This window comes from Streptomyces sp. NPDC004609 (assembly GCF_042873655.1).
GTDB lineage: Bacteria > Actinomycetota > Actinomycetes > Streptomycetales > Streptomycetaceae > Streptomyces.
Genome location: NZ_JBIALS010000003.1, coordinates 233153 through 290823, shown reverse-complemented (window position 1 = coordinate 290823; position 57671 = coordinate 233153). Strand labels below are relative to the sequence as shown.

38 protein-coding genes and 1 pseudogene (2 of these 39 running past the window's edge) are annotated in these 57671 nt (G+C 74.0%); 29 read left to right on the top strand and 10 right to left on the bottom strand.

Annotated features, from left to right (window positions below; all coding sequences use genetic code 11):
* The 16 genes from ACFYT4_RS04530 to ACFYT4_RS04455 all read left to right on the top strand — a co-directional run.
* On the top strand, positions 1-464 hold the final stretch of the coding sequence (locus tag ACFYT4_RS04530; protein WP_389265179.1) for an AMP-binding protein. It extends 3238 nt beyond the left edge of the window; only the last 464 of its 3702 coding nucleotides appear in the window; its start codon lies off the left edge, out of view; the stop codon is at positions 462-464.
* Positions 461-2350 carry an acyl-CoA dehydrogenase gene (locus tag ACFYT4_RS04525; protein WP_389265177.1) on the top strand — a complete coding sequence of 630 codons (1890 nt, stop codon included), beginning with the start codon at positions 461-463 and terminating at the stop codon, positions 2348-2350. The genes ACFYT4_RS04530 and ACFYT4_RS04525 overlap by 4 nt, the downstream gene beginning before the upstream one ends.
* Positions 2347-2718: an acyl carrier protein gene (locus tag ACFYT4_RS04520; RefSeq protein ID WP_389265175.1), complete on the top strand. Its 372-nt coding sequence runs from the start codon at positions 2347-2349 to the stop codon at positions 2716-2718. Before ACFYT4_RS04525 ends, ACFYT4_RS04520 begins: the two co-directional genes overlap by 4 nt.
* Positions 2718-3722, top strand: a complete 1005-nt coding sequence (gene sbnA, locus ACFYT4_RS04515; protein ID WP_389265173.1) for a 2,3-diaminopropionate biosynthesis protein SbnA — start codon at positions 2718-2720, stop codon at positions 3720-3722. The genes ACFYT4_RS04520 and sbnA overlap by 1 nt, the downstream gene beginning before the upstream one ends.
* 7 nt (positions 3723-3729) lie before the next feature.
* The gene (locus tag ACFYT4_RS04510; protein ID WP_389265171.1) at positions 3730-5067 is read left to right on the top strand and encodes a condensation domain-containing protein; all 1338 of its coding nucleotides are present in this window, start codon (positions 3730-3732) and stop codon (positions 5065-5067) included.
* Entirely contained in the window at positions 5064-5858 is a 795-nt protein-coding gene (locus tag ACFYT4_RS04505; protein WP_389265169.1) for an FkbM family methyltransferase, read from the top strand. Before ACFYT4_RS04510 ends, ACFYT4_RS04505 begins: the two co-directional genes overlap by 4 nt.
* A gap of 144 nt (positions 5859-6002) precedes the next feature.
* Complete coding sequence (gene sbnB / locus ACFYT4_RS04500; protein ID WP_389265166.1) at positions 6003-7001, top strand: 2,3-diaminopropionate biosynthesis protein SbnB; 999 nt, start codon at positions 6003-6005, stop codon at positions 6999-7001.
* Between the two features lie 104 nt (positions 7002-7105).
* Complete coding sequence (locus tag ACFYT4_RS04495) at positions 7106-7333, top strand: MbtH family protein (protein WP_389265164.1); 228 nt, start codon at positions 7106-7108, stop codon at positions 7331-7333.
* A gap of 39 nt (positions 7334-7372) precedes the next feature.
* Entirely contained in the window at positions 7373-12595 is a 5223-nt protein-coding gene (locus tag ACFYT4_RS04490) for an amino acid adenylation domain-containing protein (protein ID WP_389265162.1), read from the top strand.
* Entirely contained in the window at positions 12592-23850 is an 11259-nt protein-coding gene (locus ACFYT4_RS04485) for an amino acid adenylation domain-containing protein (RefSeq protein WP_389265159.1), read from the top strand. Before ACFYT4_RS04490 ends, ACFYT4_RS04485 begins: the two co-directional genes overlap by 4 nt.
* On the top strand, positions 23847-24830 hold the full coding sequence (locus tag ACFYT4_RS04480; protein WP_389265157.1) for an ornithine carbamoyltransferase: 984 nt from the start codon (positions 23847-23849) through the stop codon (positions 24828-24830). The genes ACFYT4_RS04485 and ACFYT4_RS04480 overlap by 4 nt, the downstream gene beginning before the upstream one ends.
* Positions 24827-26122, top strand: a complete 1296-nt coding sequence (locus ACFYT4_RS04475; RefSeq protein WP_389265155.1) for an MFS transporter — start codon at positions 24827-24829, stop codon at positions 26120-26122. The genes ACFYT4_RS04480 and ACFYT4_RS04475 overlap by 4 nt, the downstream gene beginning before the upstream one ends.
* Positions 26107-26901: a thioesterase II family protein gene (locus tag ACFYT4_RS04470; RefSeq protein ID WP_389265153.1), complete on the top strand. Its 795-nt coding sequence runs from the start codon at positions 26107-26109 to the stop codon at positions 26899-26901. The genes ACFYT4_RS04475 and ACFYT4_RS04470 overlap by 16 nt, the downstream gene beginning before the upstream one ends.
* A gap of 39 nt (positions 26902-26940) precedes the next feature.
* The gene (locus ACFYT4_RS04465; RefSeq protein WP_389265151.1) at positions 26941-27879 is read left to right on the top strand and encodes a TauD/TfdA family dioxygenase; all 939 of its coding nucleotides are present in this window, start codon (positions 26941-26943) and stop codon (positions 27877-27879) included.
* 40 nt (positions 27880-27919) lie between these two features.
* Positions 27920-28864 (top strand): 4'-phosphopantetheinyl transferase family protein, encoded by a 945-nt coding sequence (locus ACFYT4_RS04460; protein ID WP_389265149.1) that lies wholly within the window; start codon positions 27920-27922, stop codon positions 28862-28864.
* Positions 28861-29811 carry a TauD/TfdA family dioxygenase gene (locus tag ACFYT4_RS04455; RefSeq protein ID WP_389265148.1) on the top strand — a complete coding sequence of 317 codons (951 nt, stop codon included), beginning with the start codon at positions 28861-28863 and terminating at the stop codon, positions 29809-29811. Before ACFYT4_RS04460 ends, ACFYT4_RS04455 begins: the two co-directional genes overlap by 4 nt.
* 80 nt (positions 29812-29891) lie before the next feature.
* On the opposite strand, the gene ACFYT4_RS04450 is transcribed toward ACFYT4_RS04455, so the two are convergent.
* The 4 genes from ACFYT4_RS04450 to ACFYT4_RS04435 all read right to left on the bottom strand — a co-directional run bounded on the left by ACFYT4_RS04450 (position 29892) and on the right by ACFYT4_RS04435 (position 35798).
* A complete protein-coding gene (locus tag ACFYT4_RS04450; RefSeq protein ID WP_389265146.1) occupies positions 29892-32339 on the bottom strand; it encodes an FtsX-like permease family protein in 2448 nt (815 codons plus the stop codon).
* A complete protein-coding gene (locus tag ACFYT4_RS04445; protein ID WP_389265144.1) occupies positions 32333-33070 on the bottom strand; it encodes an ABC transporter ATP-binding protein in 738 nt (245 codons plus the stop codon). Before ACFYT4_RS04445 ends, ACFYT4_RS04450 begins: the two co-directional genes overlap by 7 nt.
* A gap of 117 nt (positions 33071-33187) precedes the next feature.
* Positions 33188-35023, bottom strand: a complete 1836-nt coding sequence (locus ACFYT4_RS04440; RefSeq protein WP_389265142.1) for a BTAD domain-containing putative transcriptional regulator — start codon at positions 35021-35023, stop codon at positions 33188-33190.
* Between the two features lie 250 nt (positions 35024-35273).
* A complete protein-coding gene (locus ACFYT4_RS04435; RefSeq protein ID WP_389265140.1) occupies positions 35274-35798 on the bottom strand; it encodes a DedA family protein in 525 nt (174 codons plus the stop codon).
* Between the two features lie 177 nt (positions 35799-35975).
* Between ACFYT4_RS04435 and ACFYT4_RS04430 the strand changes: the two genes are divergently transcribed.
* From ACFYT4_RS04430 to ACFYT4_RS04420, 3 genes are all read left to right on the top strand, one after another.
* Positions 35976-37292 (top strand): sensor histidine kinase, encoded by a 1317-nt coding sequence (locus tag ACFYT4_RS04430; RefSeq protein ID WP_389265138.1) that lies wholly within the window; start codon positions 35976-35978, stop codon positions 37290-37292.
* Positions 37292-37924, top strand: coding sequence for a response regulator (locus ACFYT4_RS04425; protein WP_389265296.1), 633 nt, complete (start codon positions 37292-37294; stop codon positions 37922-37924). The genes ACFYT4_RS04430 and ACFYT4_RS04425 overlap by 1 nt, the downstream gene beginning before the upstream one ends.
* Before the next feature lie 197 nt (positions 37925-38121).
* A complete protein-coding gene (locus ACFYT4_RS04420; protein ID WP_389265137.1) occupies positions 38122-38574 on the top strand; it encodes a phospholipase in 453 nt (150 codons plus the stop codon).
* A gap of 675 nt (positions 38575-39249) precedes the next feature.
* On the opposite strand, the gene ACFYT4_RS04415 is transcribed toward ACFYT4_RS04420, so the two are convergent.
* Together ACFYT4_RS04415 and ACFYT4_RS04410 are read right to left on the bottom strand one after the other, a co-directional pair.
* Complete coding sequence (locus tag ACFYT4_RS04415; RefSeq protein WP_389265135.1) at positions 39250-40110, bottom strand: alpha/beta fold hydrolase; 861 nt, start codon at positions 40108-40110, stop codon at positions 39250-39252.
* Between the two features lie 114 nt (positions 40111-40224).
* The gene (locus tag ACFYT4_RS04410) at positions 40225-40725 is read right to left on the bottom strand and encodes a GNAT family N-acetyltransferase (protein ID WP_389265133.1); all 501 of its coding nucleotides are present in this window, start codon (positions 40723-40725) and stop codon (positions 40225-40227) included.
* Between the two features lie 62 nt (positions 40726-40787).
* Here ACFYT4_RS04410 and ACFYT4_RS04405 point away from each other — a divergent pair, with 62 nt between their 5' ends.
* On the top strand, positions 40788-41657 hold the full coding sequence (locus ACFYT4_RS04405) for an exodeoxyribonuclease III (protein ID WP_389265131.1): 870 nt from the start codon (positions 40788-40790) through the stop codon (positions 41655-41657).
* Between the two features lie 24 nt (positions 41658-41681).
* Here ACFYT4_RS04405 and ACFYT4_RS04400 read toward each other — a convergent pair whose 3' ends face one another.
* Positions 41682-42029: a DUF2255 family protein gene (locus ACFYT4_RS04400; protein WP_389265129.1), complete on the bottom strand. Its 348-nt coding sequence runs from the start codon at positions 42027-42029 to the stop codon at positions 41682-41684.
* A gap of 447 nt (positions 42030-42476) precedes the next feature.
* Between ACFYT4_RS04400 and ACFYT4_RS04395 the strand changes: the two genes are divergently transcribed.
* The 4 genes and pseudogenes from ACFYT4_RS04395 to ACFYT4_RS04380 form a co-directional block, all read left to right on the top strand.
* A complete protein-coding gene (locus ACFYT4_RS04395; protein ID WP_389265127.1) occupies positions 42477-45278 on the top strand; it encodes an ATP-binding protein in 2802 nt (933 codons plus the stop codon).
* A 424-nt stretch (positions 45279-45702) separates the two neighbouring features.
* A complete protein-coding gene (locus ACFYT4_RS04390) occupies positions 45703-48438 on the top strand; it encodes an AAA family ATPase (RefSeq protein WP_389265125.1) in 2736 nt (911 codons plus the stop codon).
* 203 nt (positions 48439-48641) lie between these two features.
* The gene (locus ACFYT4_RS04385) at positions 48642-49106 is read left to right on the top strand and encodes a MarR family winged helix-turn-helix transcriptional regulator (protein ID WP_389265123.1); all 465 of its coding nucleotides are present in this window, start codon (positions 48642-48644) and stop codon (positions 49104-49106) included.
* Positions 49107-49279: 173 nt separating this feature from the next.
* Positions 49280-49396, top strand: a pseudogene (locus ACFYT4_RS04380) (helix-turn-helix domain-containing protein); the annotation flags it as partial.
* A 222-nt stretch (positions 49397-49618) separates the two neighbouring features.
* On the opposite strand, the gene ACFYT4_RS04375 reads toward ACFYT4_RS04380, so the two are convergent.
* Positions 49619-50167: a dinucleotide-binding protein gene (locus ACFYT4_RS04375; protein ID WP_389265122.1), complete on the bottom strand. Its 549-nt coding sequence runs from the start codon at positions 50165-50167 to the stop codon at positions 49619-49621.
* A gap of 238 nt (positions 50168-50405) precedes the next feature.
* A complete protein-coding gene (locus ACFYT4_RS04370; protein WP_389265120.1) occupies positions 50406-51059 on the bottom strand; it encodes a hydrolase in 654 nt (217 codons plus the stop codon).
* Positions 51060-51258: 199 nt separating this feature from the next.
* On the opposite strand from ACFYT4_RS04370, the gene ACFYT4_RS04365 reads away from it, so the two are divergent.
* Complete coding sequence (locus tag ACFYT4_RS04365; protein ID WP_389265118.1) at positions 51259-52791, top strand: hypothetical protein; 1533 nt, start codon at positions 51259-51261, stop codon at positions 52789-52791.
* A gap of 33 nt (positions 52792-52824) precedes the next feature.
* On the top strand, positions 52825-53493 hold the full coding sequence (locus ACFYT4_RS04360; protein WP_389265117.1) for an NUDIX hydrolase: 669 nt from the start codon (positions 52825-52827) through the stop codon (positions 53491-53493).
* Here ACFYT4_RS04360 and ACFYT4_RS04355 read toward each other — a convergent pair.
* Positions 53490-54185, bottom strand: coding sequence for a MerR family transcriptional regulator (locus tag ACFYT4_RS04355; RefSeq protein ID WP_389265294.1), 696 nt, complete (start codon positions 54183-54185; stop codon positions 53490-53492). The genes ACFYT4_RS04360 and ACFYT4_RS04355 overlap by 4 nt on opposite strands.
* Positions 54186-54352: 167 nt before the next feature.
* Between ACFYT4_RS04355 and ACFYT4_RS04350 the strand changes: the two genes are divergently transcribed.
* The 3 genes in view from ACFYT4_RS04350 to ACFYT4_RS04340 are tightly spaced (at most 19 nt apart) and all read left to right on the top strand, a layout consistent with a single transcriptional unit that may run on beyond the window.
* Complete coding sequence (locus ACFYT4_RS04350; RefSeq protein WP_389265115.1) at positions 54353-56071, top strand: flavin-containing monooxygenase; 1719 nt, start codon at positions 54353-54355, stop codon at positions 56069-56071.
* Positions 56068-56967 carry an alpha/beta fold hydrolase gene (locus ACFYT4_RS04345; protein ID WP_389265113.1) on the top strand — a complete coding sequence of 300 codons (900 nt, stop codon included), beginning with the start codon at positions 56068-56070 and terminating at the stop codon, positions 56965-56967. The genes ACFYT4_RS04350 and ACFYT4_RS04345 overlap by 4 nt, the downstream gene beginning before the upstream one ends.
* A 19-nt stretch (positions 56968-56986) precedes the next feature.
* On the top strand, positions 56987-57671 hold the 5' portion of the coding sequence (locus ACFYT4_RS04340) for an SDR family oxidoreductase (RefSeq protein WP_389265112.1). It continues 212 nt past the right edge of the window; the window shows 685 of its 897 coding nt (coding positions 1-685); the start codon lies at positions 56987-56989; the stop codon falls past the right edge of the window.

Here is a 57671-nt window from a genome sequence, read left to right as displayed (position 1 = left end):
TGCGCGCCGCCGGTGTCCCGGCCGCGACAGCCGCCCGCGCCGGGCACCTCGCCGCCCTCGCGGACGTACTCCACGAGGAGATGGCCGCCCACCGGCACACCGCCCGTGAGGTCCCGGAGTCCGCCTTCGCGCTCGCCCGCCGCTACGCGCTGGTGTACGCGGGGGCCGCGAGCCTCCATCTGTGGCTGGAGAACCGGGGGACGGCCGTGGCCGGGGGGCCGCCGTGGTCCGGCACGGTCTGGCTGGACGCCGTACTGGTCCGGCTCATCGGCCGGCTGACCGGTGAACCGGACCTGGACGACACCGAGGGTCCGGCGCTCGACGCCCTGCTGCACGCCCTGCACACCCAGCACGGCAGCGGACTGCTGTTCTCGCTGCTGCACAGCCCGCTGGCCGAGGGCCCGGTCCCGGCGGCGGGGCCGGCCGGGAGCGCGGCCGGGGCGGATACGGAGGAAGCGGCATGACGCACGCCCCGACGACCCCCGACGCCGTCAAGGCTCCCGCCGGGCCCTCCGAGTCCTTCGCCTCCCGGGCCGAGCGCCTCGAAGCGCTGCTCGGCGATCCCCTGGACCCGGCCAATCCGCTCGGCCGGCGGGCCGTGCTCGCCGCCGACGAACGCGGTGAACTGCTGCCCGAGGGCGAGCGGGCGCTGCGCGCGTACGGCCTCGGGGCCGAGTTCGTGCCGACCGCGCTCGGGGGCCGGTTCGACCGTGCCGACGAGCTGGCGCGGCTGATGCGGTCCGTCTTCCGGCGCGACTGCGCCCTCGGCGTCGGACACGGCATCACCAGCTTCATCGCGGCCCTGCCCGTCTGGGCCGACGGCACCGGCGAGCAGCGGAGGCGGGCCGCCGATGTGCTGCTCTCGGGCGGCCGGATCGCCGCCGCGTACACCGAACTCGACCACGGCAGCGACTTCGCGAGGATCTCGCTCACCGCCCGGCCGGACTCCGGCGGATATGTGCTCCACGGCGGCAAGCAGCTCGTCAACAACATCGGGCGCGCCGAGGCGGCGGTGTTCTTCGTCCGCACCGACGACCGGCCCGGCAGCCGGGGCCACTCCCATCTGCTGGTCGGCCTCGGCGATCTGCCGCCGGGCGGCGCGGACCGCTCCGCCCGGTACCCGACCTCCGGAGTGCGCGGCTGCCTCCTCGGCGGTATCGAGTTCGACGGCTGCCGGGTGCCGGGGGACACCCTGCTCGGCGCGGAGGGCGGGGCCATGGAGACCGTGCTGAAGGTCTTCCAGGTCACCCGGAGCGTGCTGCCCGGCATGGTCGTCGGGGTCGGCGACACCCAGTTGCGCACGGTGCTGTCGTTCGCGCGGGAACGGATGCTGTACGGGCGTCCGGTGGCCGCCCTGCCGCACGCGCGCGGGATCCTGACCGGGGCCTTCCTCGACCTGCTGGTCTGCGACGCGCTCGCCACGGTCGGGGCGCGGTCGCTGCATCTGCTGCCCGGGGAGGCGAGCGTACGGTCGGCGGCCGTGAAGTACCTGGTGCCCAAGCTGCTCCAGGACAACTCCTACCGGCTCTCCGTCCTGCTGGGCGCACGCGGCTATCTGCGGGAGGGGCCGCACGCGGTCTTCCAGAAGGCGGCCCGGGATCTGCCGGTCGTGGCGCTCGCCCACGCCGGCGGCGCGGTCTGCCGCGCGAACATCGTCCCCCAGCTCCCCCGGCTCGCCGACCACGCCTGGCTCCCGGCCCTGGCCGCCGCGGGATTCCCGTCCGGCGCCGGGCCGGGGGCCGCCGCGCCCGCCCCCGGCTTCGCCGGTCCGGCGGAGCCGCACCGGACCGCGCCCTGTGGCACGGAGCCCGCCCGGTCCCTGTTCCGGCTCGACGACCCGCTGCCGCCGCTGGACCTCGGACGGCTCTCGCTCACCAGCCGGGGCGACACCCTCGCCGGGACGCTTCCGGTGATCGCCCGTGAGCTCGGCGCCCGGGACGACCTGCCCCGGCTCGCCGCACTCGCCCGGCTCTTCGCCGACCAGCTCGCCGATCTCGCCCACCGTTCGGCCGCGCTGCCGCCGCGCGACCGGACGCCGGTCGCCGGGCGCCGCGGGTTCCTGCTGGCCGACCGCTACGCCCATCTGCTGGCCGCCGCCTCCTGCCTCGGCGTCTGGTACGAGGCCGACGCGGCCGCCTCGGCGGGCTTCGCCGCGGACCCGCTGTGGGTGACGGGCGCGCTCACCCGCATCGCCGAGCGCCTCGGCCTCGGCCCGCCCCCGCTCCGCGACGACGACGTACGGCGGCTCGGCGAGGAGCTGACCGCACGCCACGACAGCGCCCGCACCTTCGACCTCTTCCACGGACGGCTCGCCCAGCGGCCCGTCCCCGCTCAGGGAGCCGCATCATGACGACCGATGGCACCGCCTCCGCCTCCTCCACCGCCTACGCTTCCTCCACCGCTTCCGCCTCCGCCTCCGCTTCCGCCTCCGCCTCCGCTTCCGCCTCCGCCTCCGCTTCCGCCTCCGCTTCCGCTTCCGCCGGCGACATCCGCGCCTGGCTGCTCGACCGGATCGCCTACTACCTGGAGCGCTCCCCGGACGGCATCGACCCCGCCGCCGACCTCGCCGGCCTCGGCCTCGACTCCGTATACGCCCTGACGCTCTGCGGGGACGTCGAGGACCGTTTCGGCCTCGCCGTCGAACCGACCCTCGCCTGGGACCATCCGACCGTCGACGCGATCACCGCCCACCTCACGCAGGAGCTGGCGGCGCGGTGATGGGCCGGGAAGGGGCAGCCGTCCCCGCGCGACCGTTCCCCGGGATTCTGGCGACCGTGGGCAATACGCCCCTGGTCGAATTCGACCGGCTGCTGCCGGAGTCCGGATTCCGGGTCTTCGGGAAGATCGAGCGGTTCAACCCCGGCGGCAGCATCAAGGACCGTTCCGCGCTCGGCATGCTGCTGCACGCGATCCGCGGCGGCGAGGTGGAGCCCGGCCGCTCCGTCATCGTCGAGTCCAGCTCCGGCAACCTCGCCGTCGGACTCGCCCAGATCTGCCGCTACTTCGGGCTCCGGTTCGTCTGCGTCGTCGACGAGAAGACCACCGAGCAGAACCTCGCCGTGCTGCGCGCCTTCCGCGCCGAGGTGGAGGTCGTCAAAGAACGCGACCCGGCCACCGGGGAGTTCCTGCCGGTCCGGCTCCGCCGCGTACGCGAACTGGTGGCCGACATCCCGCACGCGTACTGGCCCAACCAGTACGCCAGCCTCCTCAACCCCAAGGCCCACGAGACGACCATGCGCGAGATCGAGGAGGCTCTCGACGGCAAGGTCGACTACCTCTTCTGCTCGATCAGCACCTTCGGCACCCTGCGCGGCTGCGCCGACCACATCAGGGCGCGCGGACTGGACACCACGATCGTCGCCGTGGACGCGCGCGGCAGCGCGATCTTCGGCCAGGAGCCCGCCCAGCGCCTCATCCCGGGACACGGCGCCTCCGTCGTACCGCCGCTGATGGACCCCCTCGCCGCCGACGACGTCGTCCACATCTCCGACCTGGAGTGCGTCGTCGCCTGCCGGCGGCTCATCGACCGCGAGGCGGTGCTCGCGGGCGGCTCGTCCGGCGCGACCGTCGCCGCGCTGTGGAAGTACCGGGGCCGGGTCCCCGAGGGCTCGAACTGCGTCCTGGTCTTCCCCGACGGCGGCGACCGCTACCTCGACACGATCTACTCCGACACCTGGGTGAGCCGGCACTTCGGCGAGGTCACCCATCTGTGGAAGGACTGAACCGCCGATGCCCCTGTCGATCAGCCAGGAAGGGCTGTGGCTGGCGCACCAACTGGACCCCGCGAGCCCCGCGTACAACGTGGTGCTCGCCGTCCGGATCCGGGACCGGATCCGCACCGGGGCGCTCCAGGAGGCGCTGACCGCGGTCACGGACCGCCATGAACTGCTGCGCTCCCGCTTCGTCGCGGGCGCCGACGGCCCCGAGAGAGTGAGGGGCCCGGCCGGCTCCGTACGCCTCGACGTACGGGAGGTGCCGTCGGCCGGTGACGAGGAACTGTTCCGGCTCGCCCGGCGGGCCGCGGGGGAGCCCTTCGACCTCGCGGGCGACGGCGCGTTCCGGGCCGTGCTGCTGCGGCGGGCGCCCGACGACTCCGTGCTCGTCACCGCCACCCACCACCTCGTCAGCGACGCCACCTCGCAGTGGCTGATCGTCCGCGACCTGCTCACCGCGTACGGGCAGCTGGCCCGCGGGCGCCGGCCCGATCTCGGCCCGCCCCCCGCGCCCTGGGACGACCGGGTCTCGGCCGAGCAGCGCCTGCTGGCCTCGCCCCGCGGCGAACGCGCCCGCGCCCACTGGCAGTCGGTCGTCGACGGCGTACCGGCGGCGGAACTGTCCACCGACCGGCCGCGGCCCGCCCGGCGCACCCTGAACGGCGCGACCCATGAACTCGTCCTGCCGCCGGAGACCGGCCGGGCCCTGATCGCCGCGGCGGCGGCCTCCGCCACCACCCCCTTCGCCTGGCTCCTCGCCACCTTCCAGGCCGCCCTGCACCGCTCCGGCTGCGGACTGCGGTTCCTCATCGGCTGCCCGGTCAGCACCCGGCTGTCCCCCGGCACCCGGCAGGCCGTCGGCTACTACGTCAACGCCCTGCCCATCACCGCGTCCTTCACCCCCACCACCACGCTGGCCGACCTGGTCGCATCGGCGAAACGGCAGCTCACGCAGGGCCTGGCACACGCCGGACACCCCACCGAACTGCTCGGGCGCAAACAGCTCTTCCACATCTCGATGACCCTGGTCGCCGCCGACCGGCTGCCCGCCGGGGAACTGTTCGACGGGCCCGCCACCGTCGGCGGGGTGCGCGTCGAACTCTGCGACGTACCGCAGCAGGAGGGACAGCAGGACCTCACCGTCGAAGTCCTCCAGGGAGCCGCCGGGTTCCGGTCCCTGATGCGGTTCAACACCGACCTGTACGAGCGGGACAGCATCGAGCGTCTCGCGGACATCCACCTGCGGATGATCGGGGCCGCGCTCACCGACCCCCGCACACCTGTCGGCCGGGTCCCGCTCGTCGACGAGGACGACCTGGCCTCCCTGCTCGCCCTCGGGAGCGGTACTCCATGACCGCGGGCCCCGGCACCGCCGGATCCCCCCACCGGGTCAGCCTGCCGGGCGGCCCCGAGGTGTGGTGCACCCATGTGCCCGCCGCCGTCGTCATGTGGCGGGAGATGCTCCCGCCCGGCGCGTACCACCGTGCCGCGGCCGGGCTCCGCGACGGCGGCACCCTGCTCGACATCGGCGCCAACATCGGTCTGATGTCGCTCTACTGCGCACGACTGCGCCCCGGTATCCGTGTCATCGCCGTCGAACCCGCCCCCGAGCTGCACGCCTGCCTCGAACGCAACCTCGCCCGCCACACCACCGGCGCCGTCGCCGAATGCCTCGCCGTCACCGACCGCCCCGGTCTGGTGCGCTTCACCTACTACCCCGGCGCCCCCGGCAACTCCGGCATCCGCGCGGACCGCGAGGCCGACGACGAGATCACCCGGGTCTTCCTGCGGAACACGGGTGTCGGCCCCGAGGACGCCGAGGAACTCCTCGAAGGGCTCCACGACGGCATCGAGCTGACCGTGCCCGCCGTCACCGTCTCCGATCTGGTCCGGCGGTACGGGCTGACCCGGGTCGACCTCCTCAAGGTCGACGTCGAACGCGCGGAACTCGACGTCCTGCGCGGCGTCGAACCCGGCCACTGGCCCCTGATCCGCTCGGTGGTCGCCGAGGCCCACGACGAGAACGGCCGGCTCGCCGAGCTGGCCGGGCTGCTGCTCGCCCAGGGCTTCGAGGTCTCCGTCCACCAGGACCCGCTCCTGAGCGGCACCGGTCTGTACGACGTCGAGGCGCGCCGTCCCGGCTGAGCGCGCACCCGCGCACCCGCGCGTGCGAGCGGCCCGTCCGCCGGACCGCGGGCGGGGGCACGAGCGCGATCCGCCGTATAGGGCGGCTATAGCGGCCCCGGCCAGCATCACCACCACACGCAGCGGACCACAGGAAGGCACCCCATGCTGATCCTCCGGCGCAGCGACGTCACGGATGTGCTGTCCGGCCGCGAGGCCGAGACCATCGACCTGGTCGCCGACGCCTACCGCCTCCACGACGAGGGACTGACCTCCCTCCCGCACTCCACGTTCCTCCGCTTCCCGGAGGAACGGCACGGCCGGGACCGGATCATCGGGCTGCCGGCGTACCGGGGCGGCGAGCGGCCCGTCGCCGGGATGAAGTGGATCGCCTCCTTCCCCGGCAATGTGGCCTCCGGCAGGGAACGGGCCAGCGCGTCGATCGTGCTCAACTCGCTCGACGACGGGCATCCGGTGGCGCTGGTCGAGGGCGCGGTGATCTCCGCCCGGCGGACCGCCGCGAGCGCGGCCCTGGCCGCCCGGGAACTCACCGCCGGGAACGCGCCCGACACCGTGCTGCTCATCGGCTGCGGGGTCATCAACCTGGAGATCCTGCGCTTTCTCACCGCCGCCCTCCCCGGGCTGCGCCAGGCCGCGCTGTACGACACCGAACCGGAGCGCGCGGCCCGGTTCGCCGAGCGGTGCGCGCGGGAGGTGCCCGGGGTGAAGGCGTACCCGGTACGGAACGCGGCCGAGGCACTCGGCGAGCACCGGCTGGTGTCGCTGGCCACGACCGCCGCCGTCCCGCACATGGACCTGTCGGCCTGCGGGCCCGACACGACCGTGCTGCACATCTCGCTGCGCGACCTGACCGCCGACGCGATCCTGCGCGCGCTCAACGTCGTCGACGACGCCGACCACGTCTGCCGGGAGCGGACCTCACTGGACCTCGCCCAGCGGCGCACGGGCGACCGGAGCTTCGTGGCCGCGTCGATCGGCGCGCTGCTGCGGGGCACCGCCGCGATCGATCGCGAGCCGCGACGGCCCGTCGTGTTCTCCCCGTTCGGGCTCGGTGTGCTCGACATCGCGCTCGCCGAGTACGTACGGACCGAGGCCGCCCGCCGGGGCCTCGGCGTCCGGGTCGAGGGCTTTCTGCCCGCGTGAGGCCCGCCGCGACGGCCGGGTGACGCCCGCGGGCGTTCGCGGTCGCCCCCGTCCCGCCTCTCCATCCCCTCCACCAGCACCCGCCGAAGAAACAGGAGTTCAGCATGACCACCGCCGAGCACACCGACGACGACCGCATCTACCGCGTCGTGCTCAACGACGAGGAGCAGTACTCGATCTGGGCCGCCGGCCGCGAGATTCCCGCCGGCTGGCACGCCGAGGGCACCGAGGGCACGCGTGAGCAGTGCCTCGCCCGGATCTCCGAGGTGTGGACCGACATGCGCCCGCTGAGTCTGCGGACGCGCATGGACGCGTCCGCCGCCTCGGCCTGACCCCCCGCCCGTCACCAGGTCTTCGACAGGAGCACTCACGTGAACGCCGAACTGCTGCCGGAACGCTTCGCCGAGCAGGCGTTCCGTACCCCGGACGCGGTCGCCGTCATCGACGCCGACCGGGCGCTGACCTATCGCGAGCTGGACGGCGCGGCTTCCCGCGCGGCCCGCCGGCTGCGGGCCCTGGGCGCCGGGCCCGGCACGCTCGTCGGGGTGGCCCTGCCCCGGAGCGCGGACCTGGTCGTGGCCCTGCTCGCCGTCTGGCGGGCCGGAGCGGGCTATGTCCCCCTGGACCCGGCCCAGCCGCGAGCCCGGCTCACGGCCCTGGTGCGGGACGCGGGCACCGGCCTGGTGCTGGCAAAGGCCGGCCTGGAAGGGGCGGTACGGGACGCGGGCACGCGCCGGGTCGACCCGGCGGACCTGCGGACCGGGGCGCTCCCGGGCGGCGGCGAGGGGGCGGAGGACGCGCCCGGGGCGGGTGACGCACCGGGGACGGGCGACGCACCGGTGGCGGAGGGCGGCACCGACCCCGACTCCGTCGCGTACGCCGTGTTCACCTCCGGCTCCACCGGCACCCCCAAGGCCGTCGAGATCACCCATGCCGGGATCGCCAACCGGGTCGGCTGGACGGTGGAGCGGCACCGGCTCGGGCCGGCGGACCGGGTGCTCCAGAAGACCACCATCGGGTTCGACGCGGCCGGGTGGGAGATCTTCGCCCCGCTCGTGTCCGGCGGCACCGTCGTCCTCGCCCCGGCCGGGGCCGAGCGCGACCCGGCCGCGCTGCTGAAGGCCGTCGCCGGCTTCGGGGTGACCGTCCTCCAGGTCGTGCCGTCGGTCCTGAGCCCGCTCGTGGAGGAGGACGGCGACTGGGGCGGCTCGCTGAGGCTGCTGTTCTCGGCCGGGGAGCCGCTCCACGCCGAACTCGTGGCCCGGCTGCGCGAACGCGTCGGACGGCCCGTCGAGGTCTGGAACACCTACGGCCCCACCGAGTGCTCCATCGACGTCACCGCCCACCTCGTCGACCCCGCTCTCGGCACGGGGCCGGTGCCGATCGGCCGCCCGCTGCCCGGCACCCGCGTCCTGGTCCTGGACCCGGGCGGGGTTCCCGTGCCGGTCGGGGTGCCCGGCGAGCTGTACGCGGGCGGAGTCGGCGTCGCCCGCGGTTACGCAGGGCGCCCCGGGCTGACCGCCGAGCGCTTCGTGCCCGACCCGTACGGCCCGCCCGGCGCGCGGCTCTACCGCACCGGGGACCAGGTGCGCTGGCGCCCCGACCGGACCCTGGAGTACCTGGGCCGCCAGGACCACCAGGTCAAGGTCAACGGCGTGCGGATCGAGCCCGGCGAGATCGAGGCCGTGCTCACCGCGCACCCGGACGTCACCGGCGCCGTGGTCGTCCCGTACACCGCGGAGGACGGCGGGAGGCGCCTGGCCGCCCATCTGACCGTGCGCGAGCGGACCTCCGCACGGGCGGGAGGGCCGGGCGACGGGCCCGCGCACGCCCCCGCCGCCGGACCGGGGAGCCGGCCGAGGGGTCCTGGTGGTGCGCCCGCCGGTCCGGGCCACGGGCCCGCCGGTCCGGGTGACCGGGCCGCCGCTCTGCGCGCCTTCGCCGCCGAGCGGCTGCCCGAGAGCCATGTGCCGGCCTTCTTCCACGTCCTGGACGCCTTTCCGCTGGGCGCGAGCGGCAAGACGGACCGGGCGAAGCTGCCGACGCCCGCGGAGATCACCGCCGCCGCGCGGTCCACGGCCACCGCGCCGCGCGATCCGGCCGAGGCACTCGTCGCGGCCGTCTGGTCCGAACTGCTCGGCGCGGACCGCGTCGGCGTCCATGACGACTTCTTCGCCCTCGGCGGGACCTCCCTGCAGCTCACCCGGCTCGCGGCCCGGCTGCGTGCCGCCTCCGGAGAGAAGGTCTCCCTGCGGGGCCTCTTCGCCGCCACCACCGTGGAGGCGCAGGCCCGGCTGATCGGCGCACCCGCCGCCGGTGAGGAGACGGCCGTTCGTCCCGTGCCCCGGGACGGCGAACTCCCGCTCTCCTCCGGGCAGCGGCGCCTGTGGTTCCTGGACCGGATGCACCCCGGCAGCCCCGAGTGGGTCGCCCCCCTCTTCCTGCGGCTGCCCGCCGGGCCGGGCGCCGCCACCGTGCACCGGGCCCTGGACGCGCTCGCGGCCCGCCATGAACCCCTGCGCACCCGCTACCCGGACATCGGCGGCGAACCGCGCCAGATCATCGACCCGCCCACCGCGAACCGGGTGGAGCTGCGCACCGAGGACACCGCGCCCGACGGCGTACCCGCCCTCTTCGGCGAGCAGTTCGCGCGCGGCTTCGACCTCGCGGCCGGGCCGCTGTGGCGCGCGCTGCTCGCCCGGGTGCCCGGCGAGGACCACCTCCTGCTGCTGACGATGCATCACATCGCCTGTGACGGCTGGTCCACGGTCGTCCTGGAGCGCGAACTGCGGGAGCTGTGCGAGGCGTACGACACCGGGCGCGAGCCCGTCCTGCCGACACTCACCGTCCAGTACGCGGACTACGCAGCCTGGCAGCACGCCCGCCTCACCCGGGAGGCCGTCGAGCGTGAACTCGGCCACTGGACCGCCGAACTGGCCGGTGTCGAGCAGCTCGACCTGCCCACCGACCGGCCCCGCCCCCCGCTCCGGGACCCGCGCGGAGCCGTCGTCCCGTTCCGGGTGGCCCCCTCGGTCGCCGCCGCGCTCACCGGACTGGGCCGGGCCCGGGGCGCGACCCCGTTCATGACCCTCCTCACCGCGTACGCGGCACTCGTGGCCCGCTACAGCGGCCAGTGGGACGTCCCCGTCGGCACACCCGTCGCGGGCCGCACCCGCCCCGAGACCGAGGGCATGGTCGGCTTCTTCCTCAACTCGCTCGTCGTCCGCTGCGGGCTGACGCCCCATATGGACTTCACCGAGGCGCTGGACCGGGTCGCGGCGGCGGCGCGGGCCGCCTTCGCGCACCAGGAACTGCCCTTCGAACTGCTGGTGGACCGGCTCCAGCCGGAGCGCGATCTGTCGCGCACCCCGCTCTACCAGGTCGCCTTCGACCTCCACAGCGAGGGCGTGACCAGCGTCGTCACGAGGGACGAGGACCTGGCCGCCTTCGCGTCGGCCTGGCAGGTCGCCAAGACCGATCTGTCGCTGTTCATGCGGCAGACCCCGGACGGCGCGCTGGACGGCGTACTGGAGTACGCCACCGCCCTCTTCGACCGGTCCACCGCCGAGCGGATGACCCGCCACTTCCTGACCCTGCTCGAAGGGATCGCGGCCCGCCCCGACACCCCGCTGGGCGCGGTCGGCCTGCTCTCCGGCGAGGAGCGCCGGCTCCTGCTGACCGGCTGGAACGACACGGCCGATGACACCAGGGACCGTACGGACACGGTCCCCGCCCTCGTCGAGGCGCGGGCCGCCGCAGCACCCGCGGCGACCGCGCTGACCTGTGGCACGGACACCGTGTCGTACGGGGAGTTGGACGGGTGGGCGAATGGGTTGGCGTTGCGGTTGCGGGGTGTGGGTGTGGGTGGGGAGTCGCGGGTGGCGGTGTTGCTGGACCGGGGTCCGGGTCTGGTGGCGGCGCTGTTGGCGGTGTGGAAGGCGGGGGGTGCGTATGTGCCGGTGGATCCGTCGTATCCGGTGGATCGGGTGGGGGTGATGTGTGAGTCGGCGGGGGTCGAGGTGGTGGTGACGTCGGCCGGGTACGCCTCGCGGTTCGGGGGGCTGGAGGTGGTTGTCGTGGACTCGGAGGTTCCGGGGGAGGTGGTGTCGGAGGCTCCTGTGCGGGTGGATGATCCTGACGGGTTGGCGTATGTGGTGTTCACGTCGGGGTCGACCGGGCGGCCGAAGGGTGTGGAGGTCACACACCGCGGGCTGGCCAACCACGTCCACTGGGCGGCGCGCGAACTCGCCGGAGACGACTACGGCGGCGGCGCGCTGTTCTCGTCGGTCGCGTTCGACCTCGTCGTGCCCAACCTGTGGGCCCCGCTCGTCACCGGACAGCGCCTCTTCCTCCTGCCCCAGGACATGGACATGTCCGAGCTGGGCAAACACCTCGCGGACGCCGAACCGTTCAGCTTTCTCAAGATGACCCCCGGCCATCTCGACATCCTGTCCCTCCAGCTCACCCCCGCCCAGGCGGGCGCGCTCGCCCCCGTGCTGGTGGTTGCGGGGGAGCCGTTCACGCGGGGGTCGCTGGAGCGGTGGCGTGTTCTGGCGCCGGAGACGCGGATTCTGAATGAGTACGGTCCGACGGAGGCGTCGGTGGGGACGTCGGTGTATCCGGTTCCGCAGGATGTGGTGGCGGAGGTGCTGCCGATCGGGCGTCCGTTGCCGAACATGGCGATGTATGTGCTGGATCCGGCGATGGAGCCGGTGCCGGTGGGGGTGGCGGGTGAGCTGTATGTGGGTGGTACGGGGGTGGCGCGTGGTTACGCGGGGCGTCCCGATCTGACCGCTGGGCGTTTCCTTCCCGATCCGTATGGTCCCGCGGGCGGGCGTCTGTACCGTACGGGGGATCTGGTGCGCCGACTCGACGGCGGTGATGTGGAGTTCCTGGGCCGGATCGACGACCAGGTGAAGATCCGGGGCTTCCGGATCGAGCCGGGTGAGGTCCAGGCGGTACTGACCGCCCACCCCGCCGTCCACGACGCCGTCGTCACCGTCCGCACCACCCCCGCCGGGGAGAAGCGGCTCGCGGCCCATCTCGTACCCGTACCGGGCACGGACGCGCCCACCGGGGCGGAGCTCACCGAGCACTGCGCCCGGCAGCTGCCCGCGTACATGGTCCCGGCGACCTTCACCCCGATCGACGCGATCCCCGTCAACGCCAACGGCAAGGTCGACCGGCGGGCCCTGCCCGAGCCGGGACCGCGCGCGCCGGAGGGGCACATCGCGCCCAGCGGTCCCGCCGAGGAGCGGATCGCCGGGATCTGGACCGAACTGCTGGGCGTCCGGGCCGGGGCCCATGACAACTTCTTCCACACCGGCGGCAATTCGATCCTCGCGATCCGCCTCATCTCGCGCATCCAGCAGGAGTTCGGGATCGACTTCGCCGTCCGCACGGTCTTCGAGGGCCCGACGATCGCCCGGCTCGCCACCGCCGTCGAGGAGCGCATCACTGCCCAGATCGCCGCGCTCTCCGACGCCGAACTCGCCCACGACGCCGAACTCGCCCACGACACGGAGCCCCCGCCCGACGCCGCGTCCGCCGACGGCCCGCGGCCGGCGCAGACCACCAAGGAGCACCAGGCATGAGCACCGGTGAGATGAAGACCGCGGGCCCGGCGGCCGACGCCGACGCGCTGCGCGCCGAGCTGCTGCGCCGCCGCCTCGCGGGACGGCGCGGCGGCCCCCGCCGTACGGAGATCGCCCGTGCCGACCGGGAGGGCCCGCTCCCCCTGTCGTACGGACAGCAGCAGATGTGGTTCCTCAGCAGGCTGGAGCCCGACAGCGCCGAATACCTCGTCCCGCTCGTCCTGCGGCTGCGCGGCCGTCTCGACGCCGCCGCGCTCGGCCGCGCCTGGCAGGGCCTGGTGGACCGGCACGAGATCCTGCGCACGCGGTACGCCATGGAGGACGGCGAACCGGTCCAGCTGATCGACGAGCCGGGCCCGGTCGCCCTGGAGCGGACGGCGGCGTCCGGTGAGGCGGAGGCCCGCGCGCTCGTCGAGGCCGACCTCTCCCGCCCGTTCGACCTCGGCGGCGAGCCCCCGGTCCGCGCCCGGCTGATCCGGCTCGCGGACGACGAGCACCTCCTCGCCCTCGTCCTCCACCACATCGCCTGCGACGCCTGGTCCACCGGGATCATCGGCCAGGAGCTGAGCGAACTGTACGCGGGAACCACCCCCGTACCCCTGGCCGTGCAGTACGCCGACTTCGCGGTCTGGCAGCGCACCGAGCTGACCGGTGAGGTCATCGCCCGCCACCTCGGCTACTGGAAGGAGCGGCTGGCGGACCTCGCTCCGCTGGAGCTGCCCACCGACCGGCCGCGCCCCGCGGTGCGCGACGGGGCGGGCGACGCCGTCGCGTTCACCGTCCCGCCCGCACTGGCCGAACGGCTGCGCGCCCTCGCGCACAGCCGGGACGTCACCCTCTTCATGCTGTTCCTCGCCGCCTACCAGAGCCTCCTGGCCCGCTACACGGGCCGCCACGACATCGCGGTCGGCACGGTCGTCTCCGGCCGGGGCCGTCCCGAGCTCCAGCAGCTCATCGGCTACGGCATCAACAGCCTGGTGATGCGCGGCGACACCTCGGGCGACCCCGCGTTCACGGAACTCCTCGCCCGCACCCGCGCGAGTGTTCTCGACGCCTACGACCACCAGGACGTCTCCTTCGCCCAGGTCGTCGACGCGCTCCAGCCCGAACGCGATCTGTCGCGCACCCCGCTGTTCCAGGCCGCGTTCACCATGCACGGCGAGCGCGGCTCGGCGTTCGCGTTCCCGGGCGTGGAGGTCTCCCCGTACGAAGGCAGCGGCAAGGCCGCCAAGTTCGATCTGGACCTCCAGATCCGGGAGGGCGCCGACGGCACCCTCGGCGGTCATCTGGAGTACGCCACCGCCCTCTTCGACCGGACCACGGTCGAGCGGATGTCCGGCCATCTGCTGCGGCTGCTCGCGGCCGTCGCCGACGACCCCGGCGCCCGGCTGTCGTCGTACGGCATCGTCGGAGAGCGGGAGCGGGCCGTCCTGCTGCCCCCGCCGGCCGCCACCGAACCCGTCACGCGCCGTGTGCACGAGGTCTTCGAGGAGCGGGCGAACCGGACCCCCGAGGCCGTCGCGGTCACCCACGACGGTACGGAACTGTCGTACGCGCAGGTCAACGCCCGCGCCAACCGCATCGCACGGGTGCTGCGCGCCAGGGGAGCCGGGCCGGAGACCCTGGTCGGGCTCTGCCTGGAGCGGGGCACCGAGCTGATCCCCGCGCTGCTGGGCATCCTCAAGGCGGGCGCCGCCTACCTCCCGCTGGACCCGGCGAACCCGGCGGACCGGCTGGCGTACATCGCCCGGGACGCCCGCGCGCCCCTGGTGATCACCACGTCCGGCCTCGTGGACCGCCTCGGCGGCGGCGAGGACGGCCCCGAGCCGGTCCTGCTGGACTCGGGCCCGGACGCGGCGCTGATCGCCGCCCAGCCCGGCCACGACCTGGACCTTCCCGGCAGCCCCGACCAGCTGGCCTACACGATCTACACCTCCGGTTCCACCGGACGCCCCAAGGGCAGCGCGCTGACCCACGCGAACGTCCTGCGACTGATCGACCGGGGCCAGGAGCACTTCGCCTTCACCGGGGACGACGTCTGGCCCCTGTTCCACAGCTACGCGTTCGACTTCTCGGTGTGGGAGATCTGGGGCGCGCTCCTCAACGGCGGCCGACTCGTCGTCGTCCCCCACGACATCACCCGCTCACCGGCCGAGTTCCTCGCCCTCCTCGTACGGGAAGGGGTGACGGTCCTCAACCAGACCCCGTCCGCGTTCCGTACCCTCGTCCCGCTCGCCCGCCCGGACAGCGGGCTCGCCCTGCGGGCCGTCGTCTTCGGCGGCGAGAAGCTGGAGATGGCCGAACTCAGGCCCTGGACCGACCGGTTCGGCCTCGACGACATCGCGCTCGTCAACATGTACGGGATCACCGAGACCACCGTGCACACGACCTACCACAGGATCACCGCGGCCGATCTCGCCCCGGGCGCGGGCAACCCCATCGGCCACCCCCTGGCCGATCTGCGGGTGCACGTGCTGGACGCCGACGGGCGGCCCTCGCCGATCGGCGTCCCGGGGGAGATGCACGTCGGCGGCCCCGGCGTCGCCCGCTGCTACCTCGGGCGGCCCGGGCTGACCGCCGAGCGCTTCGTCCCCGACCCCTACGGCCCGCCCGGCGCCCGGCTCTACCGCAGCGGCGACCTGGCCCGCAGACTGCCGGACGGCAGCCTGGAGTTCCTGGGCCGCATCGACGACCAGGTGAAGATCCGCGGCTACCGGATCGAACCGGGCGAGATCGAGACCGCGCTCACCGGGCACCCGCACATCCGGGACGCCGTCGTCCTCGTCCGCGAGGACTCACCCGGCGACCGCCGGCTCGTCGCCTATGTCACCCCCGAGGCCCCCGGCACCACCGCCACGCCCGCCGAACTGCGCGGACACCTCGCCACGAGCCTCCCCGACTACATGGTCCCGTCCGCGTTCGTCACCCTCGACGCCCTGCCGCTGACCACCAACGGCAAGCTCGACAAGCGTGCTCTGCCCGCTCCCGGACACGACGCGACCGGCGCGGCCGGGCACATCGCCCCCCGCACGGTCACCGAGGAGCGCATCGCGGAGATCTGGGCCGATGTGCTCGGCCTGGAGCGCGTCGGCGTGGAGGACGGATTCTTCGAACTCGGCGGCCACTCCATCAGGGCCGTGAACCTCGTCGGACGGCTGCGCGCGGCGGGATACGACCTCGCGGTCCGCGACGTCTTCGAGTACCGCACGGTCGCCCGGATCGCCGAACTCGTCACCGGCCGGCCCGCCCCCGCGGACGCCGACCGCACCGCCGCGCCCTTCTCGCTGCTCTCCGACGAGGACCGGGCGCGTCTTCCCGAGGGCCTCGACGACGCCTATCCGCTGTCCCAGGTCCAGCTCGGCATGGTCGTCGAGATGCTGTCGGACGACGGCCGCCACCCGTACCACAACGCCACGTCCTTCCGGATCCGCGACGAGCGGCCGTTCTCGCTCGACGCCCTGCGGGAGGCGGTGGCCGCCGTCGTCGCCCGGCACGACGTCCTGCGCACCTCCGTGAGCCTGTCCGGCTACTCCGTTCCGATGCAGCTCGTGCACCGGAACGCCGAGATGCCGGTCGGCGCGCGCGATCTGTCGCATCTCGGGGAGGACGAACTCCGCCGCGCCCTGGAGGAGTTCAACGCCGCGGAACGCGCCCGGCTGTTCGACCTGGCCGAGCCGCCGCTGCTGCGGCTGTACGCCCATGTCGCCGGGGACGGCAGCTGGTGGATCACCAACACCGAGTTCCACGCCATCCTCGACGGCTGGAGCCACCACTCCCTGCTGATGGAGATCCTGGAGGAGTACGGGCGCGTCCGCGACGGCCGGACCGCGGGCGGCGGGCAGCCGCCCGCGACCCGGTTCGCCGACTTCATCGCCGAGGAGCTCGGCGCCCTCGCCTCGGAGGAGTCCCGCGCCTACTGGCAGTCCGTCGTCGACGACCACGCCCGCCTCACCGTCCCCGCGCCCTGGCGCGGCGACCCGGACGACGACGGCCCGTCGTATCGCGTTCCGGTGCCGTTCCACGATCTGGAGGACCGGCTGCGGAAGCTGGCCGCACGCGCCGGGGCGTCCCTGAAGAGCGTGCTGCTGACCGCCCACCTCAAGACGCTGAGCCTGCTCACCGCGGAGCCGCGCTTCTTCGCCGGCCTGGTGTGCAACGCCCGGCCCGAGGTCCTCGGCGCCGACCGGGTGTACGGCATGCACCTCAACACCCTGCCGTTCCCGTACGACCGCACGGCCGGCACCTGGCGGGAGCTGGTGGCGCGGGTCTTCGCCCGCGAGATCGAACTGTGGCCGCACCGCGCCTTCCCGATGCCGGTGATCCAGCGCGAACTCGCCGACGGCGAGCGGCTGATCGAGATGCGGTTCAGCTACCACGACTTCGACCAGGTCGACCACGACCGGGTCGACTATCTCGCCAGCATCGACGACAGCCCCACCGAGTTCCCGCTCGGGGTCTCCGCCCGCGTGGGCCATCTCGTCCTCACGGCGAGCCCCCGCGCACTCTCCCGCGGCGGCACGGACCGGCTCGCGGCCATGCTGCGCCGGGTCCTGGAGGCGATGGCCGCCGACCCCGAGGGCGACGCACAGGCGTCGTTCCTGCCCGAGGACGAGCGGGAGCGCGAGCTGACCGGCTGGAACCGCACGGAGCACCCCTTCGGTACCGGCTCCGTGCTGGAGCGCTTCGAGGCCCAGGCGCTCCGGACCCCACGGGCCGCCGCCGTCCTGCACCCGTCCGGCACCGTGTCGTACGGGGAGTTGGACGGGTGGGCGAATGGGTTGGCGTTGCGGTTGCGGGGTGTGGGTGTGGGTGGGGAGTCGCGGGTGGCGGTGTTGCTGGACCGGGGTCCGGGTCTGGTGGCGGCGTTGCTCGGGGTGTGGAAGGCGGGGGGTGCGTATGTGCCGGTGGATCCGTCGTATCCGGTGGATCGGGTGGGGGTGATGTGTGAGTCGGCGGGGGTCGAGGTGGTGGTGACGTCGGCCGGGTACGCCTCGCGGTTCGGGGGGCTGGAGGTGGTTGTCGTGGACTCGGGGGTTGTGGGGGAGGTGGTGTCGGAGGCTCCTGTGCGGGTGGATGATCCTGACGGGTTGGCGTATGTGGTGTTCACGTCGGGGTCGACCGGGCGGCCGAAGGGTGTGGAGGTCACGCACCGGGGGCTGGCCAACCACGTCCACTGGGCGGCGGAGGAGCTGGCGGGCCACGGCTCGGGCGGAGCACCCCTGTTCTCGTCGGTCGCGTTCGATCTCGTCGTGCCCAACCTGTGGGCCCCGCTCGTCACCGGCCAGTCCGTGCACACCGTCGGCCAGGACGTGGACATGGCCGACCTCGGCGAACACCTCGTCGCCTCCGGCCCGTACAGCTTCGTCAAGCTCACCCCGGGCCATCTGGACGTACTCGCCGGACAGCTCACCGCCCAGAGCGCGACGGATCTGACTCCCGTGCTGGTGGTTGCGGGGGAGCCGTTCACGCGGGGGTCGCTGGAGCGGTGGCGTGTTCTGGCGCCGGAGACGCGGATTCTGAATGAGTACGGTCCGACGGAGGCGTCGGTGGGGACGTCGGTGTATCCGGTTCCGCAGGATGTGGTGGCGGAGGTGCTGCCGATCGGGCGTCCGCTGCCGAACATGGCGATGTATGTGCTGGATCCGGCGCTGGAGCCGGTGCCGGTGGGGGTGACGGGTGAGCTGTATGTGGGTGGTACGGGGGTGGCGCGCGGTTACGCGGGGCGTCCGGATCTGACCGCTGGGCGTTTCCTTCCCGATCCGTACGGTCCCGCGGGCGGGCGTCTGTACCGCACGGGCGACCTCGTGCGCCGACTCGACGGCGGTGATGTGGCGTTCCTGGGCCGGATCGACGACCAGGTGAAGATCCGCGGCTACCGGATCGAGCCGGGTGAGGTCCAGGCGGTGCTGACCGCCCACCCCGCCGTCCACGACGCCGTCGTGACCACGGCGGACGGCGAACTCGCCGCGTACTGGACCCCGGCAGCCGTCACCGCCGAGTCCGTCCGGGACCATCTCGCGTCCCGGCTGCCGGAGTACATGATCCCGGCCGGACTCACCGCGCTCGACGCGCTCCCGCTCAACGCCAACGGCAAGGTCGACCGCAAGGCCCTGCCCGCCCCCGGCGGACAGCGCGCCGACGGCCGCCGCCATGTGGCGCCCCGCACGGTCACGGAGGAACGCATCGCGGCCGTCTGGGCGGACGTCCTCGGCCTGGAACGGGTCGGGGTCGAGGACGGCTTCTTCGACATCGGCGGCCACTCCATCCGCGCCGTCGCCCTGGTCGGCGCCCTGCGCGCGGCCGGATTCGACGTCGGCGTACGCGAGGTGTTCGAGCACCGGACCGTCGCCGAACTCGCCCGCTACCTCACCGGACGGCCCGCCGTCACCGAAGTGGTCACCCCGGTCGAGCCGTTCGCCCTCATCGACGCCGCCGACCGGGACGGCCTGCCCGCCGACGCCGTGGACGCCTACCCGCTCACCGAGGTCCAGCTCGGCATGGTCCTGGAGATGCTCGCCGACCGGGAGACACGCGCGTACCACAACGTCTCCTCCTTCCGGATCACCGAGGACGCCCCCTTCGACGAGGACGCGCTGCGCGGGGCCGTCGCCACCGTCACCGCACGGCACGAGATGCTGCGCACCTCCTTCCATCTCGACACCTGGTCGGTGCCGCTCCAGGTGGTGCGCGACAGCGCCCGTATCCCCGTCTCCGTACGGGATCTCAGCGGCCTGGACGAGGCGGAGACACGCTCCGAACTCTCCCGCTTCATGGCCGCCGAACGGGCCGACCTCTTCGACCTCGAAGCCGCCCCGCTCCTGCGGATGACCGTCCACGTCGAGGGCGGGTGCGCCTGGCGGCTCGGGCTCACGGTCTGCCACGCCATCACCGAGGGCTGGTCCCACCGGGCGCTGCTGATGGAACTGCTCGACGAGTACCGGCGGCTCCGGGACGGCGGGGACGCCGTCGTACGGCCCGCCCCCGCCCTCCGGTACGCGGACTTCGTCGCCGCCGAGCTGGCCTCGCTCGCCTCGCCGGACGACCGCGCCCACTGGCAGGACGTCATCGCCCGCAACGCCCGCTTCTCCCTCCCGCCCGCCTGGGCGGGCGACACCGCGGCGCCCCGCGAGAAGTTCCGGGTCGCCGTCCCGCTGAAGGGCCTGGAGCCCGGGCTGCGGGCCCTGGCGACCCGCGCCCGGGCCTCCGTCAAGAGCGTGCTCCTCGCCGCGCATCTGAAGGTGATGAGCGCCCTGACCGATCAGGACCGGTTCTTCACCGGACTGGTCTTCAGCGCCCGCCCGGAGGCGCCGGGAGCCGACCGGGTGTACGGCATGTATCTCAACACCCTGCCGTTCGCCTTCGACCGCTGTGCCGCGGCCACCTGGACCGAGCTCGTCGGCCGGGTCTTCCTGCACGAGGCCGGCATCTGGGAGCACCGCCGCTACCCGATGCCCGCGATCCAGCGGGCGGCGGGCGCGGACCGGCTGCTCGACGTCCGGTTCAGCTACCAGGACTTCGACCATCTCGACGAGGAGCGCGTCGACGTCGGCGACAGCGCGGGGGAGGGCGCGACCGAGTTCGGCCTCGCCGTGTCCGCCGTCTCCGGCCATCTGGTGATGACCACGCACACCCACGCGCTGTCCCGCGCGTCCGCCGACCGGCTCACCGCCATGTACACGGCCGTGCTGGAGGCGATGGCGGCCGATCCGGACGGTGACGCGCGGGCCGCCCAGCTCCCTCCGGGCGAGCGGGAGCGGCAGCTCACCGAGTGGAACCGCACGGAAGACGTCCCTGGGACCGGCTCCGTGCCGGACCTGTTCGAGGCACAGGCGCTGCGGACCCCGGAAGCCGTCGCCGTCCGTGCCGCCGAGCCGGTCACGTACGCGGAACTGGACGCCCGCGCGAACCGGCTGGCCCATCGGCTGCGCGCCCTCGGCGTCGGTGCGGAATCCCGGGTGGCGGTGCTGCTCGACCGGGGGCCCGACCTGATCGCCGCGCTGCTCGCGGTGTGGAAGGCGGGCGGCGCCTATGTGCCCGTCGACCCCTCCTACCCGGCCGGGCGGATCGCGGCGATGCGCGAGACGGCGGGGGCGCGGGCCGTGGTGACCTCGCGGGCGTACCGGTCGCGCTTCGACCCGGCCGGCACGGACCTGGTGCTGGTCGACGGGGCCGGCGGTGACACGGAACCGGCCGCGCGTCCCGCCGGGAAGCCCGAACGGGACCACGACCCGGACCGGCTGGCGTATGTGATCTTCACATCCGGTTCGACGGGCCGCCCCAAGGGCGTGGAGATCACCCACCGCGGGCTGGCCAACCATGTGGCCTGGGCGGCACACGAGCTGGCGTCCCGCGGGGAGGGCGGCGCGCCGCTGTTCTCGTCGGTCGCGTTCGACCTCGTCGTCCCCAACCTGTGGGCCCCGCTGGTCACCGGCCAGACCGTCCACACCGTTCCCCAGGACACCGATCCGTCCGCCCTGGGGCGTGCGCTCCTCGCCGGCGCCCCCTACAGCTTCGTCAAACTGACCCCCGGCCATCTGGAACTCCTCAGCGGCCAGCTCACCACCGAGCAGGCGGAGGAACTGGCGTCCGTCCTGGTCGTCGCGGGTGAGGCCCTGCCCGGCGCGGTCGCCGACCGCTCGCTCGACATCCTGGGGCCCGGCCGTCTCATCAACGAGTACGGGCCGACCGAGGCGTCCGTCGGGACGTGTGTGTTCCCCGTCGTCGAGCCGTCCGGCCGCGATGTCGTACCGATCGGGCGTCCGCTGCCGAACATGGCGATGTATGTGCTGGATCCGGCGATGGAGCCGGTGCCGGTGGGGGTGACGGGTGAGCTGTACGTGGGTGGTACGGGGGTGGCGCGCGGTTACGCGGGGCGTCCCGATCTGACCGCCGGGCGTTTCCTTCCCGACCCGTACGGTCCCGCGGGCGGGCGTCTGTACCGCACGGGGGATCTGGTCCGCCGTCTGCCGGACGGTGATGTGGAGTTCATCGGCCGGATCGACGACCAGGTGAAGATCCGCGGCTACCGTGTCGAACTCGGCGAGATCCAGGCCGTCCTGGTCGAACATCCGGGCGTCCGGGAGGCCGTGACGGGTGTGTACGAGCCGACACCCGGCGACCGGAGGCTGGTCGCCCACTGGGTGGCGGCGCCCGGCCACGCGCCGGATGCCGCCGACGTGCCCGACGCGGACGGCCTCGCCGAGTACTGCGGGGTCCGCCTGCCGGAGTACATGGTCCCCTCGGCCTTCGTCCGTCTCGACGCGCTCCCGCTCAACGCCAACGGCAAGGTCGACCGCAAGGCCCTGCCCGCCCCCGGCCGTGCCGCCCTGCGCTCCGGGGCGCCCCATGTCCCTCCGCGTACGCCCACCGAGAGGACACTGGCCGCGATCTGGTCCGACGTCCTGGACGTCCCCGACATCGGGCTCCACGACCGCTTCTTCGACCTCGGCGGCCACTCCCTGCTGATGATCAAGGTCCTTGCCGCCGCCCGCAAGGCGGGCCTCGCCGTCTCCGTCTGGCGCATGTACCAGCACGAGACCCTGCTCGGCCTCGCGACCGCGGTCGACGAGGACGCGGGGCGGGCGGCGGTCGCGGACCCCGCGCCGGACTCCACGTCCGCGCCGGACTCCACGTCCGCGCCGGACTCCACGTCCGCGCCGGACTCCACGTCCGCGCCGGACTCCACGTCCGCGCCGGACTCCGGGTCCGGGCGCGGCTCCGAGCCCCGGTCCGAGCGCGAGTCCGGGTCCGGGTCCGGGGCGGTGCGTGAGCCCCGGTCCGAGAGCGAGTCCGGGTCCGCACCGGCCCCGGACCGGGCCGCCGGGCACACTCCCGGCGCACGGCAGGACACCGAAGCCGCGCCCGACGCGGGGAGCGCGTCCGCCCCCACCGTGCAGGTGCCCGCGGAGCTGCTGGCCGCGCTGCTCGACCAGGTCCGGGGGCAGTCGCCGACGGCGCAGGCGCGCGGTGTGCTCGCCGAGGGCGCCACCCTCCTCGCGGGCGCCGGACAGCCGGAGCAGGACCCCGCGGGGCGGGAACCGGCGGAGCAGGATGCCGTAAGCCAGAGCCGCCCGCGGCAGGAAACCGTGCGGCGGGGACGGCCGCGGCAGGGGCGGCCCGAGGAGGACCGCATGGCCGGGCTCGCGGAGGTCATGGCGCGCCACCATGTGCCCGGGGCCGCCGTCGCCCTGATCCGGGACGGCCGGGTCGCCGGGGTCCACGGGTACGGAGTACTCGCGGCGGGCGGGACCGAGCCCGTCACGGCGCGGACGCTCTTCCAGGTCGGTTCGCTCAGCAAGCATGTGACCGCGCTCGCCGTGCTGCGCCTGGTCGCGGACGGGCGGCTCGGGCTCGACGACGGCATCGAGGCGCATCTGACGAGCTGGCGGCTGGAGGACGACCCGGCCGCGCCCGGGACCGTCACCGTACGGCAGCTGCTCGGGCACCGCGCCGGACTGGCCCGTCACCGGAGCGTGGGATTCAGGCCCGGCGAGGAGGTGCCCGCGCTGCTCGACCTGCTGGAGGGCAGGCCGCCCGTACGCACCCCCAGGGTCCGCAGGGAGCTGCCGCCCGGAGCGGTGTTCCGCAAGAGCAGCACCCACTACTGGGTCCTCCAGCAGATGCTGGAGGATCTGACGGGCGAGCCGTTCGACACGCTGGCGCGGCGGCTCGTACTGGAGCCGCTCGGGCTGCGGGACACCGGCTTCGACCAGGAGTTCGCCCCGGCGTCGGGGCTCCCGGTCGCGCTGGGGCACCACCGGGACGGCACGCCCCTCAAGGGCGGCTGGCGCCGGCGCGCCCACCTCGCGGCGGCCGGACTGTGGACCACCGCGGCCGACCTGGCCGCGCTCACGGTCGCCGTGCGCGACGCGCTCCTCGGCACCGGCGGCGGCCTGCTGCCGCAGGCGGTCGCCAGGGAACTCCTCGCGGGCGAGACCGGCAGCTTCTACGGGCTCGGCACGATCGTCGACGACACCGGCGGCGATCTGGAGTTCGGCCACGGCGGCGAGCCCGCCGGGTACTGGAACATGGCGATCAGCCGGCTCCACGGCGGCACCGGCTTCGTCGCCCTGACCAACGCCGACTCCGGCAAGGCCGTCGTCCGGCACCTCACCGCCGAACTCGGCCGCCGGGACACCGCGTTCGGCACCGGCTCCCTCGCCGCCGAGTGGGCCGCCACCGCCGCCGACGGCCCCGCGACCGGGCTGCCGGACGTTCTCGCACCCGTCGTCACGGACGAGGAGAAGACGTCATGACATCCACGGAGGTCCGTAGGGCCGACCGGCCGGCGATCCGGCATCTGATCTCGATCGACGACCTGCGCGACGACGAGCTCACCGCGCTCGTCACCCGGGGCGCGGCCTTCTCCTCCGGCGCGGCCGGCCGGCCGCGCCCCCTCGAAGGGGCCGTCGCGGGGATCTACTTCAGCAGGACCTCCACCCGCACCCGCACCGCGTTCTCCAGCGGCGCGCTGCGTCTCGGCGCGCAGATCGTCGCGTACGGGCCCGGCGACCTCCAGCTCAACACGGGGGAGACCAGCGAGGACACCGGCCGGGTCATGTCCCGGATGCTCGACGTCCTCGTGGCCCGTACCGCCGGGGACCCGGCCGAGATGCGGGCCTGGGCCGCCCAGAGCCGGATGTCCGTCGTCAACGCGATGAGCGCCGACGAGCACCCCACCCAGGCGCTGACCGATCTCACCACCCTGTACGGCCGCTTCGGCCGGATCGAGGGACTGCGCGTCCTGTACGCGGGGGAGGGCAACAACACCGCCGCCGCCCTCGCGCTCGCGCTGACCCGCTTCCCGGGCGTCGAGTTCGAGCTGCGGACACCACCGGGATACGGCCTCACCGCGTCCGTACGCCGCCGGGCCGAGGCCCACGCGGCCCGGCACGGAGCCGTCCTGCGCGAGCGGCACGACATGGCGGACCTCCCGGCGGGACTGGACGCCGTGTACACCACACGCTGGCAGACCACCGGCACCAGCAAACCGGACCCGCACTGGCGGACGGTGTTCGCGCCGTTCCGGGTGACGGCCGCGCTGTGGGCGGGGTCCCCGAAGGCGGTCTTCCTCCACGACCTGCCCGCGCACCGGGGTGAGGAGGTGACGGCCGAGGTCCTCGACGGGCCCGCGAGCATCGCGTTCGACCAGGCGGAGAACAAGCTGCACAGCGCGATGGCGGTCCTGGAGTGGTGCCGTGGCCAAGGGCCCGCCCCCGCGGAGCCCCACCCGTGACCGTCCTCGACACGACACCGGCCCCGGAGCCGGCGCCCCTGCGCCGGAACCGGGACTTCCGGCTGCTGTGGACGGGCGCGGCCGTGTCCTTCCTCAGCAGCCGGGTCACGGCCGTCGCCTATCCGCTGCTGGTGCTCTGGCACACGGACTCACCGCTGGCGGCCTCCGTGGTGTCGTTCGCCGCGCTGCTGCCGCTGCTGCTCGTCCAGCTGCCGGCGGGCGCGCTGGTGGACCGCTGGGACCGGCGGCGGCTGATGATCTGCTGCGAGGCCGGCCGCTTCCTGGCCCTGGCGACCGTCGCGGCGGCCCTCGTGGCCGGCACGGTCTCGGTGCCGCATCTGGCGGCGGTCGCGTTCACGGAGGCGACCCTCACCGTCTTCTACCGGCTCGCGGAGCGCGGGGCGGTACGCAATGTGGTGGAGCCCGGGCACCTGCCCGCCGCGCTCGCCGCGAACGAGGCCCGCAGCCGGGCCGCCGGACTCGTCGGACAGCCGGGCGGCACGCTGCTGCACTCGCTGACCCGCTCGGCGCCGTTCCTGTTCGCCGCCGCGGGCTCGCTCGTCTCCCTCGGCACCCTGCTGCTGATCCGGCGGCCGTTCCAGAGCGAGCGATCCACCGCGCCGGGGCGGCTGGGCGCCGACGTGGCCGACGGGATCCGCTGGCTGTGGCGGCAGCGCTTCCTGCGGGCCGCGCTCGGGATCGTCGCGGGCAGCAATGTGCTCTTCCAGGTCATCGGGCTCGCGCTGATCCTGATGTTCAAGGAGGAGGGCCGGTCGCCCGCGACCCTCTCCGTCGTCTTCGCCCTCGGCGGCGTCGGCGGCCTGTGCGGCTCGCTCTGGGGCGGCCGGCTGTCGCGCCGGCTGCGCCAGCGGACCGTGCTCGTGGCGGGCACGACGGCCTGGGCCGCGCTGATGGCGGGCATGGCGCTGGTACGGGACCCCTTCGCGCTGGGCGCCCTGTTCGCGGGAACGGGCTTCGTCGGGGCGGCCTTCAATGTGACGGCCGGGGTGTACCAGGTGCGTACGACCCCCGACGAGATGCAGGGCCGGGTCGGCAGCACCGCCAACCTCATCGGCTCCGGCACCAACGCGCTGGGCGCGCTCGGCGGCGGACTCCTCCTCACCGTGTGGGGCACCACCCGCTCGGTGCTCCTCGCCGCCGGGCTGATGGCCGTACTCGCGGCGCTCGCCGCCGTCAGCCCGGCTCTGCGCACCGAGGAGCGCCTCATCGCCGCCCGCGCACCCGCGGGCCCCGACTCCACGCCCGAGGAGACCCGTTGTCCGGATCCGTGATCCCGTCCACCGAAGCGGGCCCCTGGTTTCGCCGCTACCCCGGCAGGACCGGGCGTCGCCCCAGACTGCGCCTGGTGTGCTTCCCGCACGCGGGCGGCACCGCGCAACTCTTCCACGGCTGGACCGCCCGTCTTCCCGACGACGTCGAACTGCTCGCCGTCCGCTACCCCGGCCGGCACGACCGGCTGGCCGAGCCGTGTGCCGAGACGATGGACGAACTCGCCGGCCCGGTCACCGAGGCACTCGTTCCCCGTCTCGACGTGCCGCTCGTGCTCTTCGGGCACAGCATGGGGTCGTCGGTGGCGTACGAGGTGGCCCTGCGGCTGGAGAAGCGGCACCGGGTCAGCCCCGCGCGGCTCCTGGTGTCGGGGCGCGCGGCCCCGCACCGCGCCAGGCGGACCGGACTGCACGAGAGGGACGACGACACGCTCGTCTCCGGGATCCGCCGGCTGGGGGACCTGGGGTCGGAGGCGTTCGACATCCCCGAGCTGAGGGAACTGCTGCTGCCGCCGCTGCGGGCCGACTACCGGCTCGTCGAGTCCTACCGCCCGGCCGCCCCCGCGCCCGTGCGCTCGCCGATCACCGCGTACATCGGGACCGAGGACACCGGCTGTGTCCGTGAGCACGTCATGGCCTGGGGTGAGCTGACCGCGTCGGGGGACTTCTCCCTGCGCGCCTTCCCCGGGGACCACTTCTATCTCGTGCCCCACGAAGCCGGGCTGCTCGCCGATGTGACCCGGCGCATCGCCGCCGTAGGGGGGCGTGACCCCTCGTCGTGACCCCCCGCACCGACCGTTCACGAGAGAAATGGACAAGCGATGACGGACATCAGGACCTGGGCACCACTGGAGATCGAGGCGGAGGGTGTCGGCGGCTGCGAGGAGCTGACCACCCGGCTCGGCGAGCTGGGCGCCGGCGGACTCGCGGATCTGCTGGTGCAGGAGAAGGGGCTGGTCTTCCGGGGGTTCGACGTCTCCCGGGAGGAACTCGATCCCGTACTCGACCTGCTGCTGCCCAACCGGCTCGCCTATGTGCACGGCAACTCGCCGCGCACCAAGGTCGGCAGCAATGTCTACACCTCGACCGAGTACCCGCAGGAATTCACCATCTCCATGCACAACGAGATGAGTTACGCGCACGCCTGGCCCGCCCGCCTCGCGTTCTACTGCGAGATCCGGCCCGGCGGCCAGGGCGCGACGCCCGTCACCGACGCGGCCCTCTGGCTGGAGTCCCTGGACCCCGAGGTCCGTACGGCCTTCGCCGGCGGCGTCCGCTACCTGCAGAACCTGCACGACGGCTACGGCCTCGGCAAGAGCTGGCAGGACACCTTCGAGACGGCCGACCGCGGGGAGGTGGAGGTGTTCCTCGCCGGGACGGGCGCCACCTGGGAGTGGAAGCCCGACGGCGGCCTGCGGGTGGCCTCCCTGCGCCCGTCGACGACCCGCCATCCGGTCACCGGCACCGAGGTCTGGTTCAACCAGGCGGACCAGTGGCACCCGGCCGGGCTCGGCGACGACACCGCGGCGGCGCTCGCCGGGATCCTCCCGGCGGACGAACTGCCGCAGACCGTCACCTTCGCCGACGGCACGCCGATCCCGCAGGAGTACGTCCTGCAGATCCGCGACCGCGGCCTGGAGTCCGCCGTGGACGTCGACTGGCGGCGCGGCGATCTGCTGCTCATCGACAACGTGCTGCTGGCCCACGGCCGCCGGCCCTTCACCGGCGACCGCCGTGTGCTCGTCGCCATGTCCGACTGACCGGGGGCGACGGACCGTGAACCCGAAAGGAGGCCGGCCCGTGGAAGGCACCCGGCGCAGCCGCCCCGGCCCGGGCGGCTCCGTCCCCGCGGTCCCCGGCGGCCGCCGGAGCAGCGGGGAGGGCCACGCGGGCGGCCCGGGCGACGCCGACGCGATCCCTGCCGGTGGCCCGAGCCGCGCCGACCGGTACCGCACCGGCCGCACCGCCACCGCCGAGTACCGCGACCTCGCCGGGAGCGGCGCCGTCCACGTCTGGCGGGGCCGGGCCCCGGACCAGCCGGACGCGGCGGACACCGCGCTGCTCTCGGCGGACGAACTCCTCGTCGTACGGCGCCGGTCCGGTGGCCAGGGCGCCGGATACGCGGGCGCCCACGCCGCCCTGCGCCGCATCCTCGCCCGCTATCTCGGCACCCCGCCGCGGGACATCGCCTTCGGCCGCCGGCGCTGCCCGCGCTGCGCGGACCCCCGGCACGGCCGCCCGTCCGTCGGCTCACCGGCCACCGGCCTGGACTTCAACCTCTCGCGGTCGGGGCCGCACTGGATGGTCGCCGTGACCGCCGGACGGCCGGTCGGCGTCGATCTGGAGGCCGCCAGAACCCTGGACTTCGACGGCTCGGCCGCGCTGGTGATGTCCCCGCCGGAACGCGCCCGTCTGCGCTCGCGGACCACCGGATCCGACCGGATCGACACCTTCTTCCGCGCCTGGACCAGGAAGGAGGCGGTCGTCAAGGCGAGCGGCGTCGGTGTCGTCGCGGACCTGCGCACCGTCGACGTACGGCCGGATCTGGCCGGGCCCGTGTCCGTGCGCCACCAGGAGCCCGGCGGGACGGGCCGCTGGCTCGTCCAGGACCTGCCCGCGGGCCCGGGTCTGTACGCGGCGCTCGCCCGTGAGGGCGACAGCACCGGGCCCGTGATCCTGCGCGGCCGCGAAGACGCCCCAGCCTCGGCACCACCTCCGCTCAGGGAAGGAGCAGTCACCCCATGATCCCCACCGAGACCGCCCAGGACACGGGGTCGATCGCCGTACGCGTCACCGGCGACGGCGGCCCGGTCCAGGACTACGTCACCCGTCACCGCGCCGGACTGCGCACGCTGCTGACGGAGCACGGAGCCGTACTGCTGCGCGGCTTCGGCGTCCCGGGCGCGGAAGGACTGGACCGTACCGTACGGGCCTTCTCCGGCACCCCGCCCCTGGCGTACGCGGAACGCTCCTCACCGCGGTCCACCATCAAGGGCCAGGTCTACACCTCGACCGACTATCCGGCCGGCGAGGAGATCTTCCTCCACAACGAGAACTCCTACCAGGCCGTCTGGCCGCTGAAGCTGTTCTTCTCCTGCATCGAGCCGCCCCACACCCGCGGCGCGACCCCGCTCGCGGACATCCGGCGCGTCTACCGCGAGCTGGACCCCTCCGTGCGCGAGGAGTTCGAGCGGCGGGGCTGGCGCGTGGTCCGCAACTTCCACGCCGACTTCGGGGTGCCCTGGCAGGAGACGTTCGGCACCGGCGACCGCGACCGGGTCGCCGCCTACTGCGCGGACAAGGGCCTCACCGTCCACTGGCGTCCGGACGGCGGACTGCGCACCACCGCCGTCCGCGAGGCCGTGCACCGGCACCCGGAGACCGGGGAGCGGGTGTGGTTCAACCACGCCACGTTCTTCCACGTCACCTCGCTGGCGCCCGAGGTCCGGGAGGGGCTCCGGGAGATCTTCCCCGACGAGGACCTGCCGACGAACACGTACTACGGCGACGGCGGCAGCGTCCCCGACGCCGTCATGGACCATCTGCGCGCCGCCTACCGGGCGGCCTCCACCCGCTTCGACTGGCAGCGCGGCGACGTCCTGATCGTCGACAACATGCGGGCGGCGCACGCCAGGGAGCCGTTCACCGGCCCCCGGAGGATCGCGGTGGCGATGTCCGAGCCGTCCGCCTAGTGCGGGCCGGCCGTGGCACCGAGCACGGACAGGAGGGGCCGGCGCGAACGCGCCGGCCCCTCCCTCTCATCCGCGGGCCGTCACTCCCGCACCCCCGCCAGCTCCACCGGCCGGACCCGGAGGGACAGCCCCGCCGGGATCACCGCGCACACCACCGCGATCAGTCCACAGGCGCCGACCGCCGCGCCCAGCGTCGTCCACGGCACCACGACGGGCGACCACACGTCCAGGACGCCCAGTGCCGCCCACAGGCCCGCCAGGTTCAGCCCGGCGACCAGGACCCCCAGCACCCCTCCGACGATGACCACCATCGCCGCCTCCGCCGCGACCAGCCGCAGTACCTGGGCGCCCGTGGCACCCGCGAGCCGCAGCACCGCCAGATCGCGGACCCGGTCCGAGGTCGCCATCACCAGCGTGTTCGCGAGCGCGATACCGGTGTAGAGCAGGGCGATCCCGAGGACCACCAGATATCCGACGCGGGTCTGCCGGCTGGTCTCCGGATAGGCCGCCGCGATCCACGCCTCCCGGGACTGCACCGACGCCCCCAGCGGGCCCGCCGCCCGCCGCAGCCCCTCGGCCACGGCCGCCCGGTCCGCGCCCGCCGCCAGCGTCACGTCCACCCGGTCGACCGGGGAGCCCGCCGCGTTGCGCTGCGACACGTACACGCCGTTGTTGCCCGTGCCCGCGCGCATCACCGCCGCGATCGTCAGCGACGCCCTGGTGCCGTCGCCCAGCCACACGTCCACCGTGTCGCCGACCGTACGGCGCTCCCACTCGTCGTTGACGATGATGGACCGGTCGTCGAGATCGGCGACCCTCCCCGCCACCAGCGGGAGATCGAAGGCGGCGTCGAGGCCCGCCGGATCCACGGCGCGCGCGTCGGAACGGATCAGCGCGACCCCCTCCTCCAGGACGAACACCGCGGACTCGGCCGACGGCGACACCCGTGCGCCCGGGACCTGCCGCATCCGCTCCACGGCGGCGCGGTCGAAGCCGCCGGGACCCGCGCCGGTGACCACGAAGTCGGCCGCCGTCTGCTCGCGCACCTCGGTCGCCTTCGCCTCGTTCAGCGTCGCCGTCGCCCCGAGCAGCGAGCCCGCGAGCGCCACGGTGACGAGCACCGGCGCGGCGATGGCCGCGGTGCGCCGGACACCCGCGGCGGCGTTCTCCCGCACCAGCATGCCGCCCGCGCCGGGCAGTTGGGCGGGCAGCCAGGCCAGCAGCCGCGTCAGCGGCCGCACCAGCACCGGGGCGAGCAGCGCGACCGCCGTGATCAGCAGCATCGGCCGGCTGGTGTACGTCTTGCGGTGCAGCAGGTCGCCCGGCTGTGACATCAGCGCGAACACCAGCGTCACGATCCCGGCGAGCAGCAGCCCGCCGCCGAACAGCCAGCGGCCCCACGTCATCGTCTTCGTGTCGACCGACGCGTCCCGCAGCGCCTCCGTCGGACCGACCCGGCCCGCGCGCCAGGACGCGGCGACGACACCCGCGAGCGCCACCAGCAGCCCGGTCCAGAAGGCCAGATGGTACGGCCAGGAGTAGTCGCCGATCGTGAACCAGGACGGCGCGACCTCGTTGTCCACCATGAACCGGGCGAGCCGTGGCGCACCCCACGCGCCCAGCGCGCAGCCCGCCGCCGACGCCAGCACGCCGATCAGCAGCGCCTCCGCGACCACCATGCGGCGGACCTGCCCCGGGGTGGCTCCCGCCGTGCGCAGCAGCCCGAACTCGCGGCGGCGCTGCGCCACCGCGAACGCGAACGTCGACGCGACCACGAACACCGACACGAAGCCGGTCATCCCGGCCGCCGTGCCCAGCATCGCGTTCACGGCGACGAGCGCCTGGCTGTCCCGGTCGGGGTCGGCGTCCGCGAATCGCCGGTCGTTCCCCGTCAGCACCCGGAGCCCGCCGGCCGCCGCCCGTACCTTCCCGGGCGGGCCGTCGACCACCAGCTGGTCGATCCGCGGCGAGATCGAGGCGGCCCGCCGGTCCGTGTAGAACACCGCGTCCTCGAAGCCGAGATCGCGCACGGTGCCGACGACGGTGACCTTCCCGCGTGCCGTACGGACCGACTGGCCGGGCTCCGCCCAGTCACCGGTCACCACGACCTCGCCCGGAGCCTTCGGGGCGCGCCCCGCGGAGAGTTCGTACGGGGCGAACGCGGCCGTCGACCACGGGTGTCCGACGAGGTCGCGGGGCCCGCCCTCGGCGCGTACGGGGAAGGAGCGGTCCTCGACCGTACGCCCGGCGGCGGCGGCCTTCGCGGCCTGCCCGGGGGTGACCGCCTTCGGGGCCGCCAGCGGCTTCACCCGGTCGCCGATCGGTGACGGCACCCGCAGGGTGTCCGCCGGCCGCAGCACCGCCGAGGCCCGGGCGAACCGCTCCGGCCCGCGCTCGGGGGCATCGAGGCTCGACGCCAGCGCCAGGCCCATCGTCGCGATCAGCCCCACCCCGAGCGCCAGCGCGACGAAGCTGCCGACGAAGGTGATCCAGCGGGTGCGCAGGGTCTGCAGGGCGACGCTCAGCACGGCGCGGCCTCCAGCTTGGTCATGCGGGAGGCCACGGACTCGGCCGTCGGCGACACCAGTTCGCCGTTGACCATGCCGTCGACCAGGAACACCACCCGGTCCGCGTAGGACGCGGCCACCGGGTCGTGCGTGACCATGATGACCGTCTGGCCCTCACCGTCGACCATGGTCCGCAGCATCGTCAGCACCTCACGGCTGGTTCGGGTGTCCAGCGCGCCCGTCGGCTCGTCGCCGAACAGCACCTCGGGCCGGGTGATCAGGGCCCGTGCCAGGGCGACGCGCTGCTGCTGACCGCCGGACAGCTCCGTCGGCCGGTGCCGCGCCCGGTCGCCCAGGCCCACCTGGTCCAGGACCTCCCGCACCCGGGCGCGCGACGGCCTGCGCCCGGCCAGCCGCAGGGGGAGCGCCACATTCTGCTCTGCCGTCAGCGAGGGCAGCAGATTGAACGACTGGAACACAAAGCCGATACGGTCCCGCCGCAGCAGCGTCAGCCTGGTCTGGCTCAGCTTCGTCAGCTCGGTGTCCCCGACCGTGACCGATCCCGCCGTGGGCCGGTCCAGCCCTGCGGCGCACTGCAGCAGGGTCGACTTGCCGGAGCCGGAAGGGCCCATCACCGCCGTGAACGTGCCCCGGGGAAAGCCCAGGGACACATGGTCGAGGGCGGTGACGGTGCTGTCCCCCGATCCGTACACACGGCTCACGGAGCGCAACTGAATCGCGTCGTTGGTCATGCCTCTACTCAATCGTCGGCGGTTCGCCCGCACAGCCGGGCGGGACGGAGTCTTCGGGGTAGGGCCCGCCCTACCCGGCACGGTCGGTTCAGCACGTCCCCGCCCCGTTCCCGCGGCTCAGCAGGCCCGCTCCAGTTCCTCGCCGCAGCCTGTCGGCAGGGCGGCGAGCGCGAGGCGCACCAGCTCGTGCCAGCGGTAGCGCGGCAGCCCCAGCAGATCGGCGCCCGCCGCGTGCAGCAGGGAGGCGTCCACCAGTTCGTCCAGGAACTCCTCCGCGACCGGCAGCGGCAGCCCGAGTACGGTGACGCTCGCGCCGAGCGGGAACGCCCGCTCCCCGAACCGCGCCAGCCGCCGCAGCAGCCGGTGGGTGCCGGGCCGCGCCTCGCGCAGCGCGCCGTGCACGGCGCGCTGGACGTCCAGTCCGCCGAACCGCAGCTCCGCCAGCCGTGTGTCCGGGTCCGCGAGCCGCCGGGCCAGCACGGCCGCCGGGCGGTGCGGCCGGGCCGCGAGCCGTGCGCCCGCCGTGCGGACCGCGAGCGGCAGCCCCGCGCAGTAGCGGGCGACCTCCCGGAACGCCGCCGGTTCCGCCGCCGCGCGGTCCTTCCCCGCGACCGCCGCCAGCAGCGCGGCCGCCTCCTCGGCGGGCAGGGGCGCCAGCGTCGTACTGTGCGAGCCGGGCACGGCCGTCAGCCGGCGCCGGCTGGTGACCAGCACCGCCGAACGCGCGCTGCTCGGCATCAGCAGATCGAGCTGCAGCCCGCTCACCGCGTTGTCCAGCACGATCAGCAGCCGTCTGCCGGCGGTTCTGTTGCGGTACAGCTGCACCAGCTCGTCGAGCCTGCCCTCCGCGCCCGCGCCGCCGCCCACGGGCGGTGTGTCCGCCAGCGGCTCGCCCAGCGCGCGCAGCAACTGCGCCAGCACCCGCGCCGGATCCTTCGGTGTGCCGTCGTCCCGGCACAGCCGCGCGTACAGCTGCCCGTCCGGGAACGCGTGCGCCACCTCATGCGCGGCGTGCACGGCCAGCGCGGTCTTGCCCACCCCGACCATGCCGCTGATCAGCAGCCGGGAGGGCCGGAAGCCGCTGCTCTCGTCGGGTGCGAGAAGCTTGCGGAGCCCGGCGAGTTCGGCGCCGCGTCCGGTGAAGTCGTCGATGGTGGCGGGCAGCATGCGGGGCGGCTCACCCGAGCCCGTGACCGGCCCGCCGTCCGGCCCGGGAAACCTCGCCAGCTCCCCGGTGAGCACGGACTGGTGCACCGCGGTCAGCTCCTCCCCGGGATCCACCCCCAGCTCCTCGGACAGCACACTGCGGCCCTCGTGATACACGTGCAGCGCGTCCGCCTGCCGCCCCGACCGGTACAGCGCCGTCATCAGCTGCGCCCGCAGCCGCTCCCGTACGGGGAACTCCCGGACGATCCCCGTCAGTTCGGGCACCAGCTGCTGATGCCTGCCCAGCGCGAGGTCCGCTTCGATACGGTTCTCCAGCACGGTGATCCGCGCCTCCTCCAGCCGGGGCAGCTCGGCCTCCGCCAGAAACGGGGTGACATTGGCCAGCGCGGGCCCCTGCCACAGATCCAGCGCGGACCGCAGCGCCCGGGCCGCACTCCCGTACCGCCGCTCCCGCAGCGCGCACTGCCCCAGCCGCCCCAGCCGTTCGAACTCCTCGACGTCCGTCAGCATCCCGTCCCCGACCAGCTGGTACCCGGGCTGGCGCCGCACCAGTTCCACGGACGGCCCCAGCAGTTTCCGCAGCCGGGACACATACGTGTAGATCTGCGCGCTCCGCGTCGCCGGCGGCTCCCATCCCCACAGCAGCGAACTCAGCCGCTCGTCGCTCACCACCCGCCCGCGCGCCAGCAACAGCGCGGCGAGCACCGTATGCACCTTCGTCCCCGACAGCGCCACCCGCCGGGTCCCGTCTCTGGCCTCCACGGGGCCGAGAAGCTGGAAATCCATCTGTCCCCCACAGACTCGCGACAACCGCCGTGTCTCCGGAACGCCGGCGAGCACCGGCCACGTCATTGGACCGGTGCCTCCCGCGCGTCGAACAGCCGTCCCCGCTGTCAGCACCCTGCGATGGCAGCGAACTGCAACCGGATTCCCCTCGCCCCTGCCCCACCTGCCCCTCAAGGCTCCCGGCGCCCCGTCGGGTGTCCCGGAGCGCGGCCCCGGGGACGCCGGCGGGCCGGGGCGTGCGCCGTCGCTCTCAGAAGGGCCACGCCGTCCCCGCCGGCCCGGTTGCGTACCCCAGCAGGACGAAGACCGGCGCCCACACCCCCGCGCTCACCACCGACCACACCGCGTAGCCGCGCAACCGCATCCCCGAGATCCCGCACAGCGTCGGCACCATCGTCCGCAGCACCGCCGTGAACCGGCCGACGAACACCGCCGCACCCCCGCGCTTCTCGATCAGGGTGAGCGCTCTGCCGAGGCGCGGGGACCGCAGGACCCTGCCCGCGAGCCGCCCGTCCGGATGCGCGCGGAAGTGCCGCCCGAAGGCGTAGCCCGCCAGATTTCCGAGGACACCGCCGGCCAGGGCGGCGAGGACGGCCGCGAGGACCGGCACATGGCCGTGGTAGGCGAGCATCCCGCCCATGACGACCGCCGTCTGACCGGGCATCAGTGTCCCGATCACCGGCAGCGCGGCCTCCAGCGCGGGCAGCAGGAGGACCACCGCCAGCACGCCCCCGCCCCCGAGGAGCAGCGCGTGGTCGCTCAGCCAAGCCGTCATCGTCGGGGGCCCTTTCGCGAGGCTTGTCACCCACCTGCGTCCGCATGTCAACAAAACCCCGTGCGACGGCCCCGGCGCACGACGGCTGGCCCGAGTCTGCGGGGTGGGGCTGGGCATACCCCGGACGTTCCGGCTGGGCGGATGGCCCGCCCCGGGCCCGCCTTCTACGGTGATGCCATGCGCTCTCGTCATGTGTGGCAGGCACTCTCCGGGCCCGGGTATCTGCGCTCGTCCTGGCCGTGGCGCTCCGCCGCCTATCTCGCCGGCGGCGCGCTGGCCGGCGCGGTCGTGCTCGTGGCGCTGGTGGTGCTGACGGCCGTCGTCGGAGCGCTGGCGGTCGCCCTGGTGGGGCTTCCGCTGCTGTTGCTGCTGGGGCTGTGCGGGCTGCCGGTGGCGCGGCTGGAGCGGCGCAGGCTGGGCCTGGTCGACGCGTATCCCGCGCGCGATCCGCACCACGAGCCCGCCGAGCGCGGTCTGTGGCCCTGGATCAGGACCCGCTACCGCGAGCAGGCGACCTGGCGCGAACTCGGGTACACCGTCCTGCTCGCCGTGGTGCTCTGGCCGCTGGACGCGCTCGCGGTGGGGCTCGCCCTGTCCGTACCGCTCGCGCTGGTCGCCACGCCGGTCCTGATGGCGACGGTCGGGGACGGCCGGGAGGCGTCCGTCCTCAAGGCGTGGACGATCACCTCCTGGCCGCTGGCGTTCGGCGTCGCCGTGCTCGGGGTGATCCTGCTGGGGGTCGCGCTCTATCTGCTCGGGCTGCTGGCGGGCGCCCGGGCCGAACTGACCCGGCTGCTGATCGCGCCGAAGGACCCCGACGGCGATCTCGGCAGCAGGGTCGCCGAGCTGACCAGCTCCCGGGTGCGGCTGGTGGACGCGTTCGAGGCGGAACGCCGCCGGATCGAGCGCGATCTGCACGACGGCGCCCAGCAGCGCCTGGTCGCCCTGACGATGACGCTGGGCCTGGCCCGGCTGGACGCCCCGCCGGGCCCGCTCGCCGACCAGCTCACCAAGGCCCACGAGGAGGCGGGCAAGGCGCTCGCGGAGCTGCGTGAGCTGATCCACGGCATCCACCCCAAGGTGCTCGCGGACTACGGCCTGCCGGCGGCCGTCGCGGACGCCGCCGACCGTTCCGCCACTCCCGTGGACGTCGATCTGGACCTGGAGGGCCGCCTCCCGGAGGCCGTCGAGGCCGCGGCGTACTTCGTCGTCTGCGAGGCCCTGGCGAACGTGGCCAAGCACAGCGGCGCGACCCGCGCGCAGGTGACGGGCGGTCACCGCGGCGGCCGGCTCCGGCTGGAGATCCGTGACAACGGCCGCGGCGGCGCGACCACACACGGCGGCGGCACCGGACTGACCGGCCTCGCGGACCGGGTGTCCGTCCTGGATGGCAGACTCTCCCTGTCCAGCCCGACCGGCGGACCGACCCTGTTGTGTGTGGAGATCCCTTGCGAGTGGACCGAACGCCCCACGCGGACCGAGCGCTCCGGGTAGTGCTGGCCGAGGACAGTGTGCTGCTCAGGGAGGGCCTGATCGGTCTGCTCACCCGCTGCGGCCACGAGGTCGTCGCGGCCGTGGGCGACGCCGAGGCGCTGCTCGCGGCCGTGGCCGAGCACGAGCCGGACATCGTGGTGACGGACGTCCGCATGCCGCCGGGTTTCCAGGACGAGGGCCTGCACGCGGCGGTACGGATCCGGGAGCGGCGTCCCGGCCTCCCCGTCCTGGTGCTCAGTCAGTACGTCCAGCGGTCGTACGCGGCGGAGCTGCTGGACTCCGGCGACGGCTCGGGCGTCGGCTATCTCCTCAAGGACCGGGTGGGCCAGATCGAGGAGTTCGTCGACGCGCTCCGGGAGGTCGCGGACGGCGGCACGGTCGTCGACCCGGAGGTGGTCCGCCAGCTCCTGCGCCGCCGCCGCGATCCGCTGGAGCGGCTGACGGCCCGTGAGCGGGAGGTCCTCGCGCTGGTCGCGCAGGGCAGGTCGAACGCGGCGATCGCCAGGGACCTGGTGGTCTCGGAGGCCGCGGTGGGCAAGCACATCGGCAACATCCTGGCGAAGCTCGACCTGCCCCCGGCGGACGATTCGCACCGCAGGGTGCTGGCGGTGCTGGCGTTCCTCCGCTCGTAGGCCGTGGCCGCGGATCCGAAGGGCCGCCCCGGCCACGGTGTTTGGCCGTAGCCGCCGGGAGGGAAAGGACGAACCACCGCCGGACGCACCGCTGTAGCGGCCGTATACATCCGTGAGAGACCGGCGGTGAACGGTGTGGCGGCGCCGCGCCCCGGGCGCGGGGCCGCCAGCGTCCCTTCACGGAGGAGAACCCCCGTATGCGCCGCCGTCTCGTCGTCTCCCTGACCGCCACCTCCCTCGCCGTCTCCGCCACCCTCGTATCCGCGGGCTCCGCCGCCGCGGTCCCCGCCGACAAGCCCCGGGTCCTCAGCTCCTGGACCCAGACGAGTGCCGCCAGTTACAGCGCCTTCTTCGCCGCCCGCGCCAACCAGTCCGCGTGGGCCGCCTACCGCTTCGACTGGTCCACCGACCACTGCACCGGCTCCCCCGACAACCCCTTCGGCTTCCCCTTCAAGAACTCCTGCGTCCGCCACGACTTCGCCTACCGCAACTACAAGGCCGCCGGCACCTACGACGCCAACAAGGCCCGTGTCGACTCCGCGTTCCACGCGGACATGAAGCGCGTCTGCGCCCGCTACACCGGCGTCAAGAAGGCCTCCTGCTCCGCCACGGCCTGGACGTACTACCAGGCCGTCGTACGCCTCGGCTGAAACCCCGCCGGCGGCGCACCGCCGGACCCCGGAACGCCGTGTGCGGCGGGTGGGGCGCGGCCGTCCGGCGGGGCGTTGAGCACCGGGCGTCCGCCGGTACGGGGGCGGGCCGCCCGTCCCCGTACCGGCGGGAGCGACCGGTCGCGCGGGCGCGGCCGTGCGGGGACGGCGACCGGTCCCGCGCGGAACGGCGCGACGGCAGGGGCGCGGGAGGGGCGGCGGGGCAGGGGCGCGGTCCGCGCCGGGCGCGGGGACGGCCCACGGGGTGCGGTGGACCGCCACCCGCCACCCGCCACCCGCCACCCGCCGCCCGCGCGGTCCGGGCTGTGGCGCAGGTCACGTGATTCCCGGGGAAGGAATCCTCCCGTCCCCCGCGTGGATGTGGGAGCGTACTGCCCGTTGTTACTCGCAGGTATCGCCTGTCGGGGAACAGCCGTCGGTCCGCCGTGCCCGGGGCCGAGAGCCTTCCCGCCCGTCCCGGCCCGGCGGGTTTCCGGTGCCGCGACCGACGTGATCACCGCAGTCCCGCCCGGCCGCCGCACCCGGAGCGGCGGCCGGGCCCCGGCCCGAGGGCGTGATCCGACGCCCTCTTCCGGCTCGTGCGGGCAACCCCCGGCGCCCGTACGAGCACCGGGGCCCCTGCCGGTTCCCCCACCGGCAGGGGCCCCGGCCCCGCTACGGAGCGGCCGGCGCGGCCCGGGACAGAAACGCCTCGACGGTCCGGGTGAACAGGTCCGGGTCGTCGAGCCACGGGAAGTGCCCCGCGCCCGGCTGAACGGCGACCTCGGCGTCCGGGAACAGGTCCGCGACCGCGGCGGCGACCCGGGGGAGGGGCCCGCCGTCCAGCTCACCCGCCAGCACCAGCACCCGGGCCTTGAGCACGGCGACGCCCGCGCGGGCCGTGGCGGGGTCGAAGGCGCCGGCGGACGCGTACCACCGCGCCGCCTCCTCATTCGTCTGCCGCACATCGGCCGCCGCGTGCGCCCGGGCCGCCGCGTCCCAGCGGCCGTAGAAGAAGGGCATCACCGCATCCCAGTCGGCGTCGGTCGCGGACCCGGCCCACACCGCCTCGTACGCCCGGTACGCCGCCTCGAACCACGGCTCGGCCGCGCGCAGTGCCGCCGCCTCCCGCCGCTGCTTCCGTGTGACGTCGATCCCCAGGGCCCGCGCCCGGGCCGCGACCAGGGTGAGCGTGCGCACACGCCGGGGGTGCCGGAGCGCGTGGAGCAGCGCGAGATCCCCGCCCGCCGAGTGGGCCAGCACGTCGACCCGGTCCAGCCCGAGGTGCTCCCGCACCGCCTCGACGTCGGCGACCTGCCGGTCGCACCGGTACGTCGCCGGATCCCCGGGAATCCCGGACCCGCCGGTCCCCCGCAGATCGAGCAGGATCAGCCGCCGCCGCCGCGACAGCCCGCCGAGATCGCCGAGGTACGCGGACGCGCGCATGGGCCCGCCCGGCAGGCAGAGCAGCGGTTCGCCCTCTCCCACGACATGGAGGACGAGCCGGGTCCCGTCGGGCGCGATGACATCAGGCATACCGCCATCCTCACGACCCCGCGCCACCCCCGGCAAGCGCATAACCCGCCGCCGAGCCTCCCCGCGCCCGGAGACCGCCGAGCCTCCCCGGCCCCGTCCTCCCGTCCCCGGCCGTCAGACCAGCGGCTTGACGAAGCAGCGGCTCTCCGGATACTCGCGGTAGTGGCCGAACTTCCTCGGCGCCGGCGTGTATCCGCTGGACGCGTACAGCGTGATCGCCTCCGGCTGCTGATCACCCGTCGCCAGCACCATCCGGGTCCGGCCCGCCGCCCGCGCGTCCGCTTCGAGGGCGGCGAGGACACGGCGGGCGAGCCCGAGGCCACGCGCCTGCGGGACGACGTACATGCGCTTCAGCTCGGCGTCCCCGTCCTCGTACCCCTCGGCGTTGCGCTGCTGCGAGCGCCAGCCGCCCGAGGCGACGGGCCGGTCGGCGGCGTCGTACACGATCAGATACAGACCCCGCGGCGGTACGAACATCGACGCGCTGAGCGGGGTGGCGTCCCCCTCGTCCTCGCCGTCGTCACCGGGGCCGTAGCGCACGACGTACTCCTGCATGACCTCGTCGTTGAGCTTCACGGCGTCGGGGTGGTCGAACGGGACCGCACGTACATCCATACGGACAAGCGTACGGATGCGCCCCGGGCGATCGATGGGCCGCCCACGGATAGGCTGCCGTGATGCTCACCGTGACAACCGTGAATGTGAACGGCCTGCGCGCCGCCGCCAAGAAGGGGTTCGTCGAGTGGCTGGCCGCCACCGACGCCGACGTGGTCTGCCTCCAGGAGGTGCGGGCCGAGCCGGAGCAGCTGCCCGAGGCGGTGCGGCGGCCCGCCGGCTGGCACACGGCGCACGCGCCCGCCGGGGCGAAGGGCCGCGCGGGGGTCTCGCTCTACACCCGCCGGGAGCCGGACGAGGTGCGCGTCGGCTTCGGCTCGGACGAGTTCGACGGCAGCGGACGCTACATCGAGGCGGATCTGCCGGGGCTCACGGTCGCCGCGCTCTATCTGCCCTCGGGCGAGGCGGGCACGCCGAAGCAGGACGAGAAGTACCGGTTCATGGACGCGTTCCTGCCGTATCTGCGCGAGCTGGGGGCCCGGTCCGCGGCGGCCGGCCGTGAGGTCCTGGTCTGCGGCGACTGGAACATCGCCCACCGGGAGGCGGACCTCAGGAACTGGCGCGGCAACCGGAAGAACTCCGGCTTCCTGCCCGAGGAGCGCGCCTGGCTGTCCGAGGTGTTCGAGGAGTACGTGGACGTGGTCCGCGCCCTCCACCCGGACCAGGAGGGCCCCTACACCTGGTGGTCCTACCGGGGGCGCGCCTTCGACAACGACACCGGCTGGCGCATCGACCTCGCCGTCGCCTCCCCGGCGCTCGCCGGACGGGCCGTGAAGGCGTACGTGGAGCGGGCGGCGACCCACGGGGAGCGGTGGAGCGACCACGCACCGGTGACGGTCGTCTTCGAGGGCCGGCTCCCCGGCGCCGGCCTGCCCGCGCCGGGTGAGGACGTACGCGCCTCGCGGGCCCGCGTCCCGGGCACGGGAGGCTGAGGCGGTCCGGTCCGCGCCCCGCTCTCAGGTTCCGGCGCGGGGCGCGAGCCGCAGGGTCGTACCGACGGCTTCGGCGCTGAGCAGACTCCGTACCGGCCCCGGCCAGGCGCGCTCGTACTTCGCCCGGTAGGCCTCCGAGATCCGGTCGTCGAGACCGGGTTCGGAGGCGGGCTCCAGACGCACCGGCCAGGCCGTCCCGTCGATCTCGACCCGTGCGGTGCCCGCGAGCCGCGCCATCCGGTACCACAGGCTGCCGGGTCCGAAGGCGGAACGTACATAGACGCTCCCGCCGACCTCGACGCACCAGACCGTCCGGGACACCGAGGCCCCGGCGTGCCGGATGTGGAGGGAGATCTCCCTGCTGTGGGCCAAGCCGGTGACGGACCTCATGATCAACCCCAGTCGCGGGCGGTGAGGGCAACCATAGAGGTCCGGGACGCCTCCCGGACGGCCGAGGCCGCCGCGCCGGCGGTCCGCCGCCCTGCCGCTCACACCCCTCGGGCGGCCGGCGATGACGGGGATGTGGCCGCCCAGCGGCGGCCGCACCCTTGACGGGCCCTCCCGCCGCACCGCCACCGTCCGCCCGGGCCGAGGCGTTCGCGACGGCCACGGCCGCGCGCCCTTCCCGGGCCCACGCTCCGGGACACGGCGGTACGGGCGGGGAGACCGGGCCCCGTCGGGCCGGACACAGGCGCCGCGGCCACGGGCGCCGCGCCGGCCGGGTTCCAGCCCGCCGGGCGCGGCGGTCGGGCCCGCCCGGGACCCTCGCGGGTCCGGTGCACCCGGCCGACGGACACCGGTGCACCACAGAATGGAGGGGTGGCCCTACCTCCCCCCGGTCCGGAGCGACCCCGACTCGTCGGGCGGCAGCGCGAGCGCGCGGCCCTCGACGGACTGCTCGAAGAGCTGACCGCCGGGCACGGCGGCTGCGTGGTGATCTGCGGCGAGGCCGGGATCGGCAAGTCCGCCCTGCTGAGGTACGCGCGGTCCGCACCGGGGGTGCGCGTACTGCGGGCCGAGGGCGCCGAGTTCGAGACCGGCTTCGCCTTCGCCGCGCTGCACCAGTTGTGCGGGCCGGTCCTCACCGGAATCGCCGGACTGCCGGCTCCTCAGCGCGACGAGCTGGCGACCGCCTTCGGGCTGCGGGACGGTGACACCCCGGACCGTTTCCGCGTGGGCCTCGCCTTCCTCGACCTGCTGTCGGACGCGGCGGGCGGCGGGCCGCTGCTCTGTGTCGTCGACGATGCCCAGTGGCTCGACCCGGCATCGGCGCAGGCGCTCGCGTTCGCCGCGCGCCGGGTGCCGGACGAGCCGGTCGCGCTGGTCTTCGCGGTCCGCGACCCGGCCGCCCGCCCCGAGCTGCGGGGCCTGCCGCACCTGCCGCTGACCGGGCTGGCCGAGGCCGAGGCCCGGAGCCTTCTCATGGCCCGGATCCGCGCTCCCCTCGACACCCGGGTACGGGAGCGCATCCTCGCCGAGGCCCGCGGCAACCCGCTCGCCCTGCTGGAACTGCCCCGCACGAGCGAACTGGCCGGAGGGTTCGCCCGCCCCGACGCGTCCCCCGTCCCGGCCGTGATCGAGTCGACCTTCCGGGCCAGGCTGGACGCCCTCCCGGCCCGTACGCGAACCCTCCTGCTGACGGCCGCCGCGGAACCGACCGGCAACCCCTCACTGCTGACGCGGGCCGCCGCGGAACTGGACATCGGCGTCGGCGCGGCCCGGCCCGCGGAGGAGGCCGGACTGTTCTCCTTGGGGGACTGGGTACGCTTCCGCCACCCCCTCGTACGCTCCGCGGTCTATCGCTCCGCGTCGCCGGACCAGCGGCGCGCGGCACACCGCGCGCTGGCCCGTGTCCTGGACCACGAGAGCGACGGTGACCGCAGGGCCTGGCATCTGGCCCAGGCGGCGGTCGGACCCGACGGGGACACCGCCGACGCGCTGTACCGGTCGGCCGGCCGTGCCCGGGCCCGAGGGGGAGCCGCTGCGGCCGCGGTCTTTCTCGCCGAGGCGGCCCGGCTGACCCCTCTGCCGGGTCCGCGCGCCGAACGGGCGCTCGCCGCCGCGGCGGCGAAACGCGAGGCCGGGGCCGTCGACGAGGCGCTCGGGCTGCTGTCCGTGGCCCGGACCGGACCACTCGGGCCGCGTGAGCGGGCACAGGCCCTGACCCTCCACGCGAGGATCGCCTTCGACCGGAACCGGGACGGCGCGGCGGTCGCCCGACTCCTCCACGCCTCGCGTGCCATGGCGGCGGTCGACCTTCCGGCGGCCCGGGAGGCGTTGCTCGACGCCCTCGCCGCCGCCGTCTTCGTCGGCCGGTTCGCCCACTCCGTACGGATGTCCGATCTGGCCGAGGCCGCTTCGGACCTGCTCGGTGACGACGCTCCCGGGCGCCCGCCGGATCTGCTTCTCGACGCGCTGACCACCCAGGTGTCGAAGGGCTTCTCGGCGGCGGTCCCGCTGCTGCGCCGCGTGGTGGGGACTTACATGGAGGGAGCGGAACGCGGAGACGGCGGCAGTGCGGCGATGGGCGAGCTGTGGCTCGCCTGCTGCGCCGCGATGGATCTGTGGGAGGACGGCGCGTGGTTCGCGCTGGCGGAACGCCAGTTGGCGGAGTCCCGGGCGGCGGGCGCTCTGGCGGTGCTGCCGGTGGCGCTCAGCTACCGGGCGCTCGCCTTCATCCACGCCGGGCGGTTCGACGACGCCGCCGACCTCGTCGCCGAGGCCCATGCCATCGCCGACGAGGTCGGCGCCCCGGGTCTGGAGTACGTCGAGGTGACCGTGGCCGCGTGGCGCGGGGAGGAGACCCGGACGCTGGAACTGGCGGACCTCGCGAGGACAGCGGCGGAGCACCGGGACGAAGGCAGACTCGTCACCGCGGTCGAGTACGCCCAAGCCGTGCTGTTCAACGGTCTCGGGCGCTACGACGCGGCCCTGGAAGCCCTTCACCCGGCCTGCCGGCTCGACGAGCCGGGGTTCCACGCCTGGCTTCTCACCGAGTTCCTGGAAGCGGCGGCCCGCACCGGTGACCGGGAGGCCGCCGCCCCGGTGCTCCGGCGCCTCCTCGAACGCACGGAGAGCACCGGAACCGACTGGGCGCGGGGAGTGGCCCTGCGCAGCCGGGCCCTCCTGGCGGAAGGCGCCGAGGCGGAGGAGTGCTACCGGGAGGCGATCACCCGGCTCGACCGCACCGAGGGCGCCGTGCACGCCGCCCGTGCCCGTCTCGTCTACGGCGAATGGCTGCGACGTGAAGGACGTCGCCGCGAAGCCCGGACCATGCTGCGCGCCGCCCACGAGAGGCTCTCCGCGATGGGGGCCGGGGCCTTCGCGGCCCGCGCGGCCCGCGAGCTCGACAGCACGGGGGAGCACCCCCGGAGCCGCAAGGCCCCCACCCCCGCCGGGCTGACGGCGCAAGAGTTACGGATCGCCCGTCTCGTCGCCGCCGGAGCGACTTCGAAAGAGGCCGGGACACGGCTCTTTCTCAGCCCCCGGACCATCGACGCCCATCTGAGGAACATCTTCGGGAAGCTCGGGATCACCTCGCGCCGGCAACTCAGGCGTCTGCCGCTGCACCGTGACGACTCGCGCGGAGAACGTCACGGTCGGGCCGACGGGAACGGCTGAGCCGCACTCGGGCGCCGAGGCCGCCCGGCCCGCCCGCCGGCGCGGTCGGTCCGGCCCGCGCGGTCAGCCCGGTCGATCCGGTCGCCCGGTCAACCGGTCGGTCCGGTCGCCCAGTCCGCCCGGTCGGTCCGGTGTCCGCCCGGTGGTCGCGACCCGCGCACCCGCGCACCTTCGCACCTCCCGAAGCGGGCGCCCCCAGATATTGTTGACGTGTCCTCAAATGTGGGAGGGTGGTCGCCGGTGACGTGCGGGCGGGTGAGGGTTCTCCGGTTCAAGGCCGGGCGCCCGCAGGTGGTTCCGGCAGGAGGCCGGTCCGGGCGCACCACCCCGGAGACGAGGCGGTACCCGGGGACGCAGGCGTCCCCGGGGCGGGCCGTCGACTCGGCGTACGGCAGCCGCGTCCGAGGAGCGGGAGACACGAACGGTGCCCACACGGCGAGTGTTACGCGAGAGCCCGGCGCTCATCGGCCGGCCGCAGGAGACCCGCAGGCTCCACCGGCTCGTCGACGACCTCGCCGCCGGGCGCGGGGGAGCGCTGCTGATCCTCGGCGAGGCGGGCATCGGGAAGACCGCCCTCCTCGAATCGGCGCCGACCCCACCACGGACGACCGTCCTGCGCGCCTGCGGCAGGGAGATCGACCGACAGCGCGACTACGACGGGCTGCACCAGTTGTGCGCCCCCCTGCTGGCCGCGGTCACCGAGCTGTCGCAACCCCGGCGCGAGGCCCTGGAGGCGGCGTTCCGCCCGGGCGGCGATCCGGACCCCTTTCTCGTGGGCACGGCCGTTCTGGGCCTCCTGTCCGACGCGTCGGCCGAACGCCCCGTGCTGGGCGTCGTCGACGACGCCCACTGGATGGACCGGGCCTCCACCCGGGCGCTCGCCTTCGCCGCCCGAAGGGTCCGAGACGCCCGGGTCGCCTTCCTCGTCGCGGCCCGGCAGCCCGGCGACCGGACCGAACTGGCGAGCCTTCCCTCCCTGCTCCTCACCGGACTCCCGGAGCAGGACGCCCGCAGACTCCTGTCGCAGCGGGTCCGCGCCCCCCTCGACCGCCCCGTGAGGGACCGCGTCATCGCCGAAGCCCGGGGCAATCCGCTCGCCCTCCTCGAACTCTCCCGGACCGCCGGCCTCCCCGACCCGGACACCCCACCGGGTGCCGCCTCAGCCGGAACGCCCATGGAGGCCAGCTTCCGCAGACGCGTCGCCGCACTCCCCGCGGACACCCGGCGGCTCCTGCTGGTGGCGGCCGCGGAGCCCACCGGAAACCCCCTGTACCTGTGGCGGGCCGTACGGCACCTGGGCATCGGCGTCGAGGCCGCGGCACCCGCCGAAGAGGCCGAACTCCTCTCCGTCGACCTGTGGATCCGCTTCAGCCACCCCCTCGTACGGTCGATCGTCTGGTACGACGCCGCACCGGCCGACCGCCGGACCGCCCACCGCGCTCTCGCGGTGGCCGCGGCGGCCCAGGAGCCGGATCGCTGGATCTGGCACCACTCGCAGTCCCTCGCGGGCCCGGACGAAGCCACCGCGAGGGCCCTGGAGCGATCCGCGTCGCTGGACGGGGTTCCGGGCAGGGCGGCCGCCTTCCTCGAAGCGGCGGCCCGGCTCACCCCCGACGCCTGGGACCGTGCCGCGCGAACCCTGAGCGCGGCCGGGACGCAGCGCGACGCCGGAGCCCACGAAGCCGCCGAACGACTCCTGGCACTCGCCTGCTCCGGGCCACTCGACGAACGCCTGACCGCCGGTGCCGAGACCCTGCGCGCACGTATGGCCCTCGATCGCGGCCGATGCGACACGGCGGCCGGTCTCCTCCGGCGGGCAGCCGCCCTCATGTCGTCCGTGGACGCGTCCCTGGCCCGGGAGGTCCGTCTGGACGAACTGGCCGCCACCGCCTGCGCCGGCCGCCTCGCCACCGGGCCGCGTCCCCCGCAAACGGCCGACGGTCCGCGCCGATCCCCGCCCCCCGGGCCCCCGCGCCCGCTCGACCTGCTCCTCGACGGCCTCACCGACCGGGCGCGCGGGGGCGTCGCGTTCGCCGCTCCCGCGCTCGAACGTGCGCTGCGCGCCTATCTCGACGATCGGGACACCCGCCCGTACGGACCGGGTGAGGCGTGGGCCCTGTGCAGCGCGGCGGTCGACCTCTGGGACGACTCCGCGTGGCGGCGGCTCGCCGACCGGCAGGTACGCGACGCCCGGCGCCCGGGCGCGCTGCCGACCGTGCTTCCGGCCGCCCTGAACCGGCGGGCACTGGTCCATGTCCACGCCGGCGAGTTCGAGGCGGCGGCGGCACTCGTCCGGGAGGCCGGCTCACTGCCGGGCCACACGGGCCGCTGGGGTGTGCCCTGTGTACGGACCGTCCTCGCGGCCTGGCGCGGAGACCGGTCCCGGACGGCGGGACTCGCCTCCGAGGCACGGCGCGACGCGGTCGCGCGCGGGGAGGGGCACCTGCTCACGGCGGTCGAGTACGCCGAGGCGGTGCTGTTCAACGGGCTCGGCCGCCCCGCCGACACCGTACGGCTGTGGCGGTCCGTCCACCACCTCGACGAGACCGGCCTCCACACGTGGGGCCTGGCCGAACTCGTCGAGGCGGCTGCCCGGTCGGGGCACCCCGACCTCGCCCGTGCCGCGCTGGAGGGAGTCCTGCGACGCACCCGGGCCGGTTCCACGGACTGGGCGCTCGGTGTGCGCCTGCGCTGCCGGGCGCTCCTCAGCGGCGACTCGGAAGCCGGAGACCTGCACCAGGAAGCCGTTCGGCGGCTCGAACTCAGCGACGCGATCCTCCACACCGCCCGTGGCCGCCTTCTCTACGGTGAATGGCTGCGGGCCGGCGGATACCGGACCGAGGCGCGACGACAACTCCAGCGGGCGAACTCGGTGTTGTCCGCCTGCGGCGCCGCGGCCTTCGCCGCCCGCGCCGCCCGGGAACTGCGCGCGGCAGGGGGCCACAACCGCCCCCTGCGGACCGGACCCGCCGACACCTCCTGTCTCACCCCGCAGGAACTGAGGATCGCCCGGCTGGTGGCGACCGGAGCCACGTCCAGGGAGGTCGGAACCGAGCTGTGCCTGAGCCCCAGGACGGTCGACGCCCATCTGCGAAGCGTATTCAAGAAGATGGGCATCTCCTCCCGCCGGCAACTGCACGGGATGAATCTCCTGCGCTGACAGAAGAGATCTGCCGAGGCCGAATCATATCGGGGAACGTCCCGGAAGCGAAAGGGAATTCATACTCCTTCCGCGGCTCATTCCCCAGCGCCCGGAGTTCCGTACAGATACTCCCGGCGCATTTCTCAGAGCCGAAGGACCATGGAAGTCGGGGGGAAGAATGGCCCATCGATGACATGTCCGCCTTCTGCTAGATTCCCCCCATGGGAGAACCGCGGTGGCTCAATGAGCAGGAGGCACAGGTCTGGAAGAAGTACCGGGACCTCCGCCGCGATCTGCAGAGCGCGCAGGACCGCCAACTCCTGCGGGACTCCGGGCTGTCGGGCGCCGACTACGCGCTGCTCGTTCCCCTGTCCGAGTCGCCCGACGGCCTGATGAGGTCGCGGGACCTCGGTCTGGAGGTCGGATGGGAACGCAGCAGGCTGTCCCATCAGATCATCCGTATGGAGAAGCGGGGACTCGTCACCCGGGAGGCGTGCGCCGATGACGCCCGGGGGGCCATGGTGCGGCTGACCGCTTCGGGACGGGCCGCGATCGAAGGGGCCGCGCCCCAGCACGTGGAGACGGTCCGCCGGTGCTTCTTCGATCCCCTGACCTCCGAAGAGGTCGAGACACTGGGCACCCTGATGGACAAACTGCTGGACGCGGTCGGTCGCGAACAAGGCTGAGCGATCGGCGCAGGGATAAAATCCGCGCCCCTTCAAAGCCCCGCTCCTGATGAGGAATTCCGGCGGAATTCCGGGCGACCCTACGTGCGGCCCGATTCCGGATTCCGCGTCCGCTTCCCTCGTGAGCGGCGCTTTCCCCAGGGACCCCCGGATCTCCGGGACGGCGAGCCGATCTGCAGGACCCGGCGTTCGCCTCCCGGCGTATCGCGGACATCGCCGCCCGCTGGGGCTTCACCAACCCCTCGGTCTTCAGCCGCACCTTCCGTGCCGCCTACGGAGCCACCCCCACGTCCTACCGCCGTAACCAGCCCCATGCGCCGCCGCACGGTGACCACCGGCACCACGGACGCCTCCCGTCGGCCACCGGGCGTGGGCGCCGGGGGAGTGCCGGAGCGCGCTCAACGCCGTCTGGTGGAGGGGTGGATCTTCCCCGGCGGCCAGGACTCCCCGGGGCCCGTGCGACGGGCCCGGTCCGCGAAGCCACGGCCGCCGGGCGCCGGAGGGGACCCGGATCAGAAGGCGCCGGGCCGGCCGTACCGGTAGAAGAAGGGGCCCATCTGCGCGGCGAGCGCGCGGGTGAGGCCCGAGCTGTCTTCGAGCAGCCGCGCCCCGGGATCCAGATCACCGACAAAGACGGGGTCGAAACCGGCGTCCCGGACGAGCTGTTCGGTGGTGCTCCTGGCCGCGGGATCGCTCGCGAAGAGATTGCCCGGCCTGGTCGTCTGCGCCGGGATCTGCGCGTAGGTGGCGGCGAAGACCGTGGAGAAGGACTTGGCGGTCGGACCCCCGACGATCGACTTGACCTGGTGGGAGAGCGACGGGAACGAACTGTCGCGCTCCTGGTAGACGTTGGTGGCGTCGACGGTGATCTGACCGGAGAGACCGGAGACCCTGCCCAGCGCGTCGGCGATCGTGTGACCGGGCACCGCCACCACCACGACATCGGCGCCGGTGGCGTCTCCGCCGTCCCGTCCCAGCCCGGTCACCTTATGGCCCGCTCCGGTCCACAGGCGGGCGAGCCCGCCGCCGACTCGGCCTCGGCCGACAACAGTGATGTTCATCGTGCGACTCCTAGCGAGGGTGACCCGTGATCCGGTGCGCCCCGGACCCGCGGGTCGAAGGGCCCCGGCGGGTGTGCCGGGAGCATGGGCCAAGGTATCGAGCGGGGGGTGAACGGGCGGCCCCGCGACGGGCCTGAAAGGGCGCCGCAGGGCCGCGGGAGCGGGCGTCCGCCCGGAAGGCGGGCGCCCGGGTTCCGGACGGGCCTCAGCGGCTCACGTCCGTCGCCGAGGGGCCGGGTCAGCTCTTGTCGAGACCGAGCAGCTGGAGTTCCCAGGCCAGGCTGGTGCCGAAGCTGCCCCCGTGTTCGAGCAGGATCTCGGTCATGCCCGGTACGGTCTCCTGGCGGGCCCAGTCCCGCTGCCACTCGGCGATGACGGTTCCGGCGCAGGTCGGTATCACACCGGCCTGGATCATGCGCTCGATGCCGCGCTCATGGGCCTCGACGCTGGTGGCACCCGAGGCGTCCGTGACCGCGAACACCCGGTAGCCGTCGGCGATGGCGTGGATCGCGGGCCAGGCCAGACAGATGTCCGTCCACAGTCCCGCCATGACGATGTCCTTGCGGCCCGTCGCGGCCACCGCGTCCACCACCCGCTGGTCCTCCCAGGTGTTGATCGCCGTACGGTCGATCGGGGTCTGGTCGGGGAACACGTCCTGGACCTGGCGGATGAGCCGGCCGCCGCGTTCCTCCACGACGGTGGTCAGGACGGTCGGTACGTCGAACAGCCTGGCCCCTTTGGCCAGCGCGGTCACATGGTTGACCACCAGACCGGCGTCCATGCTGCGCATGCCCGCGAACTGGGCACCCTGATGGTCGATCAACAGGAGAACGGAGTTCTCCGGGGTGAGGAGCGCGTCGAGGCCGGTGTAGGTGATGCCCTGGGCTGCCATGGAATTCTCCCGCCGGTGGTATCGGTCCGCGGCCCGTTCCGCCGCCACTCGGACCCTTCCACCGCGCCGCGCTCCGTCGCGTCGGCGACAACCGCCTAGACCGGCGAGGCGCGGTTCGCCGGATCCTCCTCGGGGCGTCCGTGGGGGAGCTAACCTTGCCTCGCCGTACGGGACGTGGGCGGAATACTTGGGGGAGAGTATGACTTCTGACGCCGGCAGTGACGCGGTCGCGCGCATTCGGCCGACCGAACTGAAAAAGGGCGCGGTCATCGCGCAGTCCCTCGACAACCAATGGGTCAGTGCCGAACTGACCAGGACCATGGTCGAGCAGGGGAAATCGCTCAGGGACGTCGAGGAGACGCGCGGCACCGAAGTGCGCGCCGAGTATTTCCGCAGTCTCATCAACACCCGCCAGCTCGTGGCGAACCGGGTGTTCTTCTACAACAACCGGGCCGTGAGCCGTGACCTCGTCGAGGGCGGCGCGGCCCGCCGCGCGCATCAGAAGCTGCTCGCGGACGGCACCCTGGTCCCGTTCCTCCTCAACGAGAAGGAGCCGGCCGAGCGCCCGCCCGCGTGGATGGACATCGACGAGGAGGCGTTCACGGCGTGGCAGGAGACCGTCGCGCGGATGCCCGCGAGTGAGCGTCTGACCTGCTTACGGATGTCCTGGGACGACCAGGAGAACCGGACGGACACCAGGAACGCGCTGTTCAATCCCTTCGCCGCCCGGGTGCAGGGGCTCACCGCCAAGGACATTCCGCTGCTGGCCTCGCAGGTCGGCGTGCCCGTCGGTCAGGTCGACCGGTTCGCGGCGCGTATCGGTGAGGTCGTCCAGCTGAGCAATGAGCTGCGTACCCGCAATGAGACCGTCACCCGGAGCCTTCTCTACGAGGAGTTCGTCTCCGTTCCCGGAGTCCCGGTCTCCGACGGCCGCTACGACAGGAACAAACCGTTCGCCGGAGAGGTCAAACAGCTCCTCGACCTGATCTACAGCGTCAATCTCGCCGACGCCCTCGGTATGTATCCGCTGACCCCGAACGGCAGTCTCCGGCGCGTGGCCCTCCAGGAATGGCGGGACCTGCGCGGTGGCTCCGGGGGCGGCCGGACGATCACCGATCCCGAGGAACTGCTGCTGTTTCTGCGGCGGCAGGTGTTCTCCACCGTCCAGGACCGCCTCACCCTCGCCGCCGTCGACTCGCTGCGGCTGGAGGACATCTGGAATCTGCGCCAGAGCGATCCCTGGCACGACTACATGGACGCCTTCGACGCGCTGACCGCCGATCCGCTCGGCTACAGCGACCGGCTGGGCCTGGTCTTCGACCGCTATGTGCGGCTCAACTCCGAGCTGATCCGGATCGTGAAGTCCCGTCCCCGCGCGGGCGAGCTGGACGCCAACAAGTGGATGCCCGTCGTCGAGACGGTCGTCACCGTCGGCGGCGCGGTCTTCACCGCGATGACCGGCGACGAGATCTGGTCGCTGACCGGCTCACTGGGCGCGGCGACGAGCCGGTACGGCGGCTCCGTCCAACTGGTGCTGCGCAACCGGCGCGAGGGCCGGCGCGAGCAGAAGTTCGCGCGGGAGATGGCGACGGTCCGTTTCGACACGGTCCGCGAGTGGAACCAGTTCCTCTCGATGGTCCGAGGGCTTCCCGGCTACGCGGAGACGGGCGGGCCGACGGCCGCGACCAGCTCCGCCACCATCCAGGAGAACGACGAGATCCCGGAGTACTGAGCCCCGCGGCCCGGCTCCGGCGGGGGGAATCCAGTGACGGCGTACGACCGGCTCCGAACCGAACGCCCCGAGCTGTTCGGCAATGACCCCGAAGGCATCGACATCCTCCTCGACCCGGCCGAGGTCGAGGAGGCACGGCGTGCCGTGGGGACGGACGAGCCGGTCGGTGTCGTGTACGCCGACCGCTACGTCACCCTCCTGCGGGACGCGGTGCGGTTCCCCGGGGGAGCCCTGGGGCTGTACGTGCGGCTGGTGCACACCGAGTCCAGCCCCGGCGTGGTGGTCCTCCCGCTCGTCGGCGGTGACCGGATCGTGCTCGTCGAGCACTACCGGCACGCCACCCGGGCCTGGCACTGGGAACTGCCCCGGGGGATGGCCGCGCGGGAGGACACCTCGGGGGAGGACAACGCGGTCCGCGAACTGCGGGAGGAACTGGGCGTAGTGGCCCGGGAGCTGATCCCGCTGGGTCCGGTGCATCCCGACACCGGGCTGCTGGGCGGCTGCGTCGAGATGTACGCGGCCCGTGTCGACGGCGTCGGGGTGCTGGACGCGGCCGAGGGGATCCGGCGGGCGGTGGCGCGGCCCTGGTGGGAGGTGGAGCGGATGATCGCGAGCGGCGAGGTCTCGGACGGGTTCACCATCGCGGCGTTCACCCGCGCGCGCCTGGCGGGGCTGTTCACCGGCCGTCAGCCGTCCGCCTAGGTTCTTCTGTCCTCTCGTCCGGGTCGGGCGGGATCCCGGCGGGAGGTTCCCCGGGGCTCCGCCCGCTCCTTCGCCGCGGGCTCCCGCAGCCGCCGGTCCAGTGCCATCGACAGCTCCGCCTCCACCACGCTCCGGGCCAGCGGGCGGAGCCGCCCGGCGTCCTTCCCGGGGGTGTGCTCGGCCACCATCCCCACGAAGAGGTCCGCGAGGGCGTCCGCGTGGGCGCGGACCCGCTGTCCCGCCTCCAGGACCGCCGAGAGCGGCACCCCTTCCCGTACCAGCGCGGAGGAGGCCTCCAGCAGCCGCCGGCTGATGTGCACGATCGTGTCGCCGTCCGTGGCGAGATAGCCGAGGTCCAGTGCCGCAGCGAAGTTCTCCGGGGTGACCTCGCCCTCGAAGTGGTCGGCGAGTTCCTCGGGGGTGAGGCGGACCGGGGTCTCCTCGGTGGGCTCGCCGAGGCCGAGGACCTCGCCGACGTCCCGCCCGCTTTCGAGGGCGGTGGCGAGGTCGGCGATGCCGTTGAGGGTGTGCCCGCGCTCCAGCAGGGCGGCGATCGTCCGGAGCCGGGCGAGATGACGGTCGTCGTACCAGGCGATACGGCCCTCGCGGCGGGGCGGCCGGATCAGTCCGCGCTCACGGTAGAAGCGCACGGTGCGCACCGTGATGCCGGCCTTCTCGGCCAGCTCTTCCATCCGGTACTCAGATCCGTGTGCCACGGGTGAAGCCTATGTTGTACCGCCGGTAACTTATCCCGTCGAAACCCTACCCCGGGTACTTTCGCTGCTCTACGCTTCCTACTGTGCCAGTGATTGCTGGCGTGGTTATGCGTTCGGTGGCACGTTCGGCGAGAGGCGGCGGCATGGGCCGGCGAGAGCGGGTAGAGGACCAGGGGCAGGACGCACGGCAGCCGGAGCGGGACGGGACGGTCCCGCGGGACGAACGGGGCGGACCGCCCGGGCGGAGCGCACGGCACCCCGACACGGCGCCGGACCCCCGGGCCTCCCGGGGCGGCACACCGGACCCGCCCCGGCCGCGGCACGTCCGCGTCGCCGTCATCGGGTCCGGGTTCGGCGGGCTCGGCGCGGCCGTCCGGCTCCGCCGCGAGGGCATCACCGACTTCGTCGTCCTGGAGCGCGCCGGCTCGGTCGGCGGCACCTGGCGCGACAACAGCTATCCGGGCTGCACCTGCGACGTCCCCTCGCACCTGTACTCGTTCTCCTTCGCGCCCCATCCCGACTGGCCCCGCACCTTCTCCGGGCAGCAGCACATCCGCGCGTATCTGGAGCGGGTCACCGACACCTTCGGGCTCCGCCCGCACATCCGCTTCGACCACGACGTACGGATGATGACCTGGGACGGCGACGAGCTGCACTGGAGGATCGAGACCAGCGGCGGCGACTACACCGCCGAGGTGGTCGTCTCGGCGACCGGGCCGCTCTCCGACCCGAGGATCCCCGAGATCCCCGGACTCGCCGGCTTCCCCGGCCGCGTCTTCCACTCCGCCCGCTGGGACCACGACTACAACCTGTGCGGCAAGCGGGTCGCCGTGATCGGGACGGGCGCGTCCGCGATCCAGATCGTGCCGCGGATCCAGCCGGAGGTGTCCCGTCTGACGCTCTTCCAGCGGACCCCTGCGTGGGTCCTGCCGAAGGTGGACCGGCGGACGACGGGTGTGGAGCGCCTGCTGCACCGGCGGCTGCCGTTCACCGCCGCCGCCCGGCGCGGACTGCTCTGGGGCGTAAGGGAGTTGCAGGTCCAGGCGTTCACCAAGCGGACGAACGTCCTCGGGCTGGTCGAGAACGTGGCCAGGGCCCACCTCGCCAGGTCCGTCAAGGACCCGGCCCTGCGGGCCAGGCTGACCCCCTCGTACCGCATCGGCTGCAAGCGCGTCGGGCTGTCCAGCGAGTACTACCCGGCCGTCGCCCGCCCCAATGTGGAGGTGGTGGCGTCCGGACTCGCGGAGGTCCGGGGCTCCACCCTCGTCGCGTCCGACGGCACGGAGGCCGAGGCCGACGTGATCGTGTTCGGCACCGGATTCCATGTCACCGACCTGCCGATCGCCGACCGGGTCGTCGGTGCGGACGGCATCACCCTCGCGGAGGCGTGGAAGGACGGGATGAAGTCGCTGCGCGGCGCGACCGCGTCCGGCTTCCCCAACTGGATGACCGTCATCGGCCCCAACACGGGCCTCGGGAACTCCTCCATGATCCTGATGATCGAGTCCCAGCTGAACTATCTGGCCGACTATCTGCGGCAGTTGAGCGTTCTCGGCGGCCGTGCCGCGCTCGACGCCCGCCCGGCCGCCGTGACCGCCTGGAACGACCGGGTGCAGGAGCGGTTGAAGCGGACCGTGTGGAACACCGGCGGCTGCACCAGCTGGTATCTGGACGCGGCCGGCCGCAACACCACCGTCTGGCCCGGCACGACGGGCGAGTTCCGGCGGGCGACACGCGAAGTCGACCTCGGGGAGTACGAGATCCTCCGCGCCCGCACACCCGGGCGGGCCGCCGCGTCCGCCCCCGCGACGGCCGGCGGCGCGGCCACCCCCGCCGGGCAGGCCGAGGAGGCCCTCGGATGAGCGCCACTACCCTGTCCGCCGTCTCCGCCGACGGCACACGGATACACACCGAGGTGTACGGCCCGAAGGACGCGCCCACCGTCGTCCTCGCCCACGGCTGGACCTGCTCCACGCGGTTCTGGTCCGCACAACTGCGGGACCTGGCGGCCGAGTTCCGGGTCGTCGTCTACGACCAGCGCGGACACGGCCGTACGCCCGCCGCCCCCGTCGGCACCGAACGGCTCGCCGACGATCTCGAAGCGGTGCTGCGCGCCACCCTCGCCCCCGGGCAGAAGGCCGTGCTCGCCGGGCACTCCATGGGCGGGATGGCCCTGATGGCCGCGTCCGGGCGGCCCGCCTTCACCGAGCACGCGGCGGCCGTCCTGCTGTGCAGCACGGGCGGCTCGCATCTGGTCGAGGAGGCACGGGTCGTCCCGCTGCGGCACGGCCCGCTGCGGACCCGGCTCACCGGCTCGGTCCTCGGCTCGCGCGCCCCGCTGGGCCCGGTGACGCCCCTGTCCCGGCGGATCCTGAAGTACGCCACCATGGCGCCGGGTTCGACCCGGGCCCAGGTGGCGGAGTGCGCCCGTATCGTCCACGCCTGCCCGCGCCCGGTCCGGGTGGCCTGGTCGCGGGTGCTCGCCGGGCTCGACCTCCGCTCGCGGGTACGGGAGCTGACGGTGCCCGCGGTCGTGGTCACGGGCCTGGCGGACCGGCTCACCCCGCCCGTCCACGCCCGGCGGATCGCGGCGACGCTGCCCGACTGCCGGGAGCTGGTGGAGCTGCCGGGGACGGGCCATATGACCCCCGTGGAGGCACCCGAGGCGATCAACGCGGAGATCCGCCGACTGCTCCTGGCCCATGCGGCCGGCCGCGTGGCGAGCGTCGCGTCGAGCGGCCGGGGCAGTGCCGCATGAGCGGTGAGGAGCGCGCCGGATGAGGAACAGGACGGGCCTGGACGGACAGGTCGCGGTCGTGACCGGCGCCGCGCGTGGCGTCGGCGAGCTGCTGGCGCGCAAACTCTCCGCGCGCGGCGCACGGGTGGCGCTGGTCGGGCTCGAACCGGAGGAGCTGAAGCGGGTCTCGGCGCGGCTGCACACCGAGAGCCACTGGTGGCACGCCGACGTCACCGACGACGAGGCGATGGCGACGGTCGCCGCCGGGGTCGCGGAGCGCTTCGGCGGGGTCGACGTCGTCGTCGCCAACGCGGGTGTGGCGGCGGGCGGTCCCTTCGCCGGCTCCGACCCCGCCGCCTGGCGTCGGGTCGTCGAGGTCAATCTGATCGGCAGCGCGGTCACCGGCCGCGCGTTCCTGCCGGCCTTGACGGAGAGCCGTGGCTACTTCCTCCAGATCGCCTCCCTGGCGGCGATCACCCCGGCGCCGATGATGACCGCCTACTGCGCGTCCAAGTCGGGCGTCGAGGCGTTCGCCCACAGCCTGCGCGCGGAGGTGCGCCACCGGGGCGTCCGGGTCGGTGTCGGATATCTGTCCTGGACCGACACCGACATGGTCCGCGGCGCCGACGAGGACGAGGTGATGCGGGAACTGCGCGCACGGCTGCCGTGGCCGTCGAACCGTACCTACCCGCCGGGCCCGGCCGTCGACCGGATCGTCGCCGGGA

What these genes read in the sequence shown, in the direction of transcription:
- ACFYT4_RS04385 (WP_389265123.1), top strand. Translation starts at nt 48,642, where the DNA reads ATGGGAGAACCGCGGTGGCTCAATGAGCAGGAGGCACAGGTCTGGAAG.
- ACFYT4_RS04430 (WP_389265138.1), top strand. Translation starts at nt 35,976, where the DNA reads ATGCGCTCTCGTCATGTGTGGCAGGCACTCTCCGGGCCCGGGTATCTG.
- ACFYT4_RS04435 (WP_389265140.1), bottom strand. Translation starts at nt 35,798, where the DNA reads ATGACGGCTTGGCTGAGCGACCACGCGCTGCTCCTCGGGGGCGGGGGC.
- ACFYT4_RS04410 (WP_389265133.1), bottom strand. Translation starts at nt 40,725, where the DNA reads ATGGATGTACGTGCGGTCCCGTTCGACCACCCCGACGCCGTGAAGCTC.
- ACFYT4_RS04505 (WP_389265169.1), top strand. Translation starts at nt 5,064, where the DNA reads ATGACCGCGGGCCCCGGCACCGCCGGATCCCCCCACCGGGTCAGCCTG.
- ACFYT4_RS04465 (WP_389265151.1), top strand. Translation starts at nt 26,941, where the DNA reads ATGACGGACATCAGGACCTGGGCACCACTGGAGATCGAGGCGGAGGGT.
- ACFYT4_RS04520 (WP_389265175.1), top strand. Translation starts at nt 2,347, where the DNA reads ATGACGACCGATGGCACCGCCTCCGCCTCCTCCACCGCCTACGCTTCC.
- ACFYT4_RS04370 (WP_389265120.1), bottom strand. Translation starts at nt 51,059, where the DNA reads ATGGCAGCCCAGGGCATCACCTACACCGGCCTCGACGCGCTCCTCACC.
- ACFYT4_RS04525 (WP_389265177.1), top strand. Translation starts at nt 461, where the DNA reads ATGACGCACGCCCCGACGACCCCCGACGCCGTCAAGGCTCCCGCCGGG.
- ACFYT4_RS04485 (WP_389265159.1), top strand. Translation starts at nt 12,592, where the DNA reads ATGAGCACCGGTGAGATGAAGACCGCGGGCCCGGCGGCCGACGCCGAC.
- ACFYT4_RS04365 (WP_389265118.1), top strand. Translation starts at nt 51,259, where the DNA reads ATGACTTCTGACGCCGGCAGTGACGCGGTCGCGCGCATTCGGCCGACC.
- ACFYT4_RS04350 (WP_389265115.1), top strand. Translation starts at nt 54,353, where the DNA reads ATGGGCCGGCGAGAGCGGGTAGAGGACCAGGGGCAGGACGCACGGCAG.
- sbnA (WP_389265173.1), top strand. Translation starts at nt 2,718, where the DNA reads ATGGGCCGGGAAGGGGCAGCCGTCCCCGCGCGACCGTTCCCCGGGATT.
- ACFYT4_RS04445 (WP_389265144.1), bottom strand. Translation starts at nt 33,070, where the DNA reads ATGACCAACGACGCGATTCAGTTGCGCTCCGTGAGCCGTGTGTACGGA.
- sbnB (WP_389265166.1), top strand. Translation starts at nt 6,003, where the DNA reads ATGCTGATCCTCCGGCGCAGCGACGTCACGGATGTGCTGTCCGGCCGC.
- ACFYT4_RS04480 (WP_389265157.1), top strand. Translation starts at nt 23,847, where the DNA reads ATGACATCCACGGAGGTCCGTAGGGCCGACCGGCCGGCGATCCGGCAT.
- ACFYT4_RS04355 (WP_389265294.1), bottom strand. Translation starts at nt 54,185, where the DNA reads ATGGAAGAGCTGGCCGAGAAGGCCGGCATCACGGTGCGCACCGTGCGC.
- ACFYT4_RS04455 (WP_389265148.1), top strand. Translation starts at nt 28,861, where the DNA reads ATGATCCCCACCGAGACCGCCCAGGACACGGGGTCGATCGCCGTACGC.
- ACFYT4_RS04405 (WP_389265131.1), top strand. Translation starts at nt 40,788, where the DNA reads ATGCTCACCGTGACAACCGTGAATGTGAACGGCCTGCGCGCCGCCGCC.
- ACFYT4_RS04345 (WP_389265113.1), top strand. Translation starts at nt 56,068, where the DNA reads ATGAGCGCCACTACCCTGTCCGCCGTCTCCGCCGACGGCACACGGATA.
- ACFYT4_RS04440 (WP_389265142.1), bottom strand. Translation starts at nt 35,023, where the DNA reads ATGGATTTCCAGCTTCTCGGCCCCGTGGAGGCCAGAGACGGGACCCGG.
- ACFYT4_RS04415 (WP_389265135.1), bottom strand. Translation starts at nt 40,110, where the DNA reads ATGCCTGATGTCATCGCGCCCGACGGGACCCGGCTCGTCCTCCATGTC.
- ACFYT4_RS04375 (WP_389265122.1), bottom strand. Translation starts at nt 50,167, where the DNA reads ATGAACATCACTGTTGTCGGCCGAGGCCGAGTCGGCGGCGGGCTCGCC.
- ACFYT4_RS04495 (WP_389265164.1), top strand. Translation starts at nt 7,106, where the DNA reads ATGACCACCGCCGAGCACACCGACGACGACCGCATCTACCGCGTCGTG.
- ACFYT4_RS04510 (WP_389265171.1), top strand. Translation starts at nt 3,730, where the DNA reads ATGCCCCTGTCGATCAGCCAGGAAGGGCTGTGGCTGGCGCACCAACTG.
- ACFYT4_RS04420 (WP_389265137.1), top strand. Translation starts at nt 38,122, where the DNA reads ATGCGCCGCCGTCTCGTCGTCTCCCTGACCGCCACCTCCCTCGCCGTC.